45 protein-coding genes and 1 tRNA gene (1 of these 46 cut by a window edge) are annotated in these 45,195 nt (G+C 60.9%); 27 read left to right on the top strand and 19 right to left on the bottom strand.

What is annotated here, in order from left to right; all coding sequences use genetic code 11:
* Positions 1 to 241: 241 nt before the first annotated feature.
* Positions 242 to 1,663, bottom strand: coding sequence for an oxygen-independent coproporphyrinogen III oxidase (gene hemN, locus EB809_RS13795; RefSeq protein ID WP_123635407.1), 1,422 nt, complete (start codon positions 1,661 to 1,663; stop codon positions 242 to 244).
* A gap of 124 nt (positions 1,664 to 1,787) precedes the next feature.
* Here hemN and EB809_RS13790 point away from each other — a divergent pair, with 124 nt between their 5' ends.
* Entirely contained in the window at positions 1,788 to 3,320 is a 1,533-nt protein-coding gene (locus EB809_RS13790) for a cryptochrome/photolyase family protein (RefSeq protein WP_123635406.1), read from the top strand.
* A 102-nt stretch (positions 3,321 to 3,422) separates the two neighbouring features.
* Positions 3,423 to 4,658 (top strand): transporter substrate-binding domain-containing protein, encoded by a 1,236-nt coding sequence (locus EB809_RS13785; protein WP_123635405.1) that lies wholly within the window; start codon positions 3,423 to 3,425, stop codon positions 4,656 to 4,658.
* 9 nt (positions 4,659 to 4,667) lie between these two features.
* Here the strand turns inward: EB809_RS13785 and EB809_RS13780 are convergent, their stop codons facing one another.
* Positions 4,668 to 6,347, bottom strand: coding sequence for an HAD family hydrolase (locus tag EB809_RS13780; RefSeq protein WP_123635404.1), 1,680 nt, complete (start codon positions 6,345 to 6,347; stop codon positions 4,668 to 4,670).
* Positions 6,348 to 6,412: 65 nt separating this feature from the next.
* Positions 6,413 to 6,979, bottom strand: coding sequence for a DUF2845 domain-containing protein (locus EB809_RS13775; protein ID WP_123635403.1), 567 nt, complete (start codon positions 6,977 to 6,979; stop codon positions 6,413 to 6,415).
* 117 nt (positions 6,980 to 7,096) lie between these two features.
* Between EB809_RS13775 and EB809_RS13770 the strand changes: the two genes are divergently transcribed.
* Together EB809_RS13770 and EB809_RS13765 are read left to right on the top strand one after the other, a co-directional pair.
* Positions 7,097 to 7,255, top strand: coding sequence for a DUF2256 domain-containing protein (locus EB809_RS13770; protein ID WP_123635402.1), 159 nt, complete (start codon positions 7,097 to 7,099; stop codon positions 7,253 to 7,255).
* A complete protein-coding gene (locus EB809_RS13765) occupies positions 7,252 to 8,775 on the top strand; it encodes an FAD-binding domain-containing protein (protein WP_123635401.1) in 1,524 nt (507 codons plus the stop codon). Before EB809_RS13770 ends, EB809_RS13765 begins: the two co-directional genes overlap by 4 nt.
* On the opposite strand, the gene EB809_RS13760 is transcribed toward EB809_RS13765, so the two are convergent.
* Positions 8,772 to 9,692 carry an AEC family transporter gene (locus EB809_RS13760; RefSeq protein ID WP_123635400.1) on the bottom strand — a complete coding sequence of 307 codons (921 nt, stop codon included), beginning with the start codon at positions 9,690 to 9,692 and terminating at the stop codon, positions 8,772 to 8,774. The genes EB809_RS13765 and EB809_RS13760 overlap by 4 nt on opposite strands.
* 112 nt (positions 9,693 to 9,804) lie before the next feature.
* Here EB809_RS13760 and EB809_RS13755 point away from each other — a divergent pair, with 112 nt between their 5' ends.
* The 8 genes from EB809_RS13755 (at position 9,805) to EB809_RS13720 (ending at position 16,945) form a co-directional block, all read left to right on the top strand.
* Positions 9,805 to 10,245: a hypothetical protein gene (locus EB809_RS13755; RefSeq protein ID WP_123635399.1), complete on the top strand. Its 441-nt coding sequence runs from the start codon at positions 9,805 to 9,807 to the stop codon at positions 10,243 to 10,245.
* Positions 10,246 to 10,612: 367 nt separating this feature from the next.
* Positions 10,613 to 12,061 (top strand): Fe-S cluster assembly protein SufB, encoded by a 1,449-nt coding sequence (gene sufB / locus EB809_RS13750; RefSeq protein ID WP_123635398.1) that lies wholly within the window; start codon positions 10,613 to 10,615, stop codon positions 12,059 to 12,061.
* Between the two features lie 60 nt (positions 12,062 to 12,121).
* Positions 12,122 to 12,889 (top strand): Fe-S cluster assembly ATPase SufC, encoded by a 768-nt coding sequence (gene sufC, locus EB809_RS13745; RefSeq protein ID WP_123635397.1) that lies wholly within the window; start codon positions 12,122 to 12,124, stop codon positions 12,887 to 12,889.
* Between the two features lie 12 nt (positions 12,890 to 12,901).
* Positions 12,902 to 14,188, top strand: coding sequence for a Fe-S cluster assembly protein SufD (sufD, locus tag EB809_RS13740; RefSeq protein WP_123635415.1), 1,287 nt, complete (start codon positions 12,902 to 12,904; stop codon positions 14,186 to 14,188).
* A gap of 5 nt (positions 14,189 to 14,193) precedes the next feature.
* Complete coding sequence (locus tag EB809_RS13735) at positions 14,194 to 15,441, top strand: aminotransferase class V-fold PLP-dependent enzyme (protein WP_123635396.1); 1,248 nt, start codon at positions 14,194 to 14,196, stop codon at positions 15,439 to 15,441.
* Positions 15,442 to 15,481: 40 nt separating this feature from the next.
* Complete coding sequence (locus tag EB809_RS13730; RefSeq protein WP_123635395.1) at positions 15,482 to 15,835, top strand: HesB/IscA family protein; 354 nt, start codon at positions 15,482 to 15,484, stop codon at positions 15,833 to 15,835.
* Between the two features lie 29 nt (positions 15,836 to 15,864).
* Complete coding sequence (gene sufT / locus EB809_RS13725) at positions 15,865 to 16,407, top strand: putative Fe-S cluster assembly protein SufT (protein WP_123635394.1); 543 nt, start codon at positions 15,865 to 15,867, stop codon at positions 16,405 to 16,407.
* 73 nt (positions 16,408 to 16,480) lie between these two features.
* Positions 16,481 to 16,945 (top strand): SufE family protein, encoded by a 465-nt coding sequence (locus EB809_RS13720; protein ID WP_123635393.1) that lies wholly within the window; start codon positions 16,481 to 16,483, stop codon positions 16,943 to 16,945.
* 206 nt (positions 16,946 to 17,151) lie between these two features.
* Here EB809_RS13720 and EB809_RS13715 read toward each other — a convergent pair whose 3' ends face one another.
* Together EB809_RS13715 and EB809_RS13710 are read right to left on the bottom strand one after the other, a co-directional pair.
* On the bottom strand, positions 17,152 to 18,342 hold the full coding sequence (locus EB809_RS13715) for a flagellar assembly protein T N-terminal domain-containing protein (protein ID WP_123635392.1): 1,191 nt from the start codon (positions 18,340 to 18,342) through the stop codon (positions 17,152 to 17,154).
* A gap of 5 nt (positions 18,343 to 18,347) precedes the next feature.
* Complete coding sequence (locus EB809_RS13710; protein WP_123635391.1) at positions 18,348 to 18,887, bottom strand: LPP20 family lipoprotein; 540 nt, start codon at positions 18,885 to 18,887, stop codon at positions 18,348 to 18,350.
* Between the two features lie 274 nt (positions 18,888 to 19,161).
* On the opposite strand from EB809_RS13710, the gene EB809_RS13705 reads away from it, so the two are divergent.
* From EB809_RS13705 to pntB, 5 genes are all read left to right on the top strand, one after another.
* Positions 19,162 to 20,394 carry a conjugal transfer protein TraF gene (locus EB809_RS13705; protein ID WP_123635390.1) on the top strand — a complete coding sequence of 411 codons (1,233 nt, stop codon included), beginning with the start codon at positions 19,162 to 19,164 and terminating at the stop codon, positions 20,392 to 20,394.
* Positions 20,395 to 20,493: 99 nt separating this feature from the next.
* Positions 20,494 to 21,639, top strand: a complete 1,146-nt coding sequence (locus EB809_RS13700; RefSeq protein WP_123635389.1) for a multifunctional CCA tRNA nucleotidyl transferase/2'3'-cyclic phosphodiesterase/2'nucleotidase/phosphatase — start codon at positions 20,494 to 20,496, stop codon at positions 21,637 to 21,639.
* A 55-nt stretch (positions 21,640 to 21,694) separates the two neighbouring features.
* Positions 21,695 to 22,873, top strand: coding sequence for an acetyl-CoA C-acetyltransferase (locus EB809_RS13695; protein WP_123635388.1), 1,179 nt, complete (start codon positions 21,695 to 21,697; stop codon positions 22,871 to 22,873).
* Between the two features lie 388 nt (positions 22,874 to 23,261).
* A complete protein-coding gene (locus tag EB809_RS13690; protein ID WP_123635387.1) occupies positions 23,262 to 24,830 on the top strand; it encodes a Re/Si-specific NAD(P)(+) transhydrogenase subunit alpha in 1,569 nt (522 codons plus the stop codon).
* A gap of 11 nt (positions 24,831 to 24,841) precedes the next feature.
* Positions 24,842 to 26,239, top strand: a complete 1,398-nt coding sequence (gene pntB / locus EB809_RS13685) for a Re/Si-specific NAD(P)(+) transhydrogenase subunit beta (protein ID WP_123635386.1) — start codon at positions 24,842 to 24,844, stop codon at positions 26,237 to 26,239.
* A gap of 63 nt (positions 26,240 to 26,302) precedes the next feature.
* Here the strand turns inward: pntB and EB809_RS13680 are convergent, their stop codons facing one another.
* The 3 genes from EB809_RS13680 to EB809_RS13670 all read right to left on the bottom strand — a co-directional run bounded on the left by EB809_RS13680 (position 26,303) and on the right by EB809_RS13670 (position 28,034).
* Complete coding sequence (locus tag EB809_RS13680) at positions 26,303 to 26,767, bottom strand: tRNA (cytidine(34)-2'-O)-methyltransferase (protein ID WP_123635385.1); 465 nt, start codon at positions 26,765 to 26,767, stop codon at positions 26,303 to 26,305.
* 175 nt (positions 26,768 to 26,942) lie between these two features.
* Positions 26,943 to 27,446, bottom strand: coding sequence for a protein-export chaperone SecB (gene secB, locus EB809_RS13675; protein WP_123635384.1), 504 nt, complete (start codon positions 27,444 to 27,446; stop codon positions 26,943 to 26,945).
* Between the two features lie 165 nt (positions 27,447 to 27,611).
* A complete protein-coding gene (locus tag EB809_RS13670) occupies positions 27,612 to 28,034 on the bottom strand; it encodes a rhodanese-like domain-containing protein (protein WP_123635414.1) in 423 nt (140 codons plus the stop codon).
* 152 nt (positions 28,035 to 28,186) lie between these two features.
* On the opposite strand from EB809_RS13670, the gene gpmM reads away from it, so the two are divergent.
* The 4 genes from gpmM (at position 28,187) to EB809_RS13650 (ending at position 33,259) form a co-directional block, all read left to right on the top strand.
* Entirely contained in the window at positions 28,187 to 29,734 is a 1,548-nt protein-coding gene (gene gpmM, locus EB809_RS13665; protein ID WP_123635383.1) for a 2,3-bisphosphoglycerate-independent phosphoglycerate mutase, read from the top strand.
* An 8-nt stretch (positions 29,735 to 29,742) separates the two neighbouring features.
* The gene (locus EB809_RS13660; RefSeq protein WP_123635382.1) at positions 29,743 to 30,948 is read left to right on the top strand and encodes a murein hydrolase activator EnvC family protein; all 1,206 of its coding nucleotides are present in this window, start codon (positions 29,743 to 29,745) and stop codon (positions 30,946 to 30,948) included.
* 92 nt (positions 30,949 to 31,040) lie between these two features.
* Entirely contained in the window at positions 31,041 to 32,417 is a 1,377-nt protein-coding gene (locus EB809_RS13655) for a S41 family peptidase (RefSeq protein ID WP_123635381.1), read from the top strand.
* A 38-nt stretch (positions 32,418 to 32,455) separates the two neighbouring features.
* Complete coding sequence (locus EB809_RS13650) at positions 32,456 to 33,259, top strand: divergent polysaccharide deacetylase family protein (protein WP_411711073.1); 804 nt, start codon at positions 32,456 to 32,458, stop codon at positions 33,257 to 33,259.
* Between the two features lie 75 nt (positions 33,260 to 33,334).
* Here the strand turns inward: EB809_RS13650 and hisF are convergent, their stop codons facing one another.
* The 5 genes from hisF to EB809_RS13625 all read right to left on the bottom strand — a co-directional run bounded on the left by hisF (position 33,335) and on the right by EB809_RS13625 (position 36,822).
* Complete coding sequence (hisF, locus tag EB809_RS13645) at positions 33,335 to 34,108, bottom strand: imidazole glycerol phosphate synthase subunit HisF (RefSeq protein ID WP_123635380.1); 774 nt, start codon at positions 34,106 to 34,108, stop codon at positions 33,335 to 33,337.
* 1 nt (position 34,109) lies between these two features.
* Positions 34,110 to 34,847, bottom strand: coding sequence for a 1-(5-phosphoribosyl)-5-[(5-phosphoribosylamino)methylideneamino]imidazole-4-carboxamide isomerase (gene hisA, locus EB809_RS13640; protein ID WP_123635379.1), 738 nt, complete (start codon positions 34,845 to 34,847; stop codon positions 34,110 to 34,112).
* A gap of 36 nt (positions 34,848 to 34,883) precedes the next feature.
* Positions 34,884 to 35,528, bottom strand: coding sequence for an imidazole glycerol phosphate synthase subunit HisH (gene hisH / locus EB809_RS13635; RefSeq protein WP_123635378.1), 645 nt, complete (start codon positions 35,526 to 35,528; stop codon positions 34,884 to 34,886).
* A gap of 97 nt (positions 35,529 to 35,625) precedes the next feature.
* Entirely contained in the window at positions 35,626 to 36,219 is a 594-nt protein-coding gene (gene hisB, locus EB809_RS13630) for an imidazoleglycerol-phosphate dehydratase HisB (protein WP_123635377.1), read from the bottom strand.
* A gap of 141 nt (positions 36,220 to 36,360) precedes the next feature.
* A complete protein-coding gene (locus EB809_RS13625) occupies positions 36,361 to 36,822 on the bottom strand; it encodes an SRPBCC family protein (RefSeq protein ID WP_123635376.1) in 462 nt (153 codons plus the stop codon).
* A gap of 411 nt (positions 36,823 to 37,233) precedes the next feature.
* Here EB809_RS13625 and EB809_RS13620 point away from each other — a divergent pair, with 411 nt between their 5' ends.
* The 5 genes from EB809_RS13620 to EB809_RS13600 all read left to right on the top strand — a co-directional run bounded on the left by EB809_RS13620 (position 37,234) and on the right by EB809_RS13600 (position 42,510).
* On the top strand, positions 37,234 to 39,444 hold the full coding sequence (locus tag EB809_RS13620; protein ID WP_123635375.1) for an AsmA family protein: 2,211 nt from the start codon (positions 37,234 to 37,236) through the stop codon (positions 39,442 to 39,444).
* Entirely contained in the window at positions 39,444 to 40,508 is a 1,065-nt protein-coding gene (mutY, locus tag EB809_RS13615) for an A/G-specific adenine glycosylase (protein WP_123635374.1), read from the top strand. The genes EB809_RS13620 and mutY overlap by 1 nt, the downstream gene beginning before the upstream one ends.
* 45 nt (positions 40,509 to 40,553) lie before the next feature.
* A complete protein-coding gene (locus EB809_RS13610; RefSeq protein ID WP_123635373.1) occupies positions 40,554 to 40,829 on the top strand; it encodes an oxidative damage protection protein in 276 nt (91 codons plus the stop codon).
* A 104-nt stretch (positions 40,830 to 40,933) separates the two neighbouring features.
* Positions 40,934 to 41,009: transfer RNA gene (locus EB809_RS13605), tRNA-Phe, on the top strand.
* Positions 41,010 to 41,391: 382 nt separating this feature from the next.
* Entirely contained in the window at positions 41,392 to 42,510 is a 1,119-nt protein-coding gene (locus tag EB809_RS13600) for a hypothetical protein (RefSeq protein WP_123635372.1), read from the top strand.
* A 389-nt stretch (positions 42,511 to 42,899) separates the two neighbouring features.
* Here the strand turns inward: EB809_RS13600 and EB809_RS20965 are convergent, their stop codons facing one another.
* The 5 genes from EB809_RS20965 to EB809_RS13585 form a co-directional block, all read right to left on the bottom strand.
* On the bottom strand, positions 42,900 to 43,073 hold the full coding sequence (locus tag EB809_RS20965) for a hypothetical protein (RefSeq protein WP_190294901.1): 174 nt from the start codon (positions 43,071 to 43,073) through the stop codon (positions 42,900 to 42,902).
* 215 nt (positions 43,074 to 43,288) lie between these two features.
* Complete coding sequence (locus EB809_RS13595; protein ID WP_123635371.1) at positions 43,289 to 43,852, bottom strand: hypothetical protein; 564 nt, start codon at positions 43,850 to 43,852, stop codon at positions 43,289 to 43,291.
* A gap of 107 nt (positions 43,853 to 43,959) precedes the next feature.
* Positions 43,960 to 44,133 carry a hypothetical protein gene (locus EB809_RS20960; RefSeq protein WP_190294900.1) on the bottom strand — a complete coding sequence of 58 codons (174 nt, stop codon included), beginning with the start codon at positions 44,131 to 44,133 and terminating at the stop codon, positions 43,960 to 43,962.
* A 167-nt stretch (positions 44,134 to 44,300) separates the two neighbouring features.
* A complete protein-coding gene (locus EB809_RS13590) occupies positions 44,301 to 44,639 on the bottom strand; it encodes a hypothetical protein (RefSeq protein ID WP_123635370.1) in 339 nt (112 codons plus the stop codon).
* A gap of 66 nt (positions 44,640 to 44,705) precedes the next feature.
* Positions 44,706 to 44,987: an ADP-ribosyl-(dinitrogen reductase) hydrolase gene (locus EB809_RS13585; RefSeq protein WP_123635369.1), complete on the bottom strand. Its 282-nt coding sequence runs from the start codon at positions 44,985 to 44,987 to the stop codon at positions 44,706 to 44,708.
* A gap of 148 nt (positions 44,988 to 45,135) precedes the next feature.
* Between EB809_RS13585 and EB809_RS13580 the strand changes: the two genes are divergently transcribed.
* Positions 45,136 to 45,195, top strand: partial view of a hypothetical protein gene (locus EB809_RS13580; RefSeq protein WP_123635368.1) — the 5' end (the start) only. The gene runs 129 nt beyond the window's last position; 60 of the gene's 189 nt are visible here — the first part of the coding sequence; it begins with the start codon at positions 45,136 to 45,138; the stop codon falls past the right edge of the window.

Raw genomic sequence — 45,195 nt, 5'->3', positions numbered from 1 at the left:
ACTGCATCTTAAGATCCATTACACAAGTCTCTCTCCAGGGCATGGGCGCATCCTCCTTGCCCATACCGTAACTTGTGTCACCCATGTTCCCGGTTTGAGGTGTTACCTATGTTGCCGGTTTGCACACCCCCGGCCCCTCTCCCGCAAGGGGCGAGGGGAGCTCATGCCGCTAACTTGGGGTAAGAACGCCCTCTCCCCTGGCGGGAGAGGGTCGGGGAGAGGGGCTGGAGCTTCCGGCCACCTAAATAATCCGCGAAAACCGCTGCCCCACCCCTTTCGCCCGATAGGCGTCGAACACCTGGCAGATGGCCCGGATCAGCAGCCGTCCCGGCTCGTGCACCACCAGCTTCCTCTCACCAATGCTCACCAAGCCATCCAGCTCCATCACGCAAAGCCGTTGCAATTCCTCTTCGAAATAGCTGCCAAACGAATGGTGCCAGTTGGATTCAAACCGGGCGTATTCCAACTCGAACTGGCAAATCAATTGACCAATGACCCAACGGCGAATCCGGTCGTCTTCCGTCAGCGCCACGCCCCGAATGGTCGCCAGCTCGCCCGCGTCGATCCGGGCCTCCCACGCCTTCAGGTCGTGAGCGTTCTGGAAATAGGCGTGCCCGGTCTGACCGATAGCGGATACCCCCAGTGCGACCAGGTCGCAGTCGGCGTGGGTGGTGTAGCCCTGGAAATTACGATGCAGGCGTCCTTCCCGCTGGGCAACCGCCAGGGAATCGTCCGGCAGCGCAAAATGGTCCATGCCGATGTACTGGTAACCGGCGTCCAGCAGCCGGTCGATGGTCTGGTGCAGGATCGTCAGCTTGTCGGCCGGTGACGGCAGCGTCTCATCCTTGATACGGGTTTGTGGAAAAAACCGCTCCGGCAGATGGGCATAACTGAAAACCGACAGGCGATCGGGGCGCATTTCGATCACCGAATCCACCGTCTCGGCAAACGATGCCGGCGTCTGGTAGGGCAAACCGTAGATCAGGTCCAGGTTGATGGAGCCGAATCCCCGCTTCCGGGCCTCGACCATCACATCCTCGACCATACGCTGGGGCTGCAATCGGTTGACCGCTTTTTGCACCTGCGGGTTGAAATCCTGCACGCCCAGACTGATGCGGTTGAAACCGAGTTCGGCCAGTTGGGCCAGCGTCTCTTCAGCCAGCTCGCGAGGGTCGATTTCGATACTGAAATCCCGGGCTTCGCCGGTCTCCAGGTTGAAGATCTCACGATAGCCCGCCATCAGGTGCTGCATCGCCTGACGTGGCAGGAAGGTCGGGGTGCCTCCGCCCCAGTGCAATTGACTGACGGTTCGTTTCACACCAAACAGGTCGGCCTGCAACCGCGCCTCTCGCAGTAGCCGTTCGACGTAGGGCATCGCCAGATCGCGCTTGCGGGTGACCACTTTGTTGCAGGCGCAGTAGTAGCAAAGCCGGGCGCAGAACGGCACGTGCGTGTACAGGGACAGGTCCCGTCCGCTTGCCGCGCTGGCCCGGGCTGACTCGGCCATGTCGGCGGCCGTGAACCGGTCGGTGAACTCAACAGCCGTGGGATAGGACGTATAGCGCGGGCCGCTCAGGTCATAGCGCCGGATCAGCGATTCGTTCCAGAAAGCGGTGGACGGGGACACAGGGGATTCTTGGCAAAAGGCGGACTGGACGGGCATGGCTCATTCCACATCAATGATTGGCACGATGCAGTCTACGCCGCTGGACGGATGTCACATTGACCTGGATCAGCATGAACCGGGAAAGGCCCGACGGCGTATCTTCGTCCCAAAGGAGATTCCGATGCGCCACCTGACCCTGATCCTCGGCGACCAGCTGACACTGGACATCAGCGCCCTGCGGGAGGCCGATCCCGAACAGGACGCCATCGTGATGGCGGAAGTCAGCGACGAGGCGAACTACACCAATCACCACAAAAAGAAGATCGTCCTGCTTTTCAGCGCCATGCGGCATTTCGCCCGGGAGCTGGAAAACAACGGCTGGACCGTGCATTACCATGCCTACGATCCCGACAGCCCGCATCACAGTCTGCTGGATGTGATCCGCGAACGGGTCGGGCAACATCAACCTGAGAAGGTCATCACCACCGAATGTGGCGAGTACCGCCTGGACGCCGCCATTCGCCAATGGCACGAGTCGCTGAACGTCCCGGTCGAGATCCGTCCCGACGACCGCTTTATCGCAACCAAGAGAGAGTTTGCCCGCTGGGCCGAGGGCCGCAAGCAATTGCGCATGGAATATTTCTACCGGGAAATGCGCAGGAAAACCGGCTTGCTGATGACGCCCGACGGCAAGCCCGAAGGCGGCGAATGGAATTACGACGCGGACAACCGCAAGAAGTGGACGGGCAAACCACCGGCGCCGGCCCCGTTCCGGGTGGAACCGGACGCCATCACTCGCGACGTGATCGAGCTTGTGGACGACACCTTTTCCGATCATTTCGGCACCACCGACGACTTTCATTTCGCCGTCACGGCCGGGGATGCCGAAGCCGCCCTCGCCCATTTCCTGGACTTTGCCCTGCCCTGCTTCGGCGACTACCAGGATGCCATGTCGGACCAGGAAGACTGGCTGTTCCACTCGATCCTGTCGCCCTACATCAACTGCGGCCTGCTGGATCCCCTGGGCGTGTGCGAGGCGGCCGCCCGGCATTACTACAGCGGCCAGGCGCCGCTGAATGCGGTGGAAGGCTTTATCCGCCAGATCATTGGCTGGCGTGAATTCGTGCGCGGCATCTATTGGCTGCTGATGCCGGAATACGCCAAGGAAAACCGGCTGGGCAATGACCGCGACCTGCCCTGGTTCTACTGGACCGGCGAGACCGGCATGCGCTGTATGCACAAAGCCATCGACGCCACCCGTCGCAACGGCTACGCCCATCACATTCAACGTCTGATGGTGACCGGCAACTTCGCCCTGCTGGCCGGCGTCAAACCGGAAGAGATCTGCGATTGGTACCTGGCGGTCTACGCCGACGCCTACGACTGGGTGGAACTGCCCAACACCCTGGGCATGGTGATGCACGCCGATGGCGGCTACCTGGGTTCCAAACCCTACGCCGCCAGCGGCAAATACATCCAGCGCATGTCGGACTACTGCAGTCACTGCCGCTACAACGTCAGCGAGGCAACCACCGAAGGCGCCTGCCCGTTTAACGCCCTTTACTGGCACTTTATCCACAGGCATCGTCGCGATTTCGAGGGCAATCCGCGCATGGGCATGATGTACCGCAACTGGGACCGGCAGAAACCCGAGCGGCGGGACGCCCTGCTGGCCCGGGCGGAATGGCTGCTCGACAATCTGGAGACTTTGTAATCATCCGAAGGCGATTACGCCGCCACCAATCACTTGCGACTGCTACACTTTCTCCCGCAAGAACAAGTATATTGGCGTCGGCATACGTTCCACGGGTCGGGTATGAAGTTCTGCGCTCCCTACATTCTGCTCTTGGGCTGTCTGGCGGCGACATCCGCGCTGGCCACACAGCCGTTGCAAATTTATGCCCCCGAAGCCGCCCCCTATCAATATGAAATGGCCGGCGAAGTTCACGGCACCACGGTGGAAGCCCTGCGCTGCGCCCTGAATGAAACCAGCTGGCGCCCCGAAGTTCATATTGTGCCGCAACGGCGTGGCATCCATTCCCTGCGAACCGGCGTGATTGATGGCTACATGGCCATCACGCCCTCCGACGACATCGACCAGTTTGCGACGTTAAGCGCGCCGCTGGCGCTGGAGAAGTGGTACCTCTACTCCCGGGAGCCCGTCAGCCTGAGCAAGGCCCGCCTGGGCGCCATTGCCGGCAGCAACGAGTCGATCTGGCTCCACAAGAAAGGACTGACACCCCGCATGCAGGTGTCGTCGCTGGGGCAACTGGTCGCCCTGATCGAGCGTGACCGTATTGACGCCATGGTCGTCGACCAGCGCGTGATGGAGCGTTACCTGAAAGACGCCCGCGACAACCGTTCCGCACCGCGCGTTCAACTGCAACGCCAGTTCATCCGGTTTGCGCCATTGGGCCTGTATGTGGGGAAGAATTTCCTGGCGGCGCACCCCCGTTTCCTGGCGCGGTTCAACGACAACCTCGACGACTGCGTCAGCTCGGGTTTCCAACTGGAGGACAGCGAGCGCCAACTCATCCAGCGGCAGTCCACTACCCTGCTGGACCAGGCGATCAGCGAACTGGCGATCCAGGACACCCTGAGCAACCCGCCCCCACCCAGCACCCTGGCCGACATCCTGATGATCGACGAAATCTGGCAGGCCTCCACGGCCGACGCGCCCAGTGAAGAGGCGCAGCACATCCTGGAGCGCCCCCTGTCCAAGGCACTGCGCCAGTGGCAGGAACAGCAACATGGCCGGGTGACGGAAACCATGGTGATGGACGCCCAGGGCTCCCTGGTGGCCTCCAGCCAGATGACCAGCGATTACTGGCAGGGGGACGAAGACAAATTCCGCGTGGTCGCTGCCGATCCGGGCGACGGCTTCTATATTGGCCCGGTCCGCTACGATGCGTCAGCTCAACACTTCCAGGTGATCGCCTCCCGCGCCCTGCACGATCCCCGCAGCGGCGAGCTGATCGGCGCCGTGGCACTCGGGATAGATATCGAGAAGGCCTTAAGTGGCCAGGTCCTGGCAGACGTCACGTCGCCTTAATCGTACCGGTCAGGGAGGACCCACTTCACAGGCCAGCACCAGCGCCCAGAATTCCGAGAAGTCATTAACCACCACGTCCGGCTTGTGGGGATGACGATGAGTGCCCGGGAAAATATTGTGCAGCCACGGCAGATCCCACAGGGCGCCATTGAAGAAGACGCCCGTCATGCCCGCACGCTTGGCGGCAATGATGTCGGTGGTGCTGTCACCGACGTACCAGACGCGGGGTCCCACCGGATAATCCAGTTTTTCCGCGGCCAGGATCAACTGATCCGGATGCGGTTTGCGCAGGGGGGTGTCGTCGCCACACACCTCGGTATCGAACAGATGCTGCCAACCGGTGCCCTCCACCGCTGCCAGTTCGTGCTCGAAGAACTCCCGGTCCCGGTTGGTGATCACGCCCACCCGGATGCCCAGTTTGCGGATGCCACGCAGCATCTGGCTGACCTTGGGTTCGAACGCCGTGACCGTCCCATAGTGATTGCGGTAGTGCCGGTTGAATGCCGTGTGAGCGATGGCCTTGGCATCCTGATCGTCGCCGAACAGCACTTCGAAAATGTCCGTGCGCGAGATTTTGCGGTCTGCCCGCACCTTGGGATGCAGTTGGGCGTATTCCCTCACATAGGCAACCAGACGGGCGTCTTCCGGCGTCTTGCTGTCCTCCGGTTCGAGCAGGCGTTCCATCAACCCCAACTGGCGAAACTCCGGCAGCATATCGTCCACGGCGTGGTACATGGCATCCAGCGTGTCCACCAGCGTGGCGTGCCAGTCAAAAAGAATCGCCTCCGGCCGGACCAGTTTCGCCACCGCCGGATGCCAGTCCGGCTCGACTCTTGGCTGGGGCGTCACGGGCGGCCGATAGGCCGCTGGCCGCACATCGGCAACCGCCCGCCGGAACGCACCGCCAGGGAACGCCGCCAGCTCGTCCATCAGGCTTTCGAAACTCTCGAGCACCAGGGACGGCCGATCCTGTTTGCGGAACCAGCTGTCGATCTTCTGCGGATCCCAGCCCGAGCCGTTATAGAACACCGCGGTGATGCCGGCGTTATTGGCCGTAACCATGTCGGTGTAACCGTCGCCGACGTACCAGACGTGCGCATCCACTGGCAGGCCGACCTTATCAGCCGCGCTCTGGATCATCTCCGGATCCGGCTTGTAATGCACCACATCGTCGGCGCAGACGGTGGCATCGAACAACTCCAGCCAGCGGCCGTCTTCCAGGGTGCTCAGCTCGGTGTCGAGGAATTCCCGGTTGCGGTTGGTAGCCACCACCAGCTTGATGCCCAGTTCACGGCAGGCCAGAAGGTAGTCCACGATGCCCTCCTGGAAGGGCTTCACCTGACCGAAGTATTTGCGATAGCAGGCGTTGTAGGCCTCGTGCGCAATGGCCTTGGCTTCGCGGTCGTCGCCAAAGATGGCGTTGAAGATATCGGTCCTCGACACCCGACGCTCCGCCAGGATGCGCGGATGCAGTCGCCGGAAGATACGGATGTAGCGCACCAGCCGGGCATCCTCCGGCGTATTGCATTGGTCTTCGGGCAGCAAATGCTCGACCAGCCCGAGATCTTCAAGCTGGGGCAGCATTTCCTCCATCGCGCTGAACATGGCGTCGTGGGTGTCGACCAGGGTGCCGTGCCAGTCGAACAGCAGGGCGTCGGGCACGGCGAGTCCGTCATCACGGGTCCGCAACGGCGTATCTCCTCTTGAATGATCCCCGGGACCGAAGGCACCCGGGTTTCCTGGAAAGATAGTGTCTATCGCGCCGGTTTGCCGGTGCTCTCCACCCGGGTAATCCGGCCATTACGGAAAGTCACAACCCGGCGGAACTCGTTACGCCCGAATTCGTACAGCCACTCTTCCTGCGGATAGGCGGCGGTCAGCCCGCCGTAGTTCCGGTTGTCCTGGTAGGGCACGATCCACTCAACGTGCTTGGACAGTGGATCGCCACAACGGCGCACAATCTCGAATTCGTTCATGCCCTCGCGAAGATCGTTGGGTTTGCAATCACCGGCAGCACCGGGCAGGAACCCATACCCCATGCTTTCTTCCTTGGTGAGCTTGCCGTTGCGGAACACCAGTCGTCTGACGAACCCACTGGGGCCGGGGTTGTAGTACCAGTGCTCCACCGTCTGGACGATGCCGATGCCGGGCAACGACGCCTCGGGATACACCGCCACGTAGTCCGGTTGGCCGCAACGTTCTTCGACCTCCACCGGCCAGTCGCCCACATCCACGAGGCCGGTGCCACAGCGGAATGCCGCCTGGGACAGCGCCGGCCAGATCGCCAGCAGCGCCAGTGTGAAGGTTATCGTCAGTCGCATGAGGCCTCCCCGGACATACTCATCTCTTTTCGGAGTGTGGCACGGTCGGACCGCCCGGTCATCCGTCGACCGGAACACCACGTAGCTTTGACAGAATACGCACAGGATCGTCGCCCGATGCACCGCAAAAACCATCTCCCCGAAAAGCACTGCGCCGTCTGCGGCCGCCCCTTTGCCTGGCGTCGCAAATGGGCCCGCGACTGGGATCAGGTGCGTTACTGCAGCGAGCGTTGCCGACGCCATAAGCATCAAGCCGGCGAGGCGAACGCCCGATGACCACCGTCGTCTGGTTCAAACGCGACCTGCGCGTGGCGGACCACGCCCCCTTGTTGGCGGCCGTCGAACGGGGCGAGCCGGTTATCCCGCTCTACGTGGTCGAGCCGGAATACTGGCAACGTCCGGATACCAGCGAGCGGCACTGGGCGTTTATCGCGGACAGCCTGGCTGAACTGGACGCGGCATTGCGCAAGCGGGGCAGCCAGCTGAGGGTGCAAACCGGAGCCGTGGTCGACGTGCTGCACTTATTGAAACAGGCCACCGGGTTCACCCACCTGCACGCCCATGAGGAAACCGGCAACGACTGGACCTTCCAGCGGGACCGGGCGGTCATCGAATGGTGTGCCGGGAACGGCGTCCAGTTTCAGGAGTGGCGGCAGTTCGGCGTGGTCCGCCGACTGGCCGACAGGGACCTGTGGGACGATGCCTGGCAGCAGCTGATGCGACAACCCGTGCTGGAAGCACCGGCGCAAATTCCGGCGGCGCCCGGTGTTCCAGGCGCTTGTGACCTGACGACACCAACACTGGCGTATACCCTCGCCTGCCCCGGCCGACAGAAAGGTGGCATGGCCGCGGGCGAAAAGCTGCTGGACAGCTTCCTGGCCCGGCGCTGCATTGGCTACCAGTACAACATTTCCAGCCCCAACACGGCGGTCAAAGGGTGCTCGCGGCTGAGCCCGCACATCGCCTACGGCACGGTCAGCCTGCGATCCATCTATCAGCAGACCAAAGCCAACGGCGATCATCCGTCCAGCTTACCGAGGCGACAGGCCAGCCTGCGCAGCTTTCGCTCCCGTCTGCACTGGCACTGCCACTTCATCCAGAAGCTGGAAGACGAACCCAACCTCGAATTCCGCGCCATTCACCGGGAATTGGAAACGCTCAAGCAGGGCCCCAACGATGGCGAACGGCTGGCGCGATGGGCGGAGGGGCAAACCGGCTGGCCGCTGGTGGATGCGGCCATGCGGGCTCTGCGGGAGACCGGCTGGATCAACTTCTGCATGCGCGCCATGCTGATGGCCGTGGCCAGCTACCAGCTCTGGCTGCACTGGCGCGATCCGGCCCTGCACCTGGCCCGCCTGTTCACCGACTTCGAGCCGGGCATCCATTACCCCCAGGCCCAGATGCAGAGCGGCCTGACCGGCATCAACGCCCTGCGCATCTACAACCCGGAGCTGCAGTCCCGCAAGCTGGATCCGAATGGCACCTTCATCCGCCGCTGGATTCCCGAACTGGAAGGCGTGCCGGATGAGTTTATCCACAGCCCCTGGCACATGACCCGGGACCAGCACGCGCGTTATGGTGGACAGTCATACACAACGCCGATCTGTGACCATGAACAGGCCGCCCGCGAAGCCCGTCAGGCGGTGAGCGAGTTTCGCAAGAATCACGTCACACGGGCGGAAACCGACCGGGTTCTCAAGCGCCACGGCAGCCGTAAGGGCCCGCGCCAGAATCGGCCGAAGGTGCGAGGCAAGCAGCAGGACGACAGCAACCAGCTGTCACTGTTCGGCGATTAGGCCAGGAAGATGGCGACCATTACCGGGATATACGCCAGCGCAAACAGCGTGCTCAGCAGCGTGGTGCCCGCCGCCTGGCGCGGGGAGGCGTCGAGCAGCGTCGCGATGACCACGGTATTGGCGGCGATCGGTGTGATGGAGACCAGGAAAATGGCCCGGTAGACCGCCTCGTCGTAGAAGCCGAACCAGTGACTGTCGAGCCACCAGAACAGCAGAGCCGCGACAGGCCAGACCACGAACTTGCCGAAGAAGGCGAGCGCGGTGAAGCGCACATTCCCCAACAGGCCCCGGAAATTCAGGATACTCATGCCCACGATCATCATCCCGAGAATACTGTAGGCCCCACGCAGGTTGTCGAACAGGGGCTGGAACACGGCCGGTATGGCCACGTCACTGAGATTGAGCACGACACCCAGCAGGAACGCGTAAATGGCCGGCAGGCGGACCACCCGGGCCAGACAGTCCCGGGCGCTGTAGCGCCCTCGCCCGGCCAGGTAATAGCCCACGGAGTTCTCGAACAGCGTGGTGCCCAGCATGCAGACGATGTAGAGCGCCACACCCTCCTCACCGAACAGCAACAGCGCCACGGGAATGCCGAAGTAGCCGGTGTTCCCCGTGCCCACCGCCAGCGGGATGATGCTGGCCGTGCCGTCCGAAAGGATGCGCTTGCCGATGGCCAGGTGCAAAAGACTCACGCCGGTACAGAAGCCGAACACGATCACCGGCATCAGCAGCACTTCCGGCGTCAGCGGCGCGGCCATGACCCCGGAGAAAATCACCGACGGCGTCACGATGTAGAGCATGATGCCGGCAATATGGCGACCACTGGCCTCCAGATAGCGCCCTGCAACCCAGCCCAATGCCACGGTGATGTACAGCGGCAATAGCTTCACAAACAGGGACAGGACAACGGCCATGGGGCGGAACAACCTCTGGAAAACGGATTGAGTCACAGCGTGACGGGCAAAGGAGGACTAGCATAGAGTATTCAGACGACTGAGCCACCCCCGCTTACCCTGGACACTGTTCATGCTGTTAAAGATCGCCCGCGTTGCCAGCCTCCTGCTTTTCGTTCTCACTCTCCCCGCTGCCGCCGATACCCTGGCCAGCCCCGACGCCATCAAGACCCAGACCCAGGCCTTCATGACGCAGGTGAAACAGGGCGAAGTGGCGGAAGCCTATGCGGGCCTTGCCCCCTACCTCGGCGTGCCCCGAAAGCCGTTCGATGCCTCCGCCAAGGAAGCCGACACCTACTTCCAGAAAGTCTTCGATCGCGCCGGCAGGACGGTGGGCACATCTCGGGTCAAACGCGAAGCCATCGCCGACGACTTCTACCGGGAAACCTGGCTGCAGAAATTCGCCGAGGCCGCCATGGCGTGGCAGTTCACCTTCTATCAGGCGGATCAGGGCTGGAAACTGGTGGGCATCAGTTACACCACGGACATTGAATCGCTCTATGCGCCTTATTAGCGCCGGCCGTTCCGATCACGACAGACAGTAACCAAACGCCCCCGGATGCGTTATAATGCGCGGCTTTCCGGGTGGCTCCGGCAACCCGAAAGTCCGGCGAAGGCCCTGCCCGCAGAGACCTCAGGTACGACCATTTAATACCTGACTATTTTACTCTGATATTGTACAATCCTCCCCCAGAAGACCCACCATAAGAACGACAAGGGCGTCAGCATCGACCGGGGAACCGATCACCGGCCGGTAACGTAACGCCTGTAGAAAACGGGGAAGGCAGATTTCCGGGCATGGCAACGGCCATGGCCAACACGCAAATAGAGCCTGCAGGCCATTCAACGTGCCTGCATCTGAGAGAGACGGAGCGACGATCATGGCGAACACCGACAAACAGGTGAACGAGCTGATCAAACGGGAATACGAACACGGGTTCGTGACCGAAATCGAAGCCGAAACGTTTGAGCCCGGCCTGAACGAAGACATCATCGGGCGCCTTTCCGCCATCAAGAAAGAGCCCCAGTTCATGCTGGACTGGCGCCTGAAAGCCTACCGTCGCTGGCTGGAAATGGACGAGCCGAACTGGGCGCATGTCGGCTACCCGAAAATCGATTACAACGCGATTTCCTATTACTCGGCGCCCAAGCGTAAAGAGGACATGCCCCAGAGCCTCGACGACGTCGATCCGGAACTCCTGAAAACCTACGAGAAGCTGGGCATCCCCCTGCACGAGCGCGAGAAGCTCGCAGGCGTTGCCGTTGATGCGGTTTTCGACTCGGTTTCTGTCGCGACGACGTTCAAGGAGCCGCTGGCCAAGGCCGGTGTCATCTTCTGCTCGATTTCCGAGGCGATTCAGGACTACCCGGAACTGGTGCAGAAATACCTGGGCTCCGTGGTACCGGCGGGCGACAACTTCTTCGCCGGTCTCAACTCGGCCGTGTTCTCCGACGGCACCTTCGTCTACGTGCCCAAGGGTGTGCGCTGCCCCATGGAGCTGTCCACGTACTTCCGTATCAACGCGGCCAACACCGGGCAGTTTGAGCGGACCCTGATCATTGCCGACGAAGGCAGCTACGTCAGCTATCTGGAAGGCTGCACCGCCCCCATGCGGGACGAAAACCAGTTGCACGCCGCCGTGGTGGAACTGGTTGCCCTGGACGATGCGCAGATCAAGTATTCGACTGTCCAGAACTGGTACCCGGGGGACGAGAACGGCAAAGGCGGGATCTTCAACTTCGTCACCAAGCGCGGCGCCTGCATTGGCAAGAACTCCAAGATCTCCTGGACGCAGGTCGAGACCGGCTCTGCCGTCACCTGGAAATACCCGAGCTGCGTGCTGCGTGGCGAGAACAGCGTGGGCGAGTTCTACTCCGTGGCGCTGACCAACAACTACCAGCAGGCGGATACCGGCACCAAGATGGTCCACCTGGGCAAGAACACGTCCAGCACCATCATCTCCAAGGGGATTTCCGCCGGCCGCTCCAGCAACGCCTACCGCGGACTGGTCAAGTTCGGCCCCGGCGCGGAAGGCGCGCGCAACTTTACCCAGTGCGACTCGCTGCTGATCGGCGATCAGTGCGCGGCCCACACGTTCCCGTACATCGAGAGCAAGAACAAGGGCGCCATTGTCGAGCACGAGGCGACCACGTCCAAGGTGAGCGACGAGCAGATGTTCCTGTGCCGCCAGCGCGGTATCGATCCGGAACAGGCGGTCTCCATGATCGTCAACGGCTTCTGTAAGGAAGTCTTCAAGGAGCTGCCGATGGAATTTGCGGTCGAGGCCGGCAAGTTGCTGGAAGTCAGCCTCGAAGGGTCCGTAGGTTAATCAACGCCTGCTATCGCACACGCACACAGAATTCAGGAATTCAGAGAGAGACCATCATCCATGCTGAGCATTCGTAACCTGCACGCCGCCGTCGATGGCAAGGAAATCCTCAAGGGGATCGACCTGGAGATCAAACCGGGCGAAGTCCACGCCATCATGGGTCCGAACGGCTCCGGCAAGAGCACCCTGTCTGCGGTCCTGGCCGGCAACGAAGCCTACGAGGTGACCGAAGGTGAGGTCCTGCTCGATGGCGAGAACCTGCTGGACAAGGAAACCGAAGAGCGCGCCCGCGATGGCATCTTCCTGGCATTCCAGTACCCGGTGGAAATTCCCGGCGTCAGCAACCTTCAATTCCTGCGCACCGCGGTGAACGCCATGCGCGTGCATCGCGGCCTGGAAGAGCTCAGCGCGGTGGACTTCATGAAGCTGGCCAAGGAAACCACCAAGCAGGTGGACCTGGACCCGGCCTTCCTCAAGCGCGGCGTCAACGAAGGCTTCTCCGGCGGTGAGAAGAAGCGCAACGAGATTCTGCAGGCCCTGCTGCTGGAACCGCGTCTGGCGATCCTGGACGAGACCGACTCCGGTCTGGACATCGACGCCCTGAAGGTCGTGGCCGACGGCGTCAACGCCCTGCGCTCCCCGGAGCGCGCCGTGCTGATGGTCACCCACTACCAACGCCTGCTGAACCACATCGTACCGGACTACGTGCACGTACTGGCCGGCGGCAAGATCGTCAAATCCGGCGGCCGCGAACTGGCCCTGGAACTGGAAGAGCGCGGCTACGGCTGGCTCGGCATCAAGGACAGCGACGAAGTCGAGGCCGGCTGAGGGGTGGTTATGATGAAAGCAGCACCGACCCTGTCCAGCGCCTTCCTCGAAGCGGCAGGCAGCAACCTGCCGGCGCCGCTGAAGACCCTGCGCGAACAGCGCGGCAAGGCCCTGGCGGACATGCCGCTGCCCACGCGCAAGACGGAAAACTGGAAGTACTCCAGTCGTTATCTCAAGCTGACGAACGAACTGGCCGCCAGCCTGCCGTCCGGCCGGAATTCAGGCCCGGGCCTGGCAGTAGACGGCTACCACGTCGTGATCCACAACGGCGTGCTGGTGCCGGAAGCCAGCGATTTCCCGGACGTGGACGGCATCGAGATCCGCAGTTTTGTCGATCTGGATGATGAGACTGCCCAGCAACTGGCCGATCGCCTGGACAACACGCTGGACAACAACGCCGTGCAAATGGCGCGCCTGAACACGGCTCGTTTCGAAGACGGCCTGTATATCCGGCTGCGCCAGGACGCCGTCCTGGATCGCCCGCTGTTCGTCATCTTTGAAGCGGACGCGGAAGCGGCCGGCTCGGTCTATCCCCGCATCTACGTGGACGCGGGCGCGAACAGTCAGATGACCCTGGTGGAAGAATACATCTCCACCGGCGACCAGACAGCCCTGGTGGATGCGGTTACCGAATTCAGCCTGGCGGATGGCGCCAACGTCACCAACGTGCGCCTGTCTTTGGAAGGCGAGAACATCCATCACATCGGCGCCACCGGCGCCCGCCTGCTGGGCCACGCCCGGCTGGACAGCCATTGCGTCGGCTTTGGCGGCCCGCTGCGCCGTCACGACCTGCAGGTGCGCCTGGAAGCCCCGGGCGCCAACTGCCGCCTCAACGGCGTCGCCGTCACCCAGGACAAACAGCATTTCGACAACCACACTACCATTGAGCACGTGGCGCCGCACTGCGACAGCGAGGAAACCTATCGCAACATTGCCGCGGACGAGTCCCACGCGATCTTCAATGGCCGTATCCACATCCATAAGGATGCGCAGAAGTCGAATGCCAACATGAGCAACAAGAACCTGCTGCTCTCCACCGGCGCGGAAATCGACACCAAGCCGGAACTGGAAATCTACGCCGACGACGTGAAATGCGCCCACGGCGCCACCGTTGGTCAGCTCGACGAGACTGCCCTGTTCTACCTGGTGTCCCGCGGCATCGACCGCCGTGAAGCCAACACGCTGCTGAGCATGGCGTTCATCAACGAGCTGATCGAGCAGATTCCGGTGGAAGCCGTTCGGGAAACCGTACAAGCGCGCCTGAACCGGTTTATCGAACAAGCGTTCGAAGGAGCCTGAACACCATGACGGATCTTGCGGCAGCCCAAAAAACCCTGGACGTGAACGCCGTTCGCAGGGACTTCCCGATCCTGGCCGAAACGGTCAACGGCAAGCCCCTGGTGTACCTGGACAATGGCGCCTCGGCCCAAAAGCCCGTTGCGGTCCTGGACGCCATGGAGCGCTATTACCGCGAGTGCCATTCCAACGTGCACCGCGGCGCCCACACCCTGGGTGACCGCGCCACGGCGGCATTCGAGGGCGCCCGCGAGACCGTCCGTCGCTTCATCAACGCGGCCAGCACCCGTCAGGTGATCTGGACCCGCGGCACCACCGAAGCCATCAACACCATCGCCAACGGCCTGGCCGACCGGCTGCAACCGGGTGACGAAATCCTCGTCAGCACCATGGAGCACCACGCCAACATCGTGCCCTGGCAGATGGTGGCCCAGCGCACCGGTGCCAAGGTGCTGCCGATCCAGGTCACGCCTCAGGGCGAGCTGGATTTGGACGCGCTGGACAGCCTGCTGCAGAGCGATCGCGCCCGCATCCTCGCGGTGACGCATGTGTCCAACGTGCTGGGCACCGTGAACCCGGTTCGCGAACTGATCGCCAAGGCGAAAGCGAAAGGCATGCTGACCGTGATTGATGGCGCCCAGGCCGTACCCCATTACCGCCCGGACGTGCAGGCGCTGGACTGCGACTTCTATGCCTTCTCCGGCCACAAGCTGTTCGGCCCGACCGGCATCGGCGTGCTCTATGGCCGCGAAGCGCTGCTGGAAGAGATGGAGCCCTTCATGGGCGGGGGCGAGATGATCGAACGGGTCTCCTTCGAGCGGACCACCTGGAACACCCTGCCCTACAAGTTCGAGGCGGGCACACCACCGATCGCCGAGGCGGTCGGACTGGGCGCGGCCATCGACTATGTCGAGGGCCTGGGCCGCAACGCCCTGGAGACCGCCGAACAGGCCCTGCTGCAGCGGGCCAACGAATTGGTGGAGACCGTACCGGGCATGACCGTGATCGGCACCGCGAAAGAAAAAGTGCCGGTGCTGTCCTTTAAAATCGACGGTCTGCACCCCAGTGACATAGGGACCCTGCTCGACCAGCAGGGCATTGCAATCCGTACCGGCCATCACTGCGCCATGCCGCTGATGGAGTTCTTCTGTGTGCCGGGCACCGCTCGCGCGTCCTTTGCGTTCTACAACACACTGGACGAAGTGGAGCAGTTCTTTGCGGCCCTGCAGAAGATCCAGCGACTGTTCGCAGAGTAAAACCAGATTGATTGCGGATTGAGACATCGGGAGGCGAAACATGACGGCTGAAACCTTTACCCCCAGCGTTGGCGTGACCCTGACACCGGCCGCCATCGCCCACGTGCGCAAGCAGCTCGCCAGCAAACCGGAAGCCCGCGGCATTCGCCTGGCCATCCGCAAGAGCGGCTGCTCCGGCTTCATGTACGAGACCGAGTGGGTGACCGAACAGGGCGACGACGATGCGATCTTCAATTTCGAGGACGTCGACGTCTATGTGGCCCGCAAGGATCTGCCCGTCGTCAACGGCACCGAAATCGACTTCATTCGGGAAGGCCTGAACTCCATGTTCCACTTCCGCAACCCGAATGCGACAGCCGAGTGCGGTTGCGGCGAAAGCTTCTCCATTTCCTGATTCACTGATTAGCGAGGCGTATCCGATCCATGGCCGAACGCGAAGTTGTCCTGACCAAGCGCGAAGTGGAAGCCCGGCTGGTGCCCTCCGGCACTGAAATCATGATCCCGGCCGACACCTTCGTCACCATCACCCAGTCCCTGGGCGGCACCTTTACCGTGGCCGTCAACGGGAATCTGGCGCGGGTGGAAGGCCATGACGCGGACGCCCTGGGCAAGGAACCGCCCCAGAGCAGCTACGACACGCCGGAAGACGGCACCGTCAACGAGAACCAGGTCTGGGAGGCCATGCGCAGCTGCTACGACCCGGAAATCCCGGTCAACGTGGTGGAGCTGGGGCTGATCTACGACTGCCAGATCACCAACGACACGCCCGACGGCAACCAGGTCTACATCCTGATGACCCTGACCGCCGCCGGTTGCGGCATGGGTCCGGTGATTACCGACGACGTCAAGCGCAAGGTGGAGCATGTACCGAACGTGGACAAGGTCACCGTGGAACTGACCTTCGACCCGCCCTGGAACAACGACATGCTGTCGGACGAAGCCAAGCTTGAGCTGGGGATGCTGTAGGCATTCCCTTGCACCACCGCCGCCGATGCGGTTCACTGCTCACCAAACCCGACCAACAATTCCCTGATCCGTTATGACTGCAGCCGCCCAACAATTCCTCGACAACCCGCTCGGCCAGGGCGTTACCCTCGACGACGTCAACGAAGCCTTCGAATTCCTGGACGACTGGGAAGAGCGCTACGCCTACATCATCGACCTGGGCAAGCAACTGCCGGCCTTCCCGGACGATGAAAAGGTGGAAGAGAACTACGTGCACGGCTGTCAGAGCCAGGTGTGGCTGATCCACTACCTGGATCCGGACAGCGGTCGCCTGTTCCTGATGATCGACAGCGATGCCATGATCGTGCGCGGTCTGGCCGCGATCATCCTGATTGCCCTGAACGGCAAACTGCCGAGGGATCTGCTGTCCGTGGATGTGGACGAGCTGTTCGAGCGCCTGGATCTATTTCGTCACATCTCCCCGACGCGTGGCAACGGCCTGCGGGCAATGGTCGGGAAGATTCGGGATATTGCGGTTAAAGAGGAAACCGGGGCCTAAGTCGAGCCACCAGGCCAGGCACCTCTCCGTAGGTTGGGCTGACGCAGGAAGCCCAACAATACCAGACTCACGTAGCATGTACTGCCGAACCGACTGCTCGTTGCCTGCCACAACGGCTCGTATCGGGGGCATTTGAGGCCTCCCGTGTTGGGCTTCCTGCGTCAGCCCAACCTACCGGCGTTACAACACCGAGCGCTGGCTACGGGTCACCAGATAATCGCAATATCGTCCCGCTGCAAATTCTTGATGCCGCCCTGCTCCGGCATCAGACCGCTGCTGAAATCCGGGTGAACGTGATTGACGGTCATGGTGACCTCGGCATCGCGCAGCTCCGGTGTGGTGCCCGGCGAATCGAAGAACTGGTAACTGCGATAGAGTTGCAGCTTGTCGCCCGGCCGCAGGCCCGCCGTGGCACCGGAGCGCAGGTAGACCTGCTGGCCGTCGACGCGGCTGATCCGGGTAATGAACGGCTGGCAGGCCAGGGCCTGATTGACCGCCTGCTCCATGTCACCCATCACCTTGCCCACCGCCTTGCCATAGTCCGTGTCATTGAACGCCGGCGAGCCGAACCCGACGGACGCCGTCATATCCTCATTCCAGGTGCCGCTGGTCACAAACCGCTTCTGATAGACCGGTGAACCGCTGAAGCCGTCATACACCATCAGGTCGGCCACGAACTGACGTTCCTGGTTCTTCATGCCCAGCCCCCGGGACATCCGATCCAGAATCGACGTACCCCAGGCGGTCGGATCCGCCAGCGACATATCCCGAATCACCCCGGTGACGACAAACTGCACGTCCAGCTCTTTGGCCAGCTGAATCACGTTCGTCAGACTGTTGTCGAAACGCTGCTGCGTCGGCGCATTGCCAATATCCGGGAAAAGCTGCACCTGGGTGGCACCGAACACCTGAACGGCGCCATCGCCCTGCAAGCGGCCCAGTAGCTGCTGCGGCAACACTTCGCCGGCATCGCTGATACGCCCCATTCGGGCATCGCCGGGATTCAGCATCGGGAAACCGGTAATCGCCACTCTTTTTCGCAGGCGCGCCGCGTCCCGGGCGGCACACTGCTGGCCGCGGGACATGTCCGCCTCCACCGTCAGGCGCAGCAGGTTACCGCGACGCTGCTCCTCAATCACCCGGACCTGTCGGGCCTGAGCCCGGGAGGCCACCGTCAGCCGAGAATCCGTGAGCACGCCGTTTTCCATCGTATCCTGGCTGGATACCTGCGCCTCGTATTGCAGAGCGGCGTCCCGCAAAGCGGCGTTTCGAGCCTCTTCCCGCGCGGCATTCATATCACCGTTAACAATCACTGCCTGACCGGTACCCTGCACCCACGCCGCCGAGACAGCGCCACTGAGCAACAAGCCGACCAGTAACAGAATCCCTCGCCTCATGCCGATCACTCCAGGTAATAGAGGGAGTCGACGTTGTCGGCGGCCACATCGCCCCGGCGGTCATTGCCGGACGGCATGGGAATCGCGCAGCGCTCGGCCACCTCACGGTCGTCAGACATGGCCACGCAGGCCCGGAAGCGCGGTTCCAGCTTGAGCTCCATCACCGACTCAACCACACCGTCGCTGTGCTCGTTGACGGCGACCAGCTTGGCGCCGCGGATGTAGCTGTCGACATAAGCCCGGAAGTTGTCGTTGTGCAGCACGAAGTCGTTGACCGTGGAGCTGCCATAGACCACCGTCCCGTATACCCGTTCGGCCAGGGCGCGATAGGCATCGAGCTTGGAAGCACGGCGAGCCAGCAGGCGCTTGCGGGTGTCGAGGCGATCATCCGCACTGTTTTCATAGGTGCCGAACCCACTGACTCGAACCACTATCGGCTCCAGTCGCTCTGGATCGATGTTCCTGCCCTGAGTGCCCGAGCCTGACGTGGCGCAACCGGCCAGACCAACCGCGGCAAGACTCAGGATCATCAAAAAACGCTTCATCTTTTTCTCCGGCGAAAATGCAGCTTTGCCACCCACCATGAAAAAATCACGCCAGAAGTGCCAAACCGCTGACAGCACTGGAATAAACCCGTCAAACCCAGAACCCGATGGCGGCAAGCGGCAAGAGCTGTCCGCCCAGTGAACCCGGCCACAGGATCGCAAAAAGCCACGTCCCGTAACCGTCTGGTCACACAACCGGCGGGCCGCTTGAACTATAGTGCGGGGCACTTCCGGGAGGAAGCTCGACAACCAGAACAATGGGAGAAGTCACCCAATGAAGCACGCACGCCTTGTCCTGGCGATTGGCCTCGCGGCCACCACCGGGACTGCAATTGCCGGGCCGCAGAGCTTTACCACGGCCCGTTCCTTTGCCATGGGAGGCACCGGTGTCGCCGTGGCGCAACCCGCGTCCGCCAACACCGCCAATCCGGCCATGATGGCCATGCAACAACACGACTGGGCCAATGATTTTGGCCTGATCCTGCCGTCGGTGAACGCCCGCATGGCAGACGATGAGAAAGTCGTCGACCAGATTGACGACATCCAGGACACCATCGACCTCCTCAACCAGCAAGTGGATGCCGCCAACTTCACCGGCGTACAACAGAGCGCCGGGCGCCTGCAGAACCAGCTGGTGGAACTCGACCGCGATACCGTGCGGGCCGACGCCGGCGTGGGTATCAGCGTGGCGGTTCCCAGCTCGTCGATTTCCGTCGGTGTGTTTACCGACGCCACCCTGCGCGCCACCGGCCGCGGCAACGTGGCCGACAGCGACATCGCCCTGCTGGAAGCCATCAAGAACAACCCGGCCCTGGCCGCCGGTATCGATGACATCGGCGATCAGCTCAACTCGGACGGTACGGTGATTGCCGCCGCCCAGGGCGAAGTCGGGCTCAGCATGGCCAAGGCGTTTACACTGGCGAACGACAACACGCTGTCGATCGGCGTGTCCCCCAAGTACGTGCAGCTGCGCACCTTCGAGTACGTGCAGGAAGTCAGCGACTTTGACGACAGCGACTTCAACGCCAGTGAATACGAGACCAAGAAAAACGGCTTCAACGCCGATCTGGGCACGGCCTATCGCTTCGGTAAAAACCAACACTGGACCGCCGGACTGAGCGTGCGCAACATCATCCCCATGGAGCTGGATTCGAAGTCCGGCCGCACCTACGAACTGGATCCGAAAGCCACCGTAGGCATCGCCCATCGCGGCGACATGCACGTCCTGACCGCTGAAGCGGACCTGACCAAGAACAAGGCATTCGGTTACGGGGATGACACCCAGTGGATTGCCCTGGGCGCCGAGTTCGACGCGTTCCGGGCCGTGCAGCTGCGTACCGGTGTCCGCCATAACCTGGCCAGCAATGACAACAACGACGGCATCGAGGAGACCACCCAGTACACCTTCGGTCTGGGCTTCTCGCCGTTTGGCGCCCACCTGGAAGTGGCCGGCCTGTTCAGCGACACCGAAGTCGGTGGCGCTGTGGAGCTCGGCGCGGCTTTCTGACGACCGCCATCACCCGCCACACCGGTCCCGCAGCGGGCCGGTGTTGCTCACGCCCCCGTTGATCCTGATAATCCCGTTGACGCAACGACAGGATCACGCATGAATATCTATCTCGTAGGTGGCGCGGTACGCGATGCCTTGTTGGGCCGCCCGGTCAAGGACCGGGACTGGGTCGTGGTCGGCGCCACGCCGGAGGACATGATCCGGCAAGGCTTCCGACAGGTCGGCGCGGACTTCCCCGTCTTCCTTCATCCGCAGAGCAACGAGGAATACGCCCTGGCCCGCACCGAACGCAAGCGCGGCCACGGCTATCACGGCTTCGTGGTCCACAGCGCGCCCGACGTGACCCTGGAAGACGATCTGCGCCGCCGCGATCTCACCATCAACGCCATGGCCCAGGCCGAGGACGGCTCCATTGTCGACCCTTTCAACGGCCAAGCCGATCTGGAAAAGCGCCTGCTGCGGCACGTGTCCCCCGCGTTCGCCGAAGATCCCCTGCGCATCCTGCGGGTAGCGCGCTTCGCCGCCCGTTTTGCACCGCTGGGTTTCTGCATTGCCGAGGAGACCCGGGCGCTGATGCGCACGATGGTAGAAGCCGGCGAAGTGGAGCACCTGGTGCCGGAGCGCATCTGGCAGGAAATGCAGCGCGCGCTGCTGGAAGCCTCGCCGACGGTCTTTTTCAGTGTGCTGCAGGACTGCGGCGCGCTGGCGATCCTGATGCCGTCGCTGGCCACCGCCATGGAACAGGAACCGGCACCCAACGCGTTACGCGCCCTGCAATTTGCCAGTGAACTGAGCGAGTCGCTCACCATCCGCTTCGCCGCGTTGACCGGTAGCCTGCAGGATGCGGCCGGCGTCGACAGCCTGTGCGACCGGTTAAAAGCGCCGAACGATTGCCGCGCCCTGGCCACGCATCTGGCGGCCAACGCCGATGACCTGCTGGGCGAGGCCCGTAACGATCCCGGCCTGTTGCTGGCCATCCTCGACCGATGCGATGCCTGGCGGCGGCCGGAGCGTTTCGATGAGCTGCTGGTCGCCATCCGGGCTGTGGGTCTGGCGCGTCGTATCGACTTCAACCCATTGCCTATCCAGGATGCGGTGAGAGCCGCCAAGGCCGTCGATCCCCGTACCCTGATGGATGAGGGGTATCAGGGCAAGGAACTGGGGCTGGCCATCCGGCGTCGACGCCACCAGATCATCAGTGACAGCCTGGATCTGACACGATCCGGCGGCATGGAACCTTAGTGCCCCGGAATTCAGTTACAATGCCGGGATAAATCTTATAACGGGAGAAAGCATCATGCGTGACGTTGTCATTGCGGCGGCCCGCCGAACGGCCATTGGCACCTTCGGTGGCGGCCTGTCGAGCCTGCGTGCTGACCAGCTTGGGTCAGCTGTGATCAAGGCCCTGCTTGAGGAAACCGGCATTGCTGGCGAACAGGTCGACGAAGTGGTCCTCGGCCAGGTCCTGACCGCGGGCTGCGGCCAAAACCCGGCCCGCCAGGCGGCCATCAACGCCGGTCTGCCCGCGGGCGTTCCGGCACTGACCATCAACAAGGTCTGCGGTTCCGGCCTGAAAGCCGTTCACATGGCCGTCCAGTCCATTCGCTGCGGCGACGCCGACCTGATCATCGCCGGCGGCCAGGAAAGCATGAGCCAGGCACCCCACGTGCTGCCCAACAGCCGCAACGGCCAGCGCATGGGCGACTGGAAGCTGGTCGACACCATGGTCAACGACGGCCTTTGGGACGCCTTCAACGGCTACCATATGGGCATTACCGCCGAAAACATCGTGGAAAAATACGGCATCTCCCGGGAAGAGCAGGACAATTTTGCCGCAGCGTCCCAGCAAAAAGCCGCTGCCGCCCGTGAAGCCGGTTACTTCGACGGCCAGATCGTGCCGGTCACGATCCCGCAACGCAAAGGCGATCCGCTGGTCGTGGACAAGGACGAAGGCCCGCGCGCCGGCGTGACCGGCGAAAGCCTGGCCAAGCTGAAGCCGGCCTTCAAGAAAGACGGCTCCGTGACGGCGGGCAACGCGTCGTCCATTAATGATGGCGCCGCTGCGGTCGTGGTCTGCAGCGCTGAAAAAGCCCAGGCCCTGGGACTGACGCCGCTGGCGACCATCCGCGCCCATGCCAGCGCCGGCGTGGACCCGCAGATCATGGGCACCGGTCCGATTCCCGCCACCCGTCGCTGCCTGGAGCGCGCCGGCTGGTCCGTCGACGACCTCGACCTGATCGAAGCCAACGAGGCCTTCGCCGCGCAGGCCATCTCCGTCAACCGGGACCTGGGCTGGAATACCGACAACGTGAACGTCAACGGCGGCGCCATCGCCCTGGGCCACCCGATTGGTGCGTCAGGTTGTCGCATCCTCGTCACCCTGCTGCATGAAATGCAACGCCGGGACGCCAAAAAAGGTCTGGCTACCCTCTGTATCGGTGGCGGCATGGGCGTCGCGCTGGCCGTCGAACGCTAAGCCTCTCGAGGTGCCAACAGGCCGGTAGCGCACTCGCTGCCGGCCCTGCTTACTCCGCTTGTCCCGATTAACCGCCTCCCCACGTCAGACCGGCTATCCACGCGCGTCAGACAATGATTCATAATCGCCATTCTGTCTAAAAAACACCCAAAGCGGTCAATTAATGTCTATACGTATTTACCGACTTATGGTACAACCGCACCCCCTCGCCAGATGAGCGATTCCGGCGAGTAACGGTGATGTCCGAAACTGCCGGATCGACTCAGGGAATGAAAAACTCGGAAAAAGAATAATTTGGATAGACAGATATCCTGGCCCGCTTCGTGTAGGCTATGCGGCCAAATAAAAAACGGACACCCGTAACAGACGTCAATAGAGAGATTTGCACATGAAAATTGGCATCCCCAAGGAATGCCATCCCGGCGAAAACCGGGTGGCAGCAACGCCGGCGTCCGTCGGCAAGCTGATCAAGCTTGGCCATACGGTCGTTGTCGAAACTGGTGCAGGTGACGCCGCGAAGTATCATGACGATGCCTATCGCGAAGCCGGCGCCGAGATTGCGGAAAACGCACGCGACCTCTGGTCCGCTGCAGAATTCATCCTGAAAGTCCGCGGCCCTGGCTACAACAAAGAGGCCGATCTGGACGAGACCAGCCTGATCAAGGACGACAGCTATCTGCTGAGCTTCCTGTGGCCGGCACAGAATCCTGAAATGCTGGAGACACTGGCGTCCAAGAACGTCACCGCCTTCTCCATCGACGCCCTGCCCCGCATCAGTCGCGCCCAGAAAATGGACGCCCTGAGCGCCATGGGCAACATCGCCGGCTACCGCGCGGTGGTTGAAGCCTCCAACCGCTTCGGCCGCTTTTTCACCGGTCAGGTTACCGCGGCCGGTAAAGTACCGCCCGCCAAGGTCATGGTCATCGGTGCCGGTGTCGCCGGTCTGGCGGCCATCGGTGCAGCCCGCAGCATGGGCGCCATCGTGCGCGCCTTCGATACCCGCCTGGAAGTGAAAGAACAGGTGGAAAGCATGGGCGCCGACTTCCTGGAGCTGGACTTCGAGGAAGACGGCAGCGGCAGCGGCGGCTACGCCAAGCAGATGAGCAAAGAGTTCATCGAGGCGGAAATGGCCCTGTTCATGGAACAGGCCAAGGAAGTCGACATCATCATCACCACCGCCCTGATCCCGGGCAAGCCGGCCCCGCGCCTGATTACCGCCGACATGGTTCGCGCCATGAAGCCGGGCGGCGTGGTCGTGGATCTGGCCGCCGAACAGGGTGGCAACTGCGAGCTGACCCAGCCGGGTGAAGTCGCGGTCGAGAACGGCGTCAGCATCGTCGGCTACACCGACCTGCCAAGCCGGATGGCGAGCGTGTCCTCCGACCTGTACGCCACCAACCTGTGGCACTTGCTGGGCGAACTCACGCCGGAGAAAGACGGCGAGATCAACGTCAACATGGAAGACACCGTCATCCGTGGCGTGACCGTGACCCACGAAGGCAAGGTCACCTGGCCGGCCCCGCAGCCGGAGAAGCCTGCGCCCAAACCGGCCCAGCCGAAGCCGGCCGCACAACCGGCCAGCGACGAGGCCGAAGACGGCAAATCCGGCGCCAAGGCGTTCTGGAAAGGCGCCCTGCTGGTCGCCACCGTCGCGGCCCTGTACGGCATCGGTGCCTACGCACCGACGTCCTTCCTGTCCCACTTCACGGTCTTCGTGCTGGCCTGTTTTGTCGGCTGGCAGGTGATCTGGAACGTGACAGCATCACTCCATACCCCTCTCATGAGTGTGACCAACGCCATCAGCGGCATCATCGTGATCGGCGCCGTCCTGCACCTGGCCCAGGCGCAGAACCTGGTGATCGGTATTCTCGCGTTCTTCGCGGTGCTGATTGCCTGTATCAACATCGGTGGGGGCTTCCGGGTCACCTACCGCATGCTCAAGATGTTCCATAGGTAAGGAGAGCGACCATGTCACAAGGATTAATTACAGTCGCCTACGTGGCCGCTAGTGTCCTGTTTATTCTGAGCCTGGGCGGCCTGAGCCACCAGGAAACCGCCCGTCGCGGTAACGTCTACGGCATCGCCGGTATTCTCATCGCCATCGCCGCCACCATGGCCGGCATGGGTGCGGGCTGGATGATGACCCTGGTGGCCATCGCCATCGGTGGCGCTATCGGTATCGTCATCGCCAACAAGGTGGAAATGACCCAGATGCCCCAGCTGGTGGCCCTGCTGCACAGCTTCGTGGGTCTGGCCGCGGTGCTGGTCGGCTTTGCCGGCTTCGTCGAGCCGCTGGTCGACACCCACGGTGCGGAGCACACCATCAAGCTGGTGGAAGTGTTCGTCGGCATCTTCATCGGTGCGGTGACCTTCACCGGTTCCCTGATTGCCTGCGGCAAGCTGGACGGCCGTATCGCCAGCAAGGCACTGACCTTGCCGGGTCGCCACCTGATGAACCTGATCATCATCGCGGCCTGCATCGGCCTGGGTGGCTGGTTCCTGACCACCGACAGCATGGTCGAAGGCCTGCTGGCCCTGGCCATCATGACCGCCCTGGCGTGCATTCTGGGTATCCACCTGATCATGGCGATCGGTGGTGCGGACATGCCGGTTGTGGTGTCCATGCTCAACAGTTATTCCGGTTGGGCGGCGTCCGCCATCGGCTTCATGCTGGGCAACGACCTGCTGATCGTGACCGGCGCCCTGGTGGGCAGTAGCGGTGCGATCCTGAGCTACATCATGTGTAAGGCGATGAACCGCTCCTTCGTGAGCGTCATCCTGGGCGGCTTCGGTCAGACCAGTTCCAGCTCCGCTGCGGTGGACGGCGACCTGACCATCAACGAAACCTCCATCGATGAAGTGGCCGACGAGCTGCGCAACGCGGACTCCGTGATCATCGCACCGGGTTACGGCATGGCCGTCGCCCAGGCCCAGAACGCGGTCAGCGAGATCACCCAGTTCCTGCGCAAGCGGGGCGTCAACGTGCGCTTCGCGATCCATCCGGTGGCCGGTCGTCTGCCGGGGCACATGAACGTGCTGCTGGCCGAGGCCCACGTGCCGTATGACATCGTGCTGGAAATGGATGAGATCAACGAAGACTTCCCCGAGACCGACGTGGTCCTGGTGATCGGTGCCAACGACACGGTCAACCCGAGCGCCGCGGAAGACCCGGGCAGCCCGATTGCCGGTATGCCGGTTCTGGAAGTCTGGAAAGCGCGCCAGGTCGTGGTCCTCAAGCGGGGCATGTCCGCCGGTTACTCCGGTGTGGAAAACCCGCTGTTCTTCAAGGAGAACACCCACATGCTGTTCGGCGATGCTCACGAGAGCACCAGCCGCCTGCTCAGCAACCTGACCTCAGGCGACTGATAGAGCCGCCTCAGAGAGACCGTGTGGGAACGTCGCGAACGCGGCGGTTCTCACACGGTCTTCTCAGATACCCCCTTTGAACCCGACCTGACGCCAGGCCTCGTAACACACGACGGCCACCGCGTTGGACAGGTTCAGACTCCGGGAGGTGTCACACATCGGCAGGCGCAACGCCTGCTCGATAGCAGAGCCGCCGCGGATGTCCGCGGGCAGACCGGCGGTTTCGCTACCAAACAGCAGACAATCCCCCGCCTCGAATGCCACCTCACTGTAATGCGTGCTCGCCTTTGTGGTCATGGCGTAGATCCGCTTGCCCGGCTGCTTCGCCAGGAAGTCCTCGAAATCCCGGTAACGGCTCACGTTTGCCAGGTCGTGATAGTCCAGCCCCGCCCGACGGAGCTTGCGCTCCTCGAAATCGAAACCCAGCGGTTCGATCAGATGCAACTGGAAGCCGGTGTTGGCGGCCAGACGGATAATGTTGCCGGTATTGGGGGCAATCTGGGGTTCATGCAGGACGATATGGAACATGGCGACTCTGGAGCGTTAACAGACGGCCCTAATGGCCGGGGTTTACAGGAGAGCCCAAAGATACGCCAACGGCCGCGTGTTGGGAAACGGGACAGTCAGTCTGGCAGAGAGGAACCGGGAGGTTTCGGGGATGAAGGGGCGGGACCGGCCGGAAAGCCGGTCCCGGGAGGCAGGATCAGTGCTTCTGTTCTTCGGTGGCCTGACCGGCCGCTTCTTCCTGCTGACGCTTGAGCGCCTGGGCGTAGATCGCGTCGAAGTTCACCGGCGCCAGCATCAGGCCCGGGTAGCTGCCCTTGTTGACGATGGTATCGATGGACTCGCGGGCGTACGGGAACAGGATGGTCGGGCAGTAGGCGCCCAGCATCTGACCCAGCTGCGGCCCTTCGATACCCTTGACCATGAACACGCCGGCCTGCTGGATTTCGACGATATAGGCCACCTTCTCTTCGATCTTGGCGGTAATCGTCATGGACAGGACCACTTCGTACTGGTTGTCGCTGACCTTGGTGTGCGAAGTGTTCAGATCCAGGTTGACCTGGGGCTGCCACTGTTCCTGGAAAATGGTCGGCGAATTCGGGGACTCGAAGGACAGGTCCTTGATGTAGATACGCTGCAGCGCAAACTGGGGCTGGTCCGGGTTTGCGTTTTCGTTGCCTGCTGCCTGCTGATTCTCAGCCATTTTCTTTCCTTCCGGTTCTTGTCTGGGAGCGCACCGGGAGTGCCCTCCGGTCTGATTATTGTGAGCGGGTACTGTGAGAGGGCCTCACTATACCCGCTGTCAGGGGATATCGATGTGAAACAGTGCGCCAAGTGGGCGGGGAATTCAACTGGCGCACTTGAGGGATTATTTCTTCTTGCGCTTCAGCGGCAGGTTGCTGCCCTGCCACTCGGAAATGCCGCCGGCCAGGCGCACCACATTGCTATAACCCGCCTCGTTCAGCTGCTTGACCGCCGTTGCGGAATGCTGGCCCATCTTGTCCGCGACGATGATCTGCTTGTCCTCGTATTTCTTGAGTTCATCCATCCGCTCCTTCAGGGAATTGAGCGGAATGTGCAGGGAACCGACGATATGACCCGTGCCATATTCCTTCTTCTCGCGGATGTCGACCACCACGGCTTCGTCCTTGTTCAGCAGGCCGATCGCCGACTGGGCGGTAATCTTTTTGCCCCCACGACGCATCTCCAGCAGGGCCAGCGCCACCAGCATGAGAATGAAAAGCGTGGCGAGCACGTAATGATTGGCAACAAATTCAGGGAGTTTTTCCAGAAAGTTCATCAGTACAACCTGCGGGGCCTGCAAACGAAATTGATGCGCGATTATACACATCCGTAACGCTTGACAGAAGGCGGCCCACATAGCCTGAGTCGTTCAAAAAAGGTAGACTCGGCACTCCATTCCCATTTCCATCGGACCAGGTAATGACCGCAATGCGAAAGACGACTGCACTGATAATTCTCGACGGCTGGGGTTATCGCGACCCTTCTGACGACAATGCCATCAGCAATGCCAACACCCCGTTCTGGGACAAGCTCTGGCAAGAGCAGCCGAAAACGCTGATCAACACCTCCGGCATGTTCGTTGGCCTTCCCAAGGGCCAGATGGGCAACTCCGAGGTCGGTCACATGAACCTGGGCGCGGGTCGCATCGTCTACCAGAGCCTGACCCGCATCGATAAAGACATCGCCGATGGCGCCTTCGCCGACAACCCGGTGATCACCAGTGCCATCGACAAGGCCGTGGAGAAAGGCAAGGCCGTTCACCTGATGGGCCTGTTGTCTCCGGGCGGCGTCCACGCCCACGAAGACCATATCCTGGCGGCCGCCGAAGTGGCCCGCTCACGGGGCGCAAAGGCCGTCTACGTTCATGCCTTCCTGGACGGCCGTGACATGCCGCCGCGCAGCGCCGAGCCTTCACTGAAAAAAGTGGACGGCAAACTGCGGGAAATGGGCGTGGGCCGCATTGCCTCCCTCGTTGGCCGCTACTTCGCGATGGACCGCGACAACCGCTGGGACCGCGTCGAAGCCGCCTACAACCTGCTGACCGCCGGCAAAGGTGAATTCACCGCGGACACCCCGGTCGAAGGTCTGCATGAAGCCTACGAGCGTGGCGAGAACGACGAGTTCGTCAAGGCCACCCGCATCCAGGCCGCCGGCGAGCCGGACGCCTTCGTGCAGGACGGCGACAGCATGATCTTCATGAACTTCCGCGCCGACCGCGCCCGGGAAATGACCCGCGCCTTCGTCGAGGATGATTTTGATGGCTTCGAGCGCCAGCAACGCCCGACCCTGTCGGACTTTGTGATGCTCACCGAGTATTCCGCCGACATCAAAACCTCTTGCGCCTACCCGCCCGAGAAGCTGGTCAACAGCTTGGGCGAGTACATGGAAAAGCTGGACAAGACCCAGCTGCGCATCGCCGAGACCGAAAAATACGCCCACGTGACGTTCTTTTTCTCGGGCGGCCGCGAAGAGCCGTATAAAGGCGAAGATCGCATCCTGGTGCCCTCGCCCAACGTGGCCACCTACGACCTGCAGCCGGAAATGAGCGCGCCGGAAGTGACTGACAAGCTGTGCGAAGCCATTCGCAGCGGCAAGTACGATCTCGTGGTGTGCAACTACGCCAACGGTGACATGGTCGGCCATACCGGCAGCTATGACGCTGCAGTCAAGGCCGCCGAGTGCCTCGACCAGTGCCTGGCGAAGATCGACGCCGCGCTGAAAGACGTCGACGGCCAGGCCCTGATTACCGCCGACCACGGCAACTGCGAACAGATGTCCGACCCCAGCACCGGCCAGATGCACACCGCACACACCACCGGCCCGGTGCCGCTGGTGTACATGGGCAGCCGCAAGATCCACCTCAAGGACGACGGCGCCCTGAGTGATGTGGCCCCGTCTCTGCTGACCCTGATGCAGCTGGAACAGCCGGCTGAAATGACCGGTCATTCACTGATCGAACAAGACTAGGACTCAGTGTGACCCACGCGGCCATCCGGCAGTGCCGCCCCGACTCCCGATCCAGCCTCCCGACGCGCGTCCTGCGCGCCGGGTTGCTGCTGGTCGCCCTGCTGTCTCCCCTCCCTGCGACAACCTACGCGCAGGACGCCGACTCCGTTTCTCCGGAGCAGATTGAAGCGCTCAAGGAACAGATCGCCGACATCGACGACTGGCTCAAAGACGCCGAAGCCGACCGCGGCGAACTGGAACAGACCCTGGCCAGCACCGAGCGCAAGATCGGCCAGCTCAAGAAGGAACGTCGCTCCCTGCGTCAGCAGGCGGCCGAGCAACAGACCGAAATCGACAAGCTCAAGGATCGCGAGCGGAAACTGGAGAAGGAGCTTGCCGCCAAGCGCGAGGCGCTCAAAGCCCAGATCCGGGCCGCCTGGATGGCCGGCGACGCGCCCGCCCTGAAAGTCCTGCTCAACGAGATCGATCCGCAGAAGCTGTCACGGGTCATGACCTACCACGAGTACCTGAGCAAAGACACCGTCAGCCGGCTGGAAGCCTTCAACCGCACCCTGGACGATCTCAAAACCACGCGCGAACAAAGCATCGCCGCCCAGCTCAAACTCAAGAAAACCGAAGCCGCCGTCGCCGAACGCCAGGACAAGCTGGAGGACCAGCACAAAACCCGCGAACGCACCCTGGCCCTGCTGAAATCGGACATCTCCGACAAGAAAGGCAAGCGCCAGGATCTGGTGGCCGACCGGGAACGACTGGAAAAACTCCTGAAGGAAGTGGAAGCCGCGATTGCCGACATTCCCACGCCCAAAGAATCACAACCTTTCTCAAGTTTGCGCGCTAAACTCCCGTGGCCAACCCGTGGTAAGGTAATTATCGGCTATGGCGAGAGCCTGCATAATGGGCGCCTGCGCCACAACGGCCTGCTCATCGCCGCCCAGCCCGAGGCCGAGGTCAAAGCCGTCCATTACGGGCGCGTCGTTTTCGCCAACTGGTTGCGCGGCTTCGGACTTCTGACCATTATTGACCACGGGGATGGTTACATGAGCCTCTACGGCCGTAATTCGAGCCTGCTCAAGAGCCCCGGAGAATGGGTCAGGGCCGGTGAGACCATCGCTATCGCGGGCGAGGGCGACAAGGATTCGAGCGCCCGGCTCTATTTCGAGATTCGGCATAACGGCAAGCCACAGAACCCAATGAGGTGGCTGGCCCATAAATAAGGTGAGGGATGCGCCGTGAGAACACACTGTATTGCTGTCTTCCATTGCCTACCCACCGTGACAATAAAACACCGCGAGTACAGGAACACTGCATGAAACTGGCCAGACGTACCGCCGCTACCGCTCTTCTCTGCGCTTACAGCCTGTTGACCCTACCGGCGCTGGCGCTGGCAGACACCGATCCCGAAACTGGCGAAACCATTCTCAAGGGCGAAGCCAACGGCAAGGATGTGACCGTTCGCCTGCCCAACCCGGAAAAGCAGCTGCCGCTGGATGAACTGCGCAAGTTCACCGAAGTGTTTGGCCGCATCCGCGAAGCCTACGTCGAGGAAGTGGACGATACCACGCTGCTAGAGAACGCCATCAAGGGCATGCTGTCCGGCCTCGACCCTCACTCTGCCTACCTGGAGCCTCAGGCCTACGAAGAGCTGGAGGAAAGCACCAGCGGCGAATTCGGCGGCCTGGGCATTGAAGTGGGCATGGAAGACGGCTTTGTCCGCGTCATCTCTCCCATCGACGACACCCCGGCCCAGAAAGCCGGCGTGCAGGCCGGTGACATGATCATCAAGCTGGGTGACCAACCCGTCAAAGGCATGAGCCTGGAAGAAGCCGTCAACCTGATGCGCGGCAAGCCCGGCTCGACCCTCAAGCTGACCATCGTGCGGGACGAACAGAGCGCGCCCATCGAGATCGACGTCAAGCGCGACGTGATCAAAGTGGCCAGCGTTAAATCCCGCATGCTGGAGCCGGGCTACGCCTACCTGCGCCTGACCCAATTCCAGGCCGAAACCGGTCGTGAATTCGTCGAAGCCATCGACAAGCTGGAACAGGACAACGGCGGCAAGCTCAGCGGCCTCATCATCGACCTGCGCAACAACCCGGGCGGCGTGCTGCAGGCGGCCGTGGAGTCCGCGGATGCGGTGCTGGATGAAGGCCTGATTGTCTACACCGACGGCCGTATCCAGAGCTCCAAGCTGCGTTTCAGCGCCCAGCCGGGCGATGAGACCGATGGCGCGCCGATCGTCGTGCTGATCAACGGCGGCTCCGCGTCGGCGTCCGAGATCCTGGCCGGCGCCCTGCAGGATAACCACCGCGCCGTGATCATGGGCACCGAATCCTTCGGCAAGGGCTCGGTCCAGACCGTCATCCCGCTGGACGAGACCCACGCCATCAAGCTCACGACTGCCCGTTATTACACCCCCAGCGGCCGCTCCATCCAGGCCAAGGGCATCCACCCGGACATCGTGGTCAAACAGGCCCGCCTGACCGAGGTGGACAACCAACCGTTCTTCACCGAAGCGGACCTGAGCGGCCACTTGGAAAACGGCACGGAAGACGGCAAGACCGACGACAAGACCGCGAAAGCGGCCAAAGACGAACTGGTGGCCAAGGACTACCAGCTACGCACAGCCCTGAACCTATTGAAAGGGCTGGGAATTCTCGGCAAGAGCAAAGAGAGCGCCCAGTGAGATTGAGCCGTTCCTGCCGGGCGCTTCTGGCGCCCGCGTTGCTGTGTATCGCCCCGGTGCTGGCAACGCCGATCCAGGCCGCCCCGCGCGGCGAACAGCCGCCGCCCACCATCGCCATCATTATCGATGACATGGGCCACGACAAAGTTCAGGGCGAACGCCTGATCCAGCTGTCCCAGCCGATCACCCTCGCCTTCCTGCCGTTCCGGCCCCATACCACCTCGCTGGCCCGGGATGCCCATGCCAACGGCAAGGAAATCATGCTGCACGCGCCCATGGCGAACACCCATCACATTGGCCTCGGCGCCGGTGGCCTGGACGCCAGCATGGACGAACGCGCCACCACCATGAGCCTGCGACATTCCCTGCAGTCCATTCCCTACGTGCAGGGCGTGAATAATCACATGGGCAGCCTGCTCACCCAGAACCGCCAGCACATGGACTGGGTCATGAAGGAGCTGTTCCACTACCCGCTCTACTTCGTGGACAGCCGCACCATTGCCGGCACCGTGGCCGCCAAGAGCGCCAGCGATCACGACGTGCCCAACATGAGCCGTGACGTGTTCCTCGACAATGAACAGACCGAGGAAGCGGTGGATCGGCAGTTCAAACTGCTGGTGGAAACCGCCAAGCGCAACGGCACCGCGATTGGCATCGGCCATCCGCACAAGGTGACGGTGGATTATCTGGTGAAGCACCTGCCGGAGCTGGATGCGCAGGGCATCGCCGTGGCCACGGTCAGCGGCCTGTGGGCCATGCGGCACAACAACGCGCCGATGTTTGTGGATGTGAAGCAGCCGGTGCGGACGTCGCTGGCTAAAGGCCGGGCTTCGGAGAACTAATCAAGACTGGAAAACACAGAAAAGCGGGTTGTGCTTGATGCGGCTCGCTTGGCAAGCCGCACCCATGGAGCGGACTTAAAGCCGAACCTCAATCCCTTGCTCATGCATGAACTGCTTCGCTTCGGGAATCGTGTGCTGACCGAAGTGGAAGATCGACGCCGCCAGCACCGCATCGGCACCGCCCTGGGTCACGCCGTCCGCCAGGTGCTGCAGCTCGCCCACACCGCCTGAGGCAATCACCGGCACCACCACCGCATCGCTGATCGCGCGCGTCAGGCCCAGATCGAAACCGATCTTGGTGCCGTCACGGTCCATGCTGGTGAGCAGCAACTCGCCGGCGCCCATCTCGACCATCTTCTTCGCCCATTCAACGGCGTCCAGCCCCGTCGGCTTGCGGCCACCGTGGGTGAAGATCTCCCAGCGCGGCGTTTCGCCTTCGGCACTGACCCGCTTGGCGTCGATGGCGACCACGATGCACTGGCTACCGAACCGCTCGGCGGCCTCGCGCACGAACTTCGGGTTGAAGACCGCCGCGGTGTTGATGCTGACCTTGTCCGCGCCGGCATTGAGCAGCTTGCGGATGTCTTCCACGGTGCGCACGCCGCCTCCGACGGTCAGCGGGATAAAGACCTGGCTGGCCATCCGCTCGACGGTCTCGTAGGTCGTATCGCGGCTTTCGTGACTGGCGGTGATGTCCAGGAAGGTGATCTCGTCCGCGCCCTGCTCGTTGTACTTGCGGGCCACCTCCACCGGGTCGCCGGCGTCGCGGATATCGACGAAGTTGACGCCCTTGACCACGCGGCCCTTATCGACGTCCAGACAGGGAATGATGCGCTTGGCCAGGGTCATATCACTTCTCCTGCTGATCGCACCAGGCCTGGGCTTCCGCCACATCCAGGGTGCCTTCGTAGATGGCCCGGCCGGTGATCGCGCCGAGAATGCCACGATCCGCTTCCGCGGACAGGCGCTGGATGTCGTCCATGTTGGTGACGCCGCCGGAGGCGATCACCGGAATCCCGCAGGACTCCGCCAGATGCGCGGTCTGCTCGACGTTCACGCCCTGCATCATGCCGTCGCGGCTGATGTCGGTGTAGACGATGCTGTCCACGCCGTCGTTGGCGAACTGCTTCGCCAGATCCGTCGCCTTCACTTCGGAGACTTCCGCCCAGCCGTCCGTCGCCACCAGACCGTCTTTGGCGTCCAGGCCCACGATGATGTGGCCCGGGAACCGCTTGCACATCTCGGTGACGAACTCCGGCTCCTTCACGGCCTTGGTGCCAATGATCACCCACTGCACGCCCGCCTTCAGGTAGGCCTCGATGGTCTCAGCGGAACGGATGCCGCCGCCGATCTGGATCGGCAGGTCCGGGAAGCGCTTGGCGATGGCGTTGACGATTTCACCGTTCACCGGTTCACCGGCGAAGGCGCCGTTCAGGTCCACCAGATGCAGGCGACGGGCGCCGGCGTCGACCCAGCGGGCCGCAACGTCGACCGGATTCTCGGAGAACACGGTGGAATCATCCATCCGGCCCTGGCGCAGGCGCACACATTTTCCGTCTTTGAGGTCGATGGCGGGAATTATCAGCATGGTGTTATCAATCCAGTTCGGTGTGGAGGTCAGCGCTTACTGACCCGACCATTGTACGAAGTTTTTCAGCAACTGCAGACCGGCCCGGTGGCTCTTCTCCGGGTGAAACTGCGTGGCGAAGACGTTGTTGCGGGCGACGGCCGCCGCCAGATCCACGCCATAGTGCGTGCGACCGGCAATGTCCGGATTGCCTTCGGCTTCGGCGTAGTAGCTGTGAACAAAGTAGAAGCGCTCACCGTCGTCGATGTCGTGCCACATCGGGTGATCCTGGGTCTGCCAGACCTGGTTCCAGCCCATATGCGGGACTTTCAGGCGCTCGCCCTGCCCGTCCTTCAGGTGGGTGCCGAAGAAGCGGACTTCCGACGGGAACAGGCCGATGCCGTCCACGCCATTGTTCTCTTCACTGCGGGCCATCAGCGCCTGCATGCCGACGCAAATGCCCAGCAGCGGGCGGCTTTCGGCGACCAGGTCTTTCACCAGCGTATCCACACCCTGGCGGCGGATCTCGGCCATGCAGTCACGCATCGCACCGACGCCCGGCAGGATCACGCGATCGGCCTCGCGGATGAGGGCTTCGTTATCGGTGACGTGGACGCGCATGTCCGGCGCCACGTGCTCGACCGCCTTGCTGGCCGAATGGAGGTTACCCATGCCGTAATCAATGATGGCAACGGACTTCATAGTCAGGACAACTCCGGAAAGCAGCGGCCGGCTGGGTTGCCCTCAGCCGGCCGGGATAACAGATAGGGTGACAGAACCCGCGTCAGTACGACCCGCCTCAGAGCGAGCCTTTGGTGGACGCGATCACACCCGCCATGCGCTCATCCGGCTCGATGGCCATGCGCAGCGCGCGACCGAAGGCCTTGAACACCGTCTCGATCTGGTGGTGCGTGTTCTTGCCCTTCAGGTTATCGATGTGCAGCGTCACCATGGAGTGGTTCACGAACCCGTGGAAGAACTCCTCGAACAGGTCCACATCGAACCCGCCGACCGTGGCACGGGTGTAAGGCACCTCCATGCTCAGACCAGGGCGGCCCGACAGGTCGATCACGACCCGTGACAGGGCTTCATCCAGCGGTACATACGCATGACCGTATCGACGGATGCCTTTCTTGTCGCCCACAGCCTTGACGAACGCCTGGCCCAGCGTAATGCCGATGTCCTCAACCGTGTGGTGGTCGTCGATGTGCAGGTCGCCCTTGGACACGATATCCAGATCCACCAGCCCGTGACGGGCGATCTGATCCATCATGTGCTCCAGGAAGGGCACGCCGGTATCGAAGTGGGACTCGCCGGTGCCGTCGAGATTAATCGACACCGTAATCTGGGTTTCGAGGGTATTGCGTTCTACCCGCGCCTTGCGTTCGGCCATGGGGACTCCAGTGAATAAAGCCGGAAATTGTGACAGCGCAGAGTATACCGCGTTATGTCGTCTTTCTCACTTTATTGAGGCGATAGCGTGGAATGGCGAGAACCGACGCAGCAGGGCGCCACGCCGGTCGGAGAAGGCTGCCTAGAAGGCCTTCTTCAGGTTGTTCATATAGGTGTCCACCATGCCGTTGAACTCGTGCTTGACCACCGGGCTGATGGCCAGCTTGAGCAGGCTTGGCAGCGGCAGGGTCAGCTCCGCCGTGGTCTGGAAACTGGCGCGGGTCACGTCATCGCCCTTGGCAGACAGGTTCCAGGAGCCGCGCACGACACCGTTGCCCTCGCCCTTCACCGGCTCCCAGGTAATCTTGCCGGCGTCTTTGTCGGCGACGTACTTGCTGGCATAGACGGACTGGATGGAGTGCTTGTCCACACCGATCTTTTCCATTTCCCAGCGGTAGACGTTGTCGCCCAGATCCACCAGTTTATCCACTTTGGGGAAGTAACTGGCCGACTTCGGCACGTCTGCCAGCAGGTCGAACACCTCGTCGTAACTGCCTGGAATATCGATTTCCCGATTCAACTCAATAGCAATCGTGATGGCCACCCGAAACTCCTTAACTTGCGTTGTCTTTATTGTGTCGGGCGCTCTGGCCCTGGATACGTGATGCGCGGCATTCTGACGAAAAGTCGTACGCCGTCAATCGTTATTTTGTTACCTAATCATTTCAGGGCGATGCTTTCTGCCCCGATGTCGCTCTCTGCAGAGTGTACCGGGATTGGTGGTCAAATGAACATTCTGAAAGATTGTCGGTATACACCGCCTGATCGGTGGGCTGATTGAATCCTGTGTCGTATGCTAACCGTAATACGACGTTGTAAAACTGTTGTGCTTACGCGGCGTTGAGACACTCCGCGCTCACATTCAATGATTGGCCGGCCCTGCCTGCACCGAATGACCGGCGCCCGCGAGCCGCTCCGGGCCAGCCATTAACATAGCCGTAAGGATACTGCTGCCATGAAAGCGCTTCGCTACCTGCTGATTGCCGTCGTCGCCGTCATCGTCCTGATCGCTGCCGCGGTCGTGATCGCCACGATGGTGCTGGACCCGAACGACTACAAACCCCAGATCGAGAAAATCGTCGAGAAGAAAACCAACCTCGACCTGTCGCTGAACGGCGACATCAGCTGGTCGTTCATCCCCATCGGGCTGGAAGTGAACGACGTGGAGGCCAAGCTTGACGGCGATCAGTTCGTGAAGCTCAACCTGCTGCGGGCGGAAGTGGACTTCTGGTCGCTGATCAGCATGTCGCCGGCGGTCGACACCTTCACACTCGACGGCCTGGACGCCCGTCTGGTCAAGAACAAGCAGGGCCAGGGCAACTGGGAACGCATCATGCCGGAGGGCGAAACGAAACCGGCTGACGAACAGGCCGCCCAGAAAGAAGAACCGGCTCCGGCTGAAACACCGGCGGCGGATCAAGGCGGCAGCGAACCGCTCAAGTTCAACGTCGAGGAAATCGCCATCACCAACGCCCAGGTGCACTACTCGGATCAGGGCACCGGCCAATCCGTCACGCTCGACGACTTCTCGCTCAACGCCAGTGACATTACCCTGGGCCAGACCTTCCCGCTCAGCCTCGGCTTCCATTTCGCCACCAACGAACCAGAGCTGGACGTGGTCGCGCAGATCAAGGCGCAACTGAACGCCAACGAAGCTCTCAACCAGTTCCAGATGCAGGACCTGGACAGCAGCTTTGAACTCAAAGGCGCGGCCGTCGGCGGCAAGACCGTCAACGCCAGTTTCACCGGTAACGCCGCCGCCAACCTGGAACAGGAAACCGCGTCCCTCTCCGACTTCGTTGCCAAACTGGCCGGCCTGGAGCTGAGCGCGAACCTTAATGTGGCCGGCTTCGGCGACAAGCCCAAGCTGGACGGCAAGCTGTCCGTCGCCGAATTCTCCATCCGCGACCTGATGGACACCCTCGGCCAGGCACCGATCGAAACCAGCGATCCGGACGTGCTCAAGAAAGCGTCCTTCTCCACCGATATCGGCGGCAAGCCGGGCCAGGTCGACCTGAACAACCTGCAGCTCAAGCTGGACGACACCACCTTCAAGGGCAGCTTCGGACTGGGTCTGGCCAACACCGCCATCGACCTGAAACTGAAAGGCGACAAGATCAACGTCGACCGTTACCTGCCGCCGAAGTCCGACCAGCCGGCCGCCGAAACCGCCAGCAGCGACGACAGCGGCGCCCCGGCGCCGGGCAGCACCAAGGCCCCACCGGAATCCGACCTGCTGCCGCTGGACACCCTGCGCGGCCTCGACCTGGACGTGGATCTGGGCCTGGGCGAACTGGTTGCCAGCAACCTGACCATCACCGATATTCAGTCAAAAATCTCCGCCAAGAACGGCCTGATCAAAGTCGATCCCTTCGCCGGCAAGCTGTATGAAGGCGACTTCAACGTGCAGGCCACGCTGGATGCGCGCAAGAACAACCCGACCTGGAAGATCACCGAGCGGGCCAACAACATCCAGACCCTGTCGCTGCTCACCGACCTGGCGGACATGAAGCTGCTTTCCGGCGCCGCCAACCTGACCGCAGACATCACCACCCAGGGCAATCGCCTATCCGCCTTGCGCAGCAACGCCAAGGGCGACATCAAGTTCAACCTGGACAAGGGCAGCTTCAACAAGATGAACCTGACGAAGATGGCCTGTCAGGGCATCGCACTTGCCAACCAGGAAAGCCTGACCACCACCGACTGGGGCGACTCCACGCCGTTCAACGACATGCACGGCGTGCTCAAGATCGACGGCAACACCGTCAAGAACACCGACCTGACGGCCGCCCTGGCCGGCATGGAGCTGAAGGGCGGCGGCACCGTCGACCTTGCCAAGAGCGACCTGGATTACGAGGCGGGCCTGCGCGTTGTCGGTGAGATCCACCGCGACGAAGCCTGCCGCGTCACCAAGTACGTCGAAAACGTGGTGATTCCTGTAGAATGCCGCGGCGACATTTCCGGCGACCCGGCCAAGCTGTGCTCCTTCGACGGCTCGCGCTTCCGCGACACCCTCAAGGACATGGCCGCCAACGCCGCCAAGAAAAAGGCAACGGAAGAAGTGAACAAGGCCATCGACGAGAAACTGGGTGACAAGCTGAACGAGAAGCTGGACAAGGACACCAGCGACAAGGTGAAGGGCGCACTCAAGGGGCTGTTCAAGTAATGGCCGACAGCGTCGCCGACCGGCTGCTGGCTTGGTACGACCAGCACGGCCGCAAAAACCTGCCCTGGCACGAAGACCGGACACCCTACCGCGTGTGGGTGTCCGAGATCATGCTGCAGCAGACGCAGGTGACCACCGTCATCCCCTACTACGAGGCCTTCATGGCCCGCTTCCCGGACGTGAAGAGCCTGGCCGAAGCGCCGGTGGATGACGTGCTCCAGCACTGGTCGGGCCTGGGCTACTACGCCCGCGCCCGCAACCTGCAGAAAGCCGCCAAGGCGGTGATGGCCGACCACGGCGGCGAATTCCCGAAAGACCAGGAACAGCTCGAAGCCCTCACCGGCATCGGCCGCTCCACCGCCGCCGCCATCCTGGCCCAGGCCCACGGCATCCGCGCCAGCATCCTCGACGGCAACGTCAAGCGCGTGCTCGCCCGCTACCATGCCGTCCACGGCTGGCCGGGCCAGACCGCCGTCCTGCGCGCACTGTGGGAGCACGCCGAGCAGCACACGCCCCACGAGCGCGTGCGGGACTACACCCAGGCCATCATGGACCTGGGCGCCCTGGTCTGCACCCGACGCAAACCGGACTGCGACCACTGCCCGCTGGCCGACGACTGCGAAGCGAAAGCCCAGGGCCTGACCGCCGCCCTGCCCGAGTCCAAACCGAAGAAAGCCAAGCCGGAAAAGGAAACCTGGCTGCTGATGATCGAGGACGACGCCGGCAACCTGTTGATGGAACGGCGCCCGCCCAGCGGCATCTGGGGCGGCCTCTGGAGCCTGCCGGAGCTGGACACCGCCATCACCCTGGACGAACTGCCGGAAGTGGCCGAACGCGAACTGGGCATCGCCTGCGACGACGCCCAGCCCCTGAGCGCCTTCCGCCACACCTTCAGCCACTACCACCTGCACATCCACCCGGTGCGCCTGCGCCACGCCGGCACCGCCGCCGCGATGGACAACGCCGATCTGGCCTGGCAGCCACGGGAAGACGCGCCCACGCTTGGCATCCCCAGCCCGATCCGCAAGCTGTTAACCCAGCCCGAGCAAACCACCCTGCTCTGATTCTGTTACCATCGCCGGAATTGAAGACACCCGAAAGGAGCCGACATGAGCCGCACCGTATTCTGCCGCAAGTACCAGAAAGAGATGGAAGGCCTCGACATGCCGCCCATGCCCGGCGCCAAGGGCCAGGAACTCTACGAGACCGTCTCCAAGCAGGCCTGGCAGGAGTGGCAGAACCAGCAGACCATGCTGATCAACGAAAAGCACCTGAACATGATGGACCCGTTCGCACGGAAGTACCTCAAGGCCCAGATGGAGAAGTTCCTGGACAACGAGGAATTCGAACAGGCCGAAGGCTTCGTGCCGCCGGAAGAGCGTTGATACACCTCACTGAACAGGGATTGACCAACTCCCGGAAAGACGAGAAATTTTCTCTGAAACGGCCTTGACTCCGTCAACCTAAACCGGTTTAATACCGCCCCGTTGCCCGGATAGCTCAGTCGGTAGAGCAGGGGATTGAAAATCCCCGTGTCGGTGGTTCGATTCCGCCTCCGGGCACCATTATTCTGAAAAGCCGCTCACTCGAGCGGCTTTTTTCGTTTCTGACCCTTCACTTTTTCATCCCCGAACTGCAGTCTTGAATCACCGTGTATTGCGTACCAAAACTGAAACTTAAAATGAATATTTCTCGATTTCTTGTGGAAACAAAATTAAAGAGACGCGACTCTTTTTGGTTATAAACGCTGATCACTGGATAGCGCAGCAGATACAGACGCTACGTAATTTAGGTAGCAAGCCGCCACAAGTTAACAAGCAGCCTCAGCCCAAGAGATCGCAGGCTGGCGATTTAGAGCAGCTTGAAGTGGTTGGCAAAGCCGTTCTGTTAAAAAAACATCTATAATAAAAATTGAAACCCAAGGAACTATTGCGACAGGGAATAAAAATGAGACACTCAGATAAAAAAACACTAAGGAACCATATCCAAGACTGGTGGAATAACTCTTATCAGGCAAGACACTTAATTCATATGTTTGCAAGAGCAATCGTAAACTCATTCCATGTATGGATATGCTTGATCGGTCTCACTCTCAGCTCGATGCCTTTATGGCATAAAGTGGGTCAGAACAGCCCTGTAAATGAAGTCCTACCCAGCATCGGCAACACCATCTTAATCGCCGGTGTAATAGGCGCCTTTATGCGTTTTGTATCAACAACAAAATTCATGCGCCAGGAATTCGCCAACATCATGTATAGCAAAGATTTTCTAAGCAAGCCCAAGAATTTTGATTGGGCGCTCAATAATCTAATTGAGGCATCAGTGGAACGCTACATGCCGGCTATAAGAAGGCATCTTAAAATAGATCACCTTAAAGAGAATCTTCCCCAGAGACCTGACCTAGTCTACAAAACATATCACCAAAATTTTGATGTAACCTGGGCAAGCAAGCCGCTCGGCATACTGGAACTTGATGAAACCATGGATTTATCTGTCGAAACAGTTAGGAATCACAAGGGGACTATAGAATACAAGTATGTGGCGCCAGACTTAGGCCAAGGCTTTGAGTATAAAATTGAAGAACTAACACTCAGCCATACTGATATGGAAGGACCGGCAATAGATAAAACCAGCGAAGTCAAGTACCAAGAAAAGGACGGCGATATAGAGATAACATACGTCATTGAGGTTTCAGGCGATCAAGAACATATAATTCATCGAAGAATGAAAAGGTACGTAAAACTTGACCAAGAACCCTACATAATATATAGCGCCTTAAGGTATCAACTGAAAACCACAGTCTCTTTTAACTGCGAGCACGATGATATTAAAGGGTATTTCACTTCGTTGGGTACTGATAGAGAATTCAAAACGATAGGCGGAAAAAATAAAACAAACAAGTTTACTGAGCTTTATCAAAAGTTGCTGATGAAGGGGCAAGGCTATACGATTTATTTCTGTGCTGCGCAACCACAAACTGTTGAAAAAACAGACGCAGACGGGCATGATTCGAGCCTAGGTAGCGATGCAGCATTAGATGAGGCTGCTAACCAGCCTTCTCGCTAGAAGCGAGACATCTTAGATCGTTGGTTGACGCGACTCACAAGATTAAATAGTTCCTTACATTAAAAACTTGTACTTTCGCCACGCTAACGTATGTTGTTATAAGAAGGGTGGACGAAAATCACTGCAAGGAGGATCAACACAATGAGAATGCCAAAAGAATGGGGCTAACCCACTGACTCAAATAGATTTTCAAAAAAGCCGGTCATATTGACCGGCTTTTTTTAAACCCAGAAGATTAGAATTTGTAGTTTATGCTACACCCTTATGTAGCTTTTAACTCCATAACCTGGGAGAGGAGGGTAGGTCTCGCCGAGAGCGATTAAAAGTTAATAGAAACTAGGACAGAACATTTTTCTATCCCGGTTCTCAAGCGCCAATTCAACGTGGATTCAACCAATCACCGCATTCCGCCAATTGTTCACCGTCACTACCCGACACCCCAGCCCATCAAACTGAATCCGCCCAGACGAAAGCTCCATCCGCAGCTTGCTGATGATGTCCCGAAGCCACCCTTTAACCATCACGTTGGCGCCACCAACCAGCCCCAGCACGAGTTGGCGCATGTTGTCGCTGAAATTTGAAGGAAGGCTGGTTGCCTTTCAAAGATTTGCAACGCCGGATGTGGATTGCTCTGAATGCCCCGAAGGGCGAGTTCTGAAGGCTGCATCTGCGGCGTTGCCGCTCTTGGCAAGGGCTACGGCCATTCCCGGCGAACCGCGCCTTGCACCTACAACCTTCAGAACACGCAGAGACTATACAGGAACCAATCAAAGGCTCCTCAGATCACTCCTTTGATAATTTCCTTGATTTGGACCTCCGACATACCGGAGACATTGATCATGATGAGCTGGGAAGTGTCGTTCTCGTCCGTGAGAACGATCAGGGATTTTTCGGGGCCCAGCGCCCAGTAGCCTTTGCCGTTGTGTGTCGGGAACACCCGGATTTCCCTGGGAGCGATGTCCTCGTCCACGACATAGCGCTTGGATTTCATCGCTTCCTGCACGAAAGCGTCGTCACTCCCCTCCCCCGATTTCAGCCCGAAGAGATAGAGCGGCCAGTCATGCAGGTTGGCGTCGGGAAAGCCCATGGCGCTGGCCATGACGGACTGGAAATAGAGATTGGAGCCGTCGGGGTAGATGAAGGTCAGCCCTTGCCCGCCAATGACTTTGACGCCGCTTAGGTCCTCAATAGGGATTCGCAGAGTGGCAACGGGGCTCAGGCTGAACTGCGCTACGTGTTCGGCGGTAAGTGCATCGTATTGGGTGTTTTTGACCGGCGGAGAGCTGCACGCAGCGGTGCTGAATAGCAAACTCAATAGCAGGAGGGTGCAACTTCTTTTCACGGGACATCCTTGTTGTCAGGCTCGGAGAGTGAGGCCCCGACTCCGTTCAGGGAAGCTCTACGCTATCGAACAATTGGGGCATTATCAAAACGCCAGTCACGGACTGGCTACAAACAAAACCGGCACCGCACCAACTTCTTCGCCAGCTTGTCCCGCTTTTTCTGTATCCGCCGCATTTCCCGCAAATTCTGAAACGTCCGCTCAAATGCGTACCGCGCTTCGGCCTGGTTGGCTTCGTCGCAGAGTTCCAGCCAGTGTTTGGTGAGGCATTCCGTGGTCATAGATACTCCTGTTTGTGTCTTGATCACAGGAGTCAGGCTATCGCCAGACAGGTCATTGAATCCCGGCGACTTTTGGCAGGAATTGTGGCGAAAAATGGAAGTGGCACAGAGCGTCCGTCAATGGGGACCTGTACCACTTCACCCATACCCGCTATGGGCCCATTAAATTAGCCGCTGGCTTGCTTGCTGTTCGTTTTGCTTTGATCTTTTTCATGATCTCTCAACTCGTCCGCCCGCTCCCTGAGCAAACGCTTTTTCTCAGCATCTGCAAACCGCTTCAGAACCTGTCGGATCAGCGGTTGGTAGCCAATGCCGTTGATCTCCGCAATCATCTTGTAATCATCAATCAACGATTGCTGGAGTCGAATCGATATGGGTTTCAGTCCCGCAGCCTCATTCAGCGCCGCATCATCAACGTCCCTGGATACCCGAACAAAATCTTCGTCTTGACCCAGGCGTCCGTCTTCCCAAGCTTCGGGGGTACCTTCAATCTTTTCCTTACTCATGCTTCTAACTCCTCCCGTCGCCACATCGCGGGCACAAGCACCAACCCGCAGGACACTCATATAGTGTCAGGCAAACTTTTTGTAGATCCGCTCTTCTGTCGCGTTTGGCTCATAGGCCGTCTTCAGCAGGATATTGCCTCCCTTCAGAATGAAGGCGACTTTAAGCCGGCGCCCAAAATCAGTCTCAGCGATAAACCACTGCGTCGGCGGATCTGTCTTGTGTTCTTCCCGTGTATCCTCCAGCAAATGGCCATCACGATTGGCGAAGCATTGCTGAACCTCTTCCAGGCTGACCCCGTGTTTTTGGGCCAGCTTCTGCTTAACCGCAGATGAGCATTTTATTGACATGGCGTTCCTTGCCGCACCTTGTATATACAAAGTATATACGGTAGACGAAGAACATCCAACCGGGACCTTAATACGCTGCCCGACTGATTAATGGACAACCGCCTCCGCCTTTCGCTAACCTTGACTCATCAGCGAGGAGAAGATTCATATGTCCGTGGGATTCTTCGGATTTTGGAAAAAAGGGAAAGACGACGCCGGGAAGGACTCG

Source organism: Marinobacter sp. R17 (assembly GCF_003789045.1).
Classification (GTDB): domain Bacteria; phylum Pseudomonadota; class Gammaproteobacteria; order Pseudomonadales; family Oleiphilaceae; genus Marinobacter_A; species Marinobacter_A mangrovi.
This window is presented reverse-complemented; position numbering and strand designations above follow the sequence as displayed.

What these genes read in the sequence shown, in the direction of transcription:
- hemN (WP_123635407.1), bottom strand. Translation starts at nt 1,663, where the DNA reads ATGCCCGTCCAGTCCGCCTTTTGCCAAGAATCCCCTGTGTCCCCGTCC.
- EB809_RS13790 (WP_123635406.1), top strand. Translation starts at nt 1,788, where the DNA reads ATGCGCCACCTGACCCTGATCCTCGGCGACCAGCTGACACTGGACATC.
- EB809_RS13785 (WP_123635405.1), top strand. Translation starts at nt 3,423, where the DNA reads ATGAAGTTCTGCGCTCCCTACATTCTGCTCTTGGGCTGTCTGGCGGCG.
- EB809_RS13775 (WP_123635403.1), bottom strand. Translation starts at nt 6,979, where the DNA reads ATGCGACTGACGATAACCTTCACACTGGCGCTGCTGGCGATCTGGCCG.
- EB809_RS13770 (WP_123635402.1), top strand. Translation starts at nt 7,097, where the DNA reads ATGCACCGCAAAAACCATCTCCCCGAAAAGCACTGCGCCGTCTGCGGC.
- EB809_RS13765 (WP_123635401.1), top strand. Translation starts at nt 7,252, where the DNA reads ATGACCACCGTCGTCTGGTTCAAACGCGACCTGCGCGTGGCGGACCAC.
- EB809_RS13760 (WP_123635400.1), bottom strand. Translation starts at nt 9,692, where the DNA reads ATGGCCGTTGTCCTGTCCCTGTTTGTGAAGCTATTGCCGCTGTACATC.
- EB809_RS13755 (WP_123635399.1), top strand. Translation starts at nt 9,805, where the DNA reads ATGCTGTTAAAGATCGCCCGCGTTGCCAGCCTCCTGCTTTTCGTTCTC.
- sufB (WP_123635398.1), top strand. Translation starts at nt 10,613, where the DNA reads ATGGCGAACACCGACAAACAGGTGAACGAGCTGATCAAACGGGAATAC.
- sufC (WP_123635397.1), top strand. Translation starts at nt 12,122, where the DNA reads ATGCTGAGCATTCGTAACCTGCACGCCGCCGTCGATGGCAAGGAAATC.
- sufD (WP_123635415.1), top strand. Translation starts at nt 12,902, where the DNA reads ATGAAAGCAGCACCGACCCTGTCCAGCGCCTTCCTCGAAGCGGCAGGC.
- EB809_RS13735 (WP_123635396.1), top strand. Translation starts at nt 14,194, where the DNA reads ATGACGGATCTTGCGGCAGCCCAAAAAACCCTGGACGTGAACGCCGTT.
- EB809_RS13730 (WP_123635395.1), top strand. Translation starts at nt 15,482, where the DNA reads ATGACGGCTGAAACCTTTACCCCCAGCGTTGGCGTGACCCTGACACCG.
- sufT (WP_123635394.1), top strand. Translation starts at nt 15,865, where the DNA reads ATGGCCGAACGCGAAGTTGTCCTGACCAAGCGCGAAGTGGAAGCCCGG.
- EB809_RS13720 (WP_123635393.1), top strand. Translation starts at nt 16,481, where the DNA reads ATGACTGCAGCCGCCCAACAATTCCTCGACAACCCGCTCGGCCAGGGC.
- EB809_RS13715 (WP_123635392.1), bottom strand. Translation starts at nt 18,342, where the DNA reads ATGAGGCGAGGGATTCTGTTACTGGTCGGCTTGTTGCTCAGTGGCGCT.
- EB809_RS13710 (WP_123635391.1), bottom strand. Translation starts at nt 18,887, where the DNA reads ATGAAGCGTTTTTTGATGATCCTGAGTCTTGCCGCGGTTGGTCTGGCC.
- EB809_RS13705 (WP_123635390.1), top strand. Translation starts at nt 19,162, where the DNA reads ATGAAGCACGCACGCCTTGTCCTGGCGATTGGCCTCGCGGCCACCACC.
- EB809_RS13700 (WP_123635389.1), top strand. Translation starts at nt 20,494, where the DNA reads ATGAATATCTATCTCGTAGGTGGCGCGGTACGCGATGCCTTGTTGGGC.
- EB809_RS13695 (WP_123635388.1), top strand. Translation starts at nt 21,695, where the DNA reads ATGCGTGACGTTGTCATTGCGGCGGCCCGCCGAACGGCCATTGGCACC.
- EB809_RS13690 (WP_123635387.1), top strand. Translation starts at nt 23,262, where the DNA reads ATGAAAATTGGCATCCCCAAGGAATGCCATCCCGGCGAAAACCGGGTG.
- pntB (WP_123635386.1), top strand. Translation starts at nt 24,842, where the DNA reads ATGTCACAAGGATTAATTACAGTCGCCTACGTGGCCGCTAGTGTCCTG.
- EB809_RS13680 (WP_123635385.1), bottom strand. Translation starts at nt 26,767, where the DNA reads ATGTTCCATATCGTCCTGCATGAACCCCAGATTGCCCCCAATACCGGC.
- secB (WP_123635384.1), bottom strand. Translation starts at nt 27,446, where the DNA reads ATGGCTGAGAATCAGCAGGCAGCAGGCAACGAAAACGCAAACCCGGAC.
- gpmM (WP_123635383.1), top strand. Translation starts at nt 28,187, where the DNA reads ATGACCGCAATGCGAAAGACGACTGCACTGATAATTCTCGACGGCTGG.
- EB809_RS13655 (WP_123635381.1), top strand. Translation starts at nt 31,041, where the DNA reads ATGAAACTGGCCAGACGTACCGCCGCTACCGCTCTTCTCTGCGCTTAC.
- hisF (WP_123635380.1), bottom strand. Translation starts at nt 34,108, where the DNA reads ATGACCCTGGCCAAGCGCATCATTCCCTGTCTGGACGTCGATAAGGGC.
- hisA (WP_123635379.1), bottom strand. Translation starts at nt 34,847, where the DNA reads ATGCTGATAATTCCCGCCATCGACCTCAAAGACGGAAAATGTGTGCGC.
- hisH (WP_123635378.1), bottom strand. Translation starts at nt 35,528, where the DNA reads ATGAAGTCCGTTGCCATCATTGATTACGGCATGGGTAACCTCCATTCG.
- hisB (WP_123635377.1), bottom strand. Translation starts at nt 36,219, where the DNA reads ATGGCCGAACGCAAGGCGCGGGTAGAACGCAATACCCTCGAAACCCAG.
- EB809_RS13620 (WP_123635375.1), top strand. Translation starts at nt 37,234, where the DNA reads ATGAAAGCGCTTCGCTACCTGCTGATTGCCGTCGTCGCCGTCATCGTC.
- mutY (WP_123635374.1), top strand. Translation starts at nt 39,444, where the DNA reads ATGGCCGACAGCGTCGCCGACCGGCTGCTGGCTTGGTACGACCAGCAC.
- EB809_RS13610 (WP_123635373.1), top strand. Translation starts at nt 40,554, where the DNA reads ATGAGCCGCACCGTATTCTGCCGCAAGTACCAGAAAGAGATGGAAGGC.
- EB809_RS13600 (WP_123635372.1), top strand. Translation starts at nt 41,392, where the DNA reads ATGAGACACTCAGATAAAAAAACACTAAGGAACCATATCCAAGACTGG.
- EB809_RS20965 (WP_190294901.1), bottom strand. Translation starts at nt 43,073, where the DNA reads ATGCGCCAACTCGTGCTGGGGCTGGTTGGTGGCGCCAACGTGATGGTT.
- EB809_RS20960 (WP_190294900.1), bottom strand. Translation starts at nt 44,133, where the DNA reads ATGACCACGGAATGCCTCACCAAACACTGGCTGGAACTCTGCGACGAA.
- EB809_RS13590 (WP_123635370.1), bottom strand. Translation starts at nt 44,639, where the DNA reads ATGAGTAAGGAAAAGATTGAAGGTACCCCCGAAGCTTGGGAAGACGGA.
- EB809_RS13585 (WP_123635369.1), bottom strand. Translation starts at nt 44,987, where the DNA reads ATGTCAATAAAATGCTCATCTGCGGTTAAGCAGAAGCTGGCCCAAAAA.